The following is a 55,541-nucleotide window of genomic DNA, read 5'->3' on the forward strand; positions in this document are numbered from 1 at the left end:
TCGATACCGCCCTGTCAGCGAGACCCTCTTCAAACGACGCTACCGCCGCCAACCGCTGCGCCTCAGAAAGTGAACTCCTCGGATGCAAAGAACTGACCCCCAGGAGTCGAAACTGATTTCTCAGTCCAACTCCCGGGGGTCAGTTCAGAATCCCGGGGGCCTTCTCGAAAGGGGGCTGGACTCAGAAGTCCATGCCGCCGGACGGGTCGGCCGGCATGGCCGAAGCCTTCTCCGGCTTGTCGGCGACGACGACCTCGGTGGTGAGGAACAGGCCGGCGATCGACGCGGCGTTCTGCAGCGCCGAGCGGGTGACCTTGGCCGGGTCGATGATGCCCTGTGCGAACATGTCGCCGTACTCGCCGGTCGCGGCGTTGAGGCCGTGACCCGTGGGGAGCTCGGAGACCTTGTGCGCGACGACGCCCGGCTCGAGACCGGCGTTGAGGGCGATCTGCTTGAGCGGCGCCTCGATCGCGACGCGCACGATGTTCGCGCCGGTCGCTTCGTCGCCCGTGAGCTCGAGGCCGTTGAGGGCCTTCGTGCCGGACTGGATCAGGGCGACGCCACCACCGGCGACGATGCCCTCCTCGACGGCGGCCTTCGCGTTGCGGACGGCGTCCTCGATGCGGTGCTTGCGCTCCTTGAGCTCGACCTCGGTGGCCGCGCCCGCCTTGATGACGGCCACGCCGCCGGCGAGCTTGGCGAGGCGCTCCTGCAGCTTCTCGCGGTCGTAGTCGCTGTCGGTGTTCTCGATCTCGCGACGGATCTGGGTCACGCGACCGGCGATCTGCTCGGCGTCTCCGGCACCCTCGACGATCGTGGTCTCGTCCTTGGTGACGATGACCTTGCGCGCACGGCCCAGCAGGTCGAGGGTCGCGTTCTCGAGCTTGAGACCGACCTCCTCGGTGATCACGGTGCCGCCGGTGAGGATCGCGATGTCCTGCAGCTGCGCCTTGCGGCGGTCACCGAAGCCCGGAGCCTTGACGGCGACGGACTTGAAGATGCCGCGGATCTTGTTCAGCACCAGGGTCGCAAGGGCTTCGCCCTCGACGTCCTCAGCGATGATGACGAGCTCCTTGCCGTCCTGGATCACCTTGTCGACGACGGGCAGAAGATCCTTGATGTTCGAGATCTTCTGGTTCGCGATGAGGATGTACGGGTCCTCGAAGACAGCCTCCTGGCGGTCCGGGTCCGTGACGAAGTAGGGGTTCAGGTAGCCCTTGTCGAAGCGCATGCCCTCGGTGAGCTCGAGCTCGGTGCCGAAGGTCTGGGACTCCTCGACGGTGACCACACCCTCCTTGCCCACCTTGTCGATGGCCTCGGCGATGAGCTCGCCGATCTCCGGGTCGGCGGCGGAGATCGACGCAGTAGCGGCGATCTGCTCCTTGGACTCGATCTCCTTGGCGGAGGCGAGCAGCTCGGCGGTGATGGCGGCGACGGCCTTCTCGATGCCCTTCTTCAGGCTGATCGGGTCGGCACCGGCGGCCACGTTGCGCAGGCCCTCGCGGACCAGCGCCTGGGCGAGCACGGTCGCGGTGGTGGTGCCGTCACCCGCGACGTCGTCGGTCTTCTTCGCGACCTCCTTGACGAGCTCCGCGCCGATCTTCTCGTACGGGTCGTCGAGCTCGATCTCCTTGGCGATGGACACGCCGTCGTTCGTGATCGTGGGGGCGCCCCACTTCTTCTCGAGCACGACGTTGCGGCCACGCGGGCCGAGGGTCACCTTGACCGCGTCGGCCAGGATGTTCAGGCCGCGCTCGAGACCGCGACGGGCCTCCTCATCGAAAGCGATGATCTTTGCCATGAGTTCTGTCGTCCCTCCTGGACGTAGACATTGGGTTTAGCACTCAGATCAGTCGAGTGCTAAACCCAGTCTGGCACTCGACCCCTGTGAGTGCAAGCCGTAGAGAGAGCGTCCGGGCTCAGCCCGCCGAGCCGTCGCCCGACGTGTCGGCGGGGGTCGGCTCCGTGGTCGGTGCGTTCTTCGCGAGATCGAGCCCGAGCACCACGGTGAGCTGCTTCTGGCCGGTCACGACGTCGTCGCCGTACCGATCGCTCAGGGCGACCTTCGTCGCGCCGATGAGGGCAGCCAGCGCCTGGGCCGCAGGCTTGTCCGCCTCGGTCTTGTAGTAGACCGTGGTCGCGGGGAAGTCCTGGGTGTCGGCATCGCTCGCCGCCACGGAGCCGCCGGCGAACCCGGCGTTGACGATCGTGTCGCGCGTGCTCGCGGCGAGCCCGTTCACGCCGGTCGCGTTCAGCACCAGGACGGCGTACGACGTGTCCAGCGTCGGCGCCGCCACGGTAGCGGTCGGCGATGCCGTGGGCACCGGCGCACCGCCGTCGAAGCTGATCCGGCCCATGGCGAGCATCGCGGCGAAGATCCCGACGGCGATCAGCACCGCCGTCGCCACTGCGGCCCACAGCAGCACGAACCAGCCGCGCATCCCGGGGTTCTCGGCACGGTGGGCGCCGACGCGTCCCTGCGCGTGCGGGATCACGTCGAATCGGTCGCGGGCGGATTCTGGCATCCCCCGATGTTATCCGGGGTCCTGCTGCGGTTTCGGTGAACGACAGGCCGTCGATCTCGAGCGCGGCTGCGCCTCAGCCGGCGGACAGCGCGGTGCGACCCGATCTCCGCGCTGCCGCGTCGTCTCGGATCCGGCGCAGTCGACGCACCAGCATCGGATCCGCGATCAGCGCCTGCTCGGACTCGATGACCCGGTCCAGCAGCTGGTAGTAGCGCGCCGGCGTCAGCTCCAGCTCGGCGCGGATCGCCTCCTCCTTGGCGCTGGAGTGCCCGGGGCGCCGCGCCTCGAACGCGAGGATCACACGTTCGCGGTCGCTGAGGAGGTCGGTCACCCCATCAGGCTACGTCGCCGTCGGCGCCCGGCCCGGACGGCGCGCCCGGCCGCCGCCCCTCCACGGCCAGGAACGCGCGAGAATGGATCCGACCCCGGGAGGATCCATGTCGCACCGCGTGACCAAGACCGACGCCGAATGGCGGGCCGAGCTCGACCCGCAGCAGTACGCCGTGCTGCGCGAGGCCGCGACCGAGCGGGCGTGGACCGGCGAGCTGCTCGACGAGCACCGTGCCGGCCTCTACACCTGCGGCGCGTGCGGCGCCGAGCTGTTCCGCAGCGGCACGAAGTTCGACTCGGGCTGCGGCTGGCCGAGCTTCTACGAGTCGGTCCGGCCTGAAGCCGTGGAGTTGATCGAGGACAACAGTCTCGGCATGCTGCGCACGGAGGTGCGCTGCGCGAACTGCGGTTCGCATCTGGGCCACGTCTTCCCGGACGGATTCGGCACGCCGACCGGCGACCGATACTGCATGAACTCGATCGCGCTGTCGTTCCAGCCGGACGATTCCGCGACCGGGGCATGAGCGCACTCGAAGCCGTTCGCCGTCGGCAGTCCTGGTCCAAGGTGACCCCGGACGCGCCGACCCGCGAGCAGCTGCTGCCGCTGATCGCGGCCGCCGGCCGCGTCGCGGATCACTCCTCGCTGCGGCCCTGGCGCCTGATCGAGCTGCGTGGACAGGACCGAGAACGACTGGGTGCGGCCATCGCAGCGACGACGGGCGACGACTCCCCCTCGTCCAAGCCTCTGCGCGCCTCCCTGCTGATCGCCGTCGTCGCCAGTTACCGGGACAGCGAGAAGGTGCCCCGCTGGGAGCAGGAGGCCGTCGCCTCCGGTGTCGCGCACGTGCTCAGCCTATTGCTGGATGAGGCCGGCTGGGGAGTCATCTGGCGCACCGGCGGCTACACCCGCACCGCAGCCGTGGCCCGAGCGCACGGACTCGGTCCGGACGAGGAGCTTCTGGGCTGGCTGTACGTGGGCGGCAAGCCAGGCAAGGAACCGGGGCGGCGCCAGGTGCTCGACGCGGAATCGGTGCTGAGCCGGATGCCCGTCCAGAGCGCGCCCGACGACGCTGCGCCGTCCGACATTCCGCGCGAACCCGACGACTCCACCGAACCCGACAAGTGCACCAAGCGCACCAAGAAGAAGGCGAAGAAGAAGGCCAAGAAGGCGGCCAGGAAAGCCCGGAAGAAGGCCGAGAAGGCTGCGAAGAAGCAGCGGCGGCTCAGGAAGACCGAGGAACAGGGCTGATCCGGCGACGCCCCCAGGGCAGCGCCGCCAGCACGGACAGCACCGCCGCGAGCACCATGACGACCACCTGCCATGCGGCAGGGCCGGCCGCGGGCGGCCAGATCACGTCGATCAGCACCGACACCACGAGCTGACCGAGGACAGCACCGAGCCCCATCAGCAGCACTCCCGTGCGGGCCACGATGATCACACCCAGCAGGATGTAGGACGCACCGAGCAGCCCGCCCAGGTACAGCCACAGGTCTGCGGGGAACACGGCGGGGAACGGCTCCGGAGCTCCGGTCACGAGCAGGCTCGCACCTGCTGACGCCGAGAGCACGAGCACGCCCCCGAAGAAGCTCATGTAGGTCGCGCCGAGCGGCGAGGCGATGCGCTGACCGAGCCGGCCGTTCACGGCGGACTGGAACGCGATGCCCGCTCCGGTGAGGAACGGCAGCACCAGCATCCACAGCGGCGCCCGGGCGAGCACGTCGCCGCCGAGCGAGACGCCGACGGCGACGAGCGCGAACGCACCGCCGAGCAGTCGCCCCGGGGTGATGGCGACGACGCCGGCCGGGCCGAATCCGACCCGATCCAGCAGCAGTCCGTGCAGCGTCTGGCCGGCCACGACGCCCACCGTGAAAAGGGCGACGCCGAGGATGCCCGCGACCAGGCCCTGGGTCGACACGGTCAGCGCACCGCAGGCGCCGCCGAGCAGCATCCACCAGCGCACGCCGCCGGTGCGGATCCCCCGCCAGAGACGCCCGAGCCCCGCGCGTCCCGAACGAGTGAGCAGCACGGGGAAGCTCAGCAGCACCAGGCCGACAGCGAACGACACCCACCCGGCGAGTATCCCGTTGTCCAGACGCACTCCGAGCTGCCCGTTCACGCGCGCCTGGATCGCCGTCATCGCACCGATGGCGACCGCGCCGCCGAGCGCCAGCACGGTGCGCCCGCGGCGCGGCTTCGGAGGGGGCACAGTCACCGTTATGAGCCTACTCGGGCGCGGAATCGCTCTCGAGCACACCGACGTCCCCCGCCCGAGGTACGCTCCAGCCATGTGCGCGAGCTACGGCCTGGATCCGCGATTCAGCGATCAGCAGCTGATCGAGGAAGCCGACGACGAACTCATGGAGGGGATCCGCGCGTGGGCGCGGCGCAACGCGGAGGAGACTCTGCGCCCCACCGGACGGCTGCTGCGCAACCTCAATCCGATCCTGCTGCCCTCGGAGTCCGCGCAACCGCAGCTCGAGCAGGCCTGGTGGGGATTCCTCGTCGACGGCCGGCCGTCGCGGTTCCCCTCGATCAACACCCGCTCCGAACGGCTGCAGGAGCGTCCCGGGAGCCTGAAGGGGCGGGCGCTGGTCCCCGCCACGAGCTGGTACGAGATGCAGAAGCCGCAGAAGGCGTGGCACGAGTTCGGGCTGGACGGCGCCCTGTTCGGCATGGCCGCGATCACCCAGCGCGGCCGCGCCGAGGACGGCTCCTGGTACACGTGCTACTCGATCGTGATGCAGCCGGCGCCCGAGCGCCTCGCCGGGATCCACGACCGCATGCCGGTGCTGCTGCCGGCCGCATTCGCCCGGGACTGGCTGAACGGCGACGCCACGCGCGAGCTCATCGACGAGGCGCTGCTGGCCTCCGCCGCGATCACCGCGCGGGTGGCCGCGACGCCGCGCGCGGATGACAAGGGCACGGATCGACTGTTCTGAGCACCGCGGATGCGTCATGTCCGCACCATGATGCCCGCGGAGGAAGAATCGGAGCCTCCTGCCGGACTCGAACCGGCCACCTGCGGTTTACAAGGCCGCTGCTCTACCAGATGAGCTAAGGAGGCGAGGAATGGCCGGCGCCGTGAGGGCGCGACCGCTCCACAGCGTAGCAATTCGCCGCGCTGTCGGCGTGCACGCCGTCCGGAGCCGGACGGCCGCACGCGCTACTTCGCGGCGGACGGCGACGGCGTGGGCGAGAGCGTCGGACCGGGCGTGCCGTAGTACGAGTCGCTCGCGACCGAGAGCACGAACTGGCTGAACTCGGCGGCGTCGGTGAGCGATCCGGCGTAGACCTGGCCGTTCACGACGATCGTGGGCGCGCCGCTCAGGGCCCCCTTCTTGGAGCCGGGCAGCGGGCCGTCCACGGCGCGCTGCGTGACGTCCTTCACCCAGGAGTCGTAGGTGCTCTCCTCGACGCAGGTCTGGAGGCCCTTGGCATCCTTCACTCCGCTCGAGATCGCGAGTGCGATGAGCTCCTTGTCACTCTTGCCGTCGGTGTCCTGCTTCGGCTGGTCGACGAGCAGGGCGTGGTTGAACGCGTAGAAGACCTCGGGCTGCATCGAGGCGACGCAGGCGGCGGCGGACGCGGCGCGCAGCGAATACTTGGTGCCGTTGGAGTTCGCGGTCAGCAACGCGACCGGGTGATAGGTGACGGTCGCCGCGTCCTGATCGACCCAGGTCGCGAGCTGCTTCGCGTTCGCACGCTCGAAGTCGCTGGCGCCGGGCGAGAGGTAGTCGACGTAGACATGGATGTCGACAGCGTCGGCCGTGGCGGTCGGATCGGGAGTCGGCGAGGCGGATCCGGTCGGCGCCGCGCTGCCCGCCGTGCTCGGCGAGGGCGTGGGCGTGCTCCCGGATCCGGCGCGCACCGAGGCCAGATCCTCCTTGGTCACGACGACACCGTCGTCCTGCAGGTTCGACGGTGTGAGCGACGGCTTCGACACGGCGGAGCCCACAGCCCAGGCCACGGCGCCTCCCGCGGCGCCGACCACGATGACCGCGACCGCGGCGATGATCACACGTCGGATGATCCGGGCGCGGGACTGCTGGGCGTTCACCTGCTGGGCCTTCTCCCGCACGGCCGCACGCGAATGCGGCGGAGTGGGGACGTTCGGCGTTTCGTCGCTCGACATCGTTCCTCTTGGTTTCTCGGGACTGGCGTCCCTGTGGCCTGCTGCCGACGGGCGCGGCGCGGCACGGGTTCGATGCTAGCCAGGCAGGCTGAGAAATGACCAGACGGCCCCTGGCCGGACCCTGCGAGATCTGACCCGGAAAGCGCTTCACCGACGATGCTGGACCTCGCCGGAGCTCTCATGTCATACTGATCCCGGCCCGATGGCGGGCCACGGCGGGTTCATCCTCGTCGCTTTTTCACTACGGATCGTCCGGCACGTACCTGCCGGTGAAGGAGAAGACAATGGCAACTGTGACCTTTGATGAGGCCACCCGTCTGTACCCCGGCGGCACCCGCCCCGCGGTCGACAAGCTGAACATCGAGATCGCCGATGGCGAGTTCCTGGTTCTGGTCGGCCCCTCCGGCTGCGGCAAGTCCACCTCGCTCCGCATGCTCGCGGGCCTCGAAGAGGTCAACGCCGGCCGGATCCTGATCGGCGACCGCGACGTGACCGACGTCCCGCCGAAGGACCGCGACATCGCGATGGTGTTCCAGAACTACGCGCTGTACCCGCACATGACCGTGGCCGAGAACATGGGCTTCGCGCTCAAGATCGCCGGCGTCGGCAAGGAGGAGCGCGCCCAGCGCGTCCTCGAGGCCGCCAAGCTCCTCGACCTCGAGCCGTACCTGACCCGCAAGCCGAAGGCCCTCTCGGGTGGTCAGCGTCAGCGTGTCGCCATGGGCCGCGCGATCGTGCGTCAGCCGCAGGTGTTCCTCATGGACGAGCCGCTGTCGAACCTCGACGCGAAGCTGCGTGTGCAGACCCGCACCCAGATCGCGTCCCTGCAGCGCCGCCTCGGCGTCACCACGGTCTACGTCACGCACGACCAGACCGAGGCCCTGACCATGGGCGACCGCATCGCGGTGCTCAAGGACGGTCTGCTGCAGCAGGTAGGCACGCCGCGTGACCTGTACGAGAAGCCGAACAACCTGTTCGTCGCCGGCTTCATCGGCTCTCCGGCGATGAACCTGTTCGCGGCCGACCTGGCCGAGGGCGGCGTCCGCTTCGGCACCGAGGTCGTGCCGCTGGACCGCGACACGGTCGGACGCGCGAACGGCTCGCAGGTCACGGTCGGCGTACGCCCCGAGGACATCACGGTCGGCCCCGCCGACGGCAAGGGCCTGTCGGTCGTGGTGGACCTCGTCGAAGAGCTCGGCGCTGACGGTTACTTGTACGGCCACACCGAGATCAACGGCAAGCGCGCCGACCTGGTCGCCCGCGTCGATGGCCGCAACCACCCGAACGCCGGCGAAACGGTCACCCTCGCCGCGAACCCCGGTCACGTGCACGCCTTCGACGTCGAGTCCGGCGCCCGCTTGAACGACAAGCCGATCGTCGCCTCCTGATCACCGTCTGATCGACGCGGCGCGGGGGATCTCCCCCGCGCCGCGTCGTCGTCTTCCCCGTCGATCCCCCGAGGAGCACCGTTGAAGGACGCTCTGACCATCACGGCGAGTGCCGTGGATCCCGGTCTGCTGTCGCTGCCCTGGTCGCAGCCGCTGTCGAAGTGGCCGTCCGACGTGATCGTGTCGCTGCCCAAGGGCCTGTCCCGGCACCTGGTGCGCTTCGCGGATCTGTCCGGATCCGTCGTCGCCGTGAAGGAGACCACGGAGCAGATGGCGCGCCGCGAGTACGACATGCTGGGCAACCTCGCCCGCCTCGATGTGCCCTGCGTGTCCCGCGTCGCCGTCATCGCCGGCCGCACCGACGGCAAGGGCGAGCACCTGCCGGCGGCGCTGGTGACCTCGCACCTGCGCTTCTCGATGCCGTACCGGGCGCTGTTCACGCGCGTGCTGCGGCCGGACACCGCGACCCGCCTGGTCGACGCACTCGCGCTACTGCTGGTGCGGCTGCACAACGTCGGCTTCTACTGGGGCGACGTGTCGCTGTCGAACGCGCTGTTCCGCCGTGACGCCGGGGCGTTCGCCGCCTACCTCGTGGACGCCGAGACCGGCGAGCTGCACGAGGAGGGCCTGACCGACGGTCAGCGCGCGTACGACCTGGATCTGGCCCGCACCAACATCGCCGGGGAGATCCTGGACCTCGCCGCAGGCGGGAGGCTCGAGCGCGGCGTGGACGCGGTCGCGATCGCGGACGGCATCGTGTCGTCCTACCGCGCCCTGTGGGCCGCGCTCACCGCACACGAGTCCTTCGCTGCGGGCGAGGCCTGGCGGATCACGGAGCGCGTGGAGAAGCTGAACGCGCTCGGCTTCGACATCGGCGAGATGTCGATCCAGACCACCGCCGACGGCACCAGGGTCGAGATCGAGCCCAAGGTCGTCGATGCCGGCCATCATCAGCGCCGCCTCATCCGCCTCACCGGCCTGGACGTCGAGGAGAACCAGGCCCGGCGACTGCTGAACGACCTGGACGAGTTCCGGGCCCGCTCCACCAAGCAGTGGGCGGACGAGGAGATGTACGCGCACGAGTGGCTCACCCGGGTGTTCGAACCGGTGGTGCGCGCGATCCCCTACGACCTGCGCGCCAAGCTGGAACCGGCCGAGGTGTTCCACCAGGTGCTCGAGCACCGCTGGTACATGTCACAGGCGCAGGGCCGGTCGGTGCCGCTGGCCGAGGTGCTCACCTCGTACATCAACGACGTGCTGCGGCACCGGCGGGACGAGGCCACGATCATGGGGCCGCCCACCGAGACCATGTCACTGCCGGTGATCACCGGATCCGTCCCGGTCTCGGACGACACCGGCGACATCGACTGGCGCGATCTGGTCTGAGACGGCGCGACACTGGCCGCGAGGCTCCATCCGAGTAACGAGACTGCAGCGCTGGCGTGCAGTCTCGTTACTCCACTGAAGTCTCGCGGTCAGGTGCGGTCGCCCGGGGGACGATGCCGTCAGTAGCCGACGGTGAAACGCTCGCGGCGGTGCTTGCCGTTCTCGATCTCGTCGACGACCGCGATCGCGAAATCGGCGCCGGAGATGGTCGAGTTGCCATCGGCGTCGCGCACGACCACGTCGCCGCCGTCCCGGTAGGAGCCGGTGCGCTCGCCCTCGGCCCACGGCCCGAACACCTCGGCCGGGTGCACGAAGAACCAGTCCAGCGACGCGTCGGCGTTCTGCAGCACGGCGAGGGAATCGATGCCGACCTGCGCCTCGTGCTTGTACTCCTCGGGGAAGTCGAGGTCGATCAGACGCGGACCGCCGGGCGCCGAAAGGCTGCCGCCGGCGCCGCCGACGACGCTCACTCGCGTGCCCGTGCCGCTGAGCTTGTCGACCAGGTTGGTCAGTGCCGGGATGACCGCCTGCTCCATGTCGCCGCGCGGGGACAGCGCAGACACGACCACATCGGCGTTCTCGAACACGTCGCCGAGCGCATCGAGGTCGGTCACCGAACCCTGCACGTTGGTGACACCGTCGACGGGAGCGGACGGCTCGGAGCGCGAGATCGAGACGACCTCGTGCCCGCGCGACGCGGCTTCCTGGACGATGTGGCGGCCGGCGTAGCCGGTCCCTCCGATGACGACGATGCGAGCCATGCGCGTTCCTTCCGTTCCGATCCCGGCTGTTTCTGCACCGGGTACGGCAGGTGAAAGGACCCACGGCCGTCGTCTATTCCGCCTCAGCCGGATCCTGCACGGATGTGCGCCTCCGGTCAACGGCATGCGCGGTCGGTCATGCGGAGCACCGAGCGCCAGGGCGCCGTGCTCCGCATGAACCTCAGCCCTTGGCGGCGCGGACCGTCGAGACCTGGTACAGCGCGACAGAGGCCGCGATGCCGGCGTTGAGCGACTCGGTCGCCGCGGAGATCGGGATCGACACGATCTGGTCGCAGGTCTCGGTGACGAGGCGCGAAAGCCCCTTGCCTTCGGATCCGACCACGATGACGACGGGACGGTCCGCGAGCTCGACCGCGGGCAGCGACACGTCGCCGCCGCCATCGAGGCCGAGCACGAAGACGCCTTGCTTCTTGAACTCCTTGAGCATGCTGGTGAGGTTCGCAGCGAGGGCGACCGGGATGCGGGCCGCCGCCCCGGCGCTGGTCTTCCACGCCGCGGAGTTCACGCTCGCCGAGCGACGCTGCGGAAGGATCACGCCGTGTCCGCCGAAGGCGGCGGTGGAGCGGATGATCGCGCCGAGGTTGCGGGGATCGGTGATCCCGTCGAGCGCCACGAACAGCGGGGTCTGGCCGCGGTCGATGACCTCTTCCAGCAGATCCTGCGGGTGCGCGTACTCGTACGGCGGCACCTTGAGGGCGACGCCCTGGTGCACGCCGTCGAAGCCGGCCATGCGATCCAGCTCCTGACGGGTGACCTCGAGCACGGGGATCTCACGGTGCCGTGCGATCGCGAGCATCTCCTTGATGCGGTCATCCATCTCCACGCGCTGCGCGATGTACATCGTGGTGGCGGGGATCTTCGTGCGCAGCGCCTCGAGCACCGAGTTGCGCCCGGTGACGGTCTCGGTGTCGTTCGAGGCCGACGACGAGGACACGCGGCGGTTCGGATTGGATCCGCTCTGCGGCTTCTGGCCCGCGCCCGATCGCGCGCCGGGACGGCCCTTGCCGCCTGCGGCCGCATAGCGCTCCTGGGCCGCCCTGCGCTTTCCGGCGACGTGCCAGGCGCGGTCCTCGGCCTTCGGGGTGTTCCCGCGGCCCTCGAGCGCCTTGCGGCCGAGGCCGCCGGTGCCCTTGGTGGCGCCCTTCTTCTTGCTGTTGCCCGCTCCGGGCCTGCTCGGCTTAGCCATCGATACTCCAATGAGTTCCGTCTGGAGTGTCCTCCAGGGTGATGCCCGCCGCACCGATCGCATCGCGGATGCGGTCGGCGGCGGGCCAGTCCTTGTCGGCGCGGGCCTGCGCACGCTGGGCGATCATCGCCTGCACGAGCGCATCCAGCGCGGTGGTGGTCTTCGTGTCGGATCCGGCGGATGCCCACTCGGGTGCGAAGGGATCGATGCCGAGGATCCCGGCCATGGCCTGGACGTCCGCGAAGGCATTGATCGCGGCATCACGGTCGGAGCGGTCCAGCGCAGCGTTGCCCACGCGTACCGTCTCGTGGAGCGCGGCGAGCGCCTGCGGCACGCCGAGATCGTCGTCCATGGCGGCAGCGAAGGCCTGTGGCACAGCACGGTCGGCCCACCCGATTCGCGGACCGTACGCTCGGATAACGCGCTCCTGGAACGTCCGGATCCGGCCCAGCGCCGCCTCCGCCTCGCGCCACGACGACTCGGAGAGGTCCAGGCTGGAGCGGTAGTGCGCGGCGGCCAGCGCATAGCGCACCACGAGCGGATCGTGCTGCGCGAGCACGTCGGCGGCAAGCGTGAAGTTGCCGATCGACTTGGACATCTTCTGCCCGTCGACGGTCACGAGGCCGTTGTGCACCCAGTACCGGGCGAACGCGTCACCGGCCGCGGTCGACTGCGCCAGTTCGTTCTCGTGGTGTGGGAAGCGCAGGTCGAGACCGCCGCCGTGGATGTCGAACTCGGCACCGAGGTAGCGCCGCGCCATCGCGGAGCACTCGATGTGCCAGCCGGGACGCCCAGCGCCCCAGGGCGAGGCCCAGGTGGCGTCGGCGGGTTCGTCCGGCTTCGCGCCCTTCCACAGGGCGAAGTCCTGCGGGTTGCGCTTGCCACGCGGATCCGCATCCTCCGCGGCCTCCATCGCGTCCACGGATTGGTGGGTGAGCTCGCCGTAGGCGGACCAGCTGCGCACGTCGAAGTAGACGTCGCCGGACCCGTCGGCCGCCGGGTAGGCGTGACCGCGCTCGACGAGGCGCTCGATGAGCTCCTGCATCTGCGGGATCGACGCCGTCGCCCGCGGCTCGTAGGTCGGCGGCAGGATGCCGACGGCGGCGTACACGGCCGAGAACTCCTGCTCCATCCGGTACGCCAGGCCCCACCACGCCTCGGCGTCGGTCGCATTCGCGAGCACCTTGTCGTCGATGTCCGTGACGTTGCGGACGACGGTGACCCGCCCGTAGCGCAGCTGCAGCCAGCGCCGCAGCAGGTCGAAGCTCAGCGCCGCGCGCACATGCCCGATGTGCGGGCCGGACTGCACGGTGGGTCCGCACACGTACATCGTCACGTTCGAGTCATCGAGCGGAACGAACTCGCGCAGTTCCTGCGCGCGCGTGTCATGGAGGCGGATCGTCACCGCTCAAGCCTACCGGGGCGGCCCTGACAGTTTCGGGGAGCGATGTCGGCGCCGGAATCGGATCCGGCAGGGCGGACATCGCTCCTCGAAACAGGACGTGGTCAGGGCTGCAGCAGGATCTTGCCCTCGCGCCCCGCGCGCAGGTTGCCCTCCGACGCCTCCGCGATCCGCTCGAACGGCAGCACGGCCTCGACCGGGAGGGTGAGCACGCCCTCGCGGATGCGCTGCAGCAGCTCGCCGAAGAGGGCTCCACGCTGGTCCGCGGGCATCGCAGCCGCGACCTTCGAGCCCCAGAAGCCGCGCACGGTCAGCTGCTTGAAGATCACGTCGCCCGAGGAGATCCGCATGGTCGGCGATGCCATCGCGCCGAACACCACGAGCAGGCCGCCCTCGCCGAGCATCGCGGCGACCTGGCCACTCGCGTCGCCACCGACCGAGTCGATGCCGGCGCGGATCGGCGCACCGCCGGTGAGGGCGCGCACCTGGTCCTGCCAGTCCTCGGCATCGGTCGCGACGACGTTGCCGACCCCCTGCGCGGCGAGCTCCGCGATGCCGTCCGCACGACGGACCAGGCTGACCACGTGCACGCCGCGAGCGGCGGCGAGCTGGGCGACCATACGGCCGACGGCGCCGTTCGCCGCGTTCTGGATCATCCAGTCGCCCGCGGCCAGCCCGAGCGAGTCCAGCACGCTGATGGCGCTGAACGGCATGGATCCGAGCTGGGCGGCCTGTTCGTCGGGGATGTCGTCGGGCACCGGGATGAGCCCGCCAGCGGAGGCGAGCACGTACTCGGCCCAGGCGCCGAACGCGCCGCCGACGGTGACGCGACGCCCGACCAGCGCGTCATCGACGCCTTCGCCGACCGCATCGACCACACCGACCGCCTCGGTGCCGGATCCGGCCGGCAGCTCGGGCTTGTACCCGTAGAGGCCGCGCACCGTGAGCAGGTCGTGGTTGTGCACGGCGGCGAGCAGCACGCGCAGCCGCACCTGCCCCGGACCGGGCTCCGGCAGCGGGACGTCCTGGACGGACAGGACTTCGGCGGGATCCCCGAAGGAGGAGTGGACGAGTGCGCGCATGGCGGTGACCTCTCTACGACGTCTGCTGGATGCGGCGGGTGGCCGCGTCCTCCAGCGTAGGCACGTGCGCGAGGAATCGGATCCGAATCCGGAGGACCCTGCGTTATGGATTCAGCCCAGCGCGATCGGATGCACGAGAGCCACAGCCGTGACGGCGATCCCCTCGCCCCGGCCGGGGAAGCCGAGCCCGTCGGTCGTGGTCGCGGAGACGGCGACGGGAGCGCCGCCGAGGGCCTCGGACAGCACGCGCTCGGCCTCAGCGCGGCGCGCACTGAACCGCGGGCGATTGCCCTGGAACTGCACGGAGACGTTGCCGATCGCGAATCCGCCCTCCGCGAGGATCTCCGCCGTGCGGGCCAGGAAAACATCGCCGTGCGCACCGGCGTACTCCGGATGCGCGGTGCCGAAGTGCTGCCCGATGTCGCCGAGGCCCGCCGCCCCCAGCAGGGCGTCCACGATCGCGTGCGCCACGGCGTCGCCATCGGAGTGCCCCTCGAGCGCGGGCTCGCCGGGCCAGTCGAGCCCTGCCAGGCGAAGCGTGCCGCCCGGGGCGAAGGCGTGCACGTCGGTGCCGATGCCGATGCGCGGGATGGCGGGGCCGTCGGGCACTGCGGAGGACGTGAGGATCATGCGGGCGCGCTCCAGGTCGTGCGGAGTGGTGATCTTGAAGGCTTCCTCGGATCCGAGCACGTGCCGCACCGCTCCTCCGGCGGCGGCGAACAGCGCGGCGTCGTCGGTGTACTCGATGCCCTGAGCTTCGGCGTGCCCGTAGGCGGCGACGAGCTCGGTGCGGGGGAAGCCCTGCGGCGTCTGCGCGGCGGCGAGCTCTGATCGGTCGACCGGGGCGACGACCTCCTCCCCGTGCACGCGCTTGAGGGTGTCGACGACGGGCAGCGCGGGGATCACGCCCACGCCGGGGCGCACCGCTGCGGACACCGCCGCGAACTGCGCGGGTGGAGTCAGCGCGCGAGCTGCGTCGTGCACGAGCACCGTGTCGATGCCGTCGGCGAGCACCGCGAGTCCGGCCGCCACGGAGCGCTGCCGGGTCTCGCCTCCGACGATCACCGCCACCACCGGCGCCCCCTCGTCGCTCGCTGGTCGCGGATTGTCGCTTCGAACCTCGGATGGCGGCATTTCGCGACCAGTGAACGTCGTCTGCGCGGCCTCGAGGATGGTGCGCGCGTCGGACTCGAGTCCAGCCGGGACGACGAGGATCACCTGTGCCGGGGCCGCGGCGAAGACGCCGTCGAGCGCATGCTCGAGAATCGCGCGACCGCAGAGCGGCACGAACGCCTTGGGTGCTCCGGCGGCGAGGCGCGTACCGGATCCGGCCGCCACGACGATCACCGCGGTGTGCGCGAGGGACGAAGGCGGGGGCAGGTCGTTCACGCTCTCACGTTAGCGCCGGATCCTCCGCTCCCCCGCGCCCGGATCGTTCTGCAAAAACCTTGCGTGAACGAGTACTTGATCTGATACAGTACTTGACATGAACGATGACGCCTTCTCCGCGGACCTCCTGCGCGGGCACACCGACACGATCGTGCTCGGCATGCTGCGCGGCGGCGATCGCTACGGCTTCGAGATCTACAAGACCATCCGGGACGCCACCGGAGGGGACCACGAGATCAAGGAGGCCACCCTGTACGCGACCTACCGCCGTCTGGAGAAGGACGGCCTGGTCGAGTCGTACTGGGGCGACGAGACGCAGGGTGGCCGTCGCAAGTACTACCGGATCACCGACGCGGGCCGCGCGGTGTACCGGCGCAACGTCGCGGCCTGGGTCGCCACCCGCCGCGTGATCGACACGCTTCTGGACGCGAAGGACTGAGCACATGAACACCGACATCCACCGCCTCCTGGACGAGGCCTTCGCCGGGATCGAGATGACGCCGGCCGCACAGGACCTGAAGGAGGAGATCCGCGCGAACCTCGCCGCACAGGTCGACGAGCGGATCGCCGCAGGCGCCTCACCCGCCGAAGCCGCGCAGAGCGCGATCGCCGAGCTCGGCGACGTGCGAGCCCTGCTCGAGGATGAGCCGGCCGCGGGCAGCACGCACGCGCCGGGCTGGGAGGCGCTCACCGCGCGCAACCGGGTGCGACCGAAGCCCGGCTTCGTGGTGCGCACGGTGCTGCTGAGCCTCGTCGCGACCGCAGCCCTCGTCGGAATCCTCCTCGTGGTGCTGCTCGTGCCGCCGTCCGCGCCGCTGGCCGTCGCCGGACTCGGCGCGGTCGTCGCGGTCGCGCTCGGCATCGTCACGGCGGACGCACTGCTGCAGGAGACCACGACCAATCACCCGCTGCCCGCCGCCCGTGCCGTGGGGTTCGGCCTCGCGACCGGCGGCACCCTGCTCGCACTCGGACTCGGCGGCGCCTTCGCGCTGGCGCTGGATCAGCTCTGGCTCGTGATCCTCGCGGCGGTGCTCCTGGTCGGCGCTCTCGCGCTGTTCTCCTACCTCGGCGCGACGCAGACGAATCGGCACAAGGCCTGGACCCGCAGCGCCATGACGCAGATGCCGCCGAACCGCTTCGAGACGGATCCGGAGTCCGCCGCCCGCTTCGGGATCTACACGGCGGCGATCTGGTTCCTGACCCTCGCCGTGATCGTCGTGCTCGTCTTCACCGTCGGCTGGTGGTGGGCGCCGGTGGCGTTCGTCGGCGGCCTCGCCGCGATGATGCTGCTCCTGGCACGCATGCTCTACGCACCGCGCAGCGGCGACCGCCGCTGACCGGTCCGGCCGGTCCTGGCTCTTCGCCTCGCTGAGTCCGGATCCGCCCTCCCTCACAACGCAGAGAACCCTCAGAACGGAAGGGATGTTCGTCATGCCCGCACACCAGCGCCTCGACGGCGACGCCATCGTCGCCGAAGACCTCGTCAAGGAGTACCGCGGCCGCGGCCGCCGCCCCGCTGTCCGCGCCCTGGACGGCCTGAGCTTCGCCGTCCCTGCCGGACGCGTGTTCGGACTGCTCGGCCCGAACGGAGCCGGCAAGTCCACCACCACCAAGATCCTCACCACCCTGTCCCGCCCGACGGCGGGCCGAGCTCGCGTGGCCGGGCATGACGTGACCGACGCCGCCGGCGACGTGCGCGCGGCGATCGGGTACGTCTCGCAGGGCACCGGAACGGATCCGAACCTCACCGCGACCGAGAATCTCGAGATCGCCGGGCGCATGCGCGGCCTCGGCGGCTCCGATGCCAAGGCCCGCGCCGCCCGGCTGCTGACCGAGTTCGGGCTCGCCGACGCGACCCGCCGGCCGGTGCGGACGTTCTCGGGCGGGATGCGGCGGCGCCTCGACGTCGCCGCCGCCCTGGTGCACCGTCCGCAGGTGCTCTTCCTCGACGAGCCCACCACGGGCCTGGACCCCGAGGCGAGAGCCGCCATGTGGGCCGAGATCCGGCGCCTGGCCGGCGAGGAGGCTCTCACGGTGGCGCTCACCACGCACTACATGGAGGAGGCGGACCGACTCGCCGACGAGCTGCTGCTGGTCAACCGCGGGCGTGCCGTCGCCCAGGGCACACCCGATCAGCTCAAGGCCGCGCTGCACGGCGACGCGGTCCGGGTGACCCTCATCGAACCGGATCCGGTCGCCGTGCGCGCCGCGGTCTCCTCGCTCCCGGGCCTGCGCGACGTGCTCGTCGAAGCGGCCGGGGTCGACGGCCTGCTCGTCGCCCGCACCGATGACGCCGGTTCCGCGGTCGGAGCGGTCATCGCCGCGCTCGACGGCGCAGGGATCCGCTACGGCCAGGTCGCGGCGTCCCACCCCACCCTCGACGACGTGTACCTGCACTTCGTCGGCCACACCTTCGGCGACGCCCCGGCGTCCGCCCTCACGGAAGAAGTCGCAGCATGAGCGCGATCGCCCTCTCCCCCGCCCCCGCCACGACGACGCGCCCCGCCGGGTGGTTCACCCAGACCGGGCAGGTGCTGCGGCGCTGGTCGATCGTCTCGATCCGCCAGGCCTGGGGCCCCGTGATGAGCCTCATCCAGCCGGTCATCTGGATCCTGTTGTTCGGGCAGGTCTTCCGCACGCTGGGCGCCCTTCCGCAGTTCGGCGGCCACGGCTACATCGACTACCTGGTCCCGGGGATCCTGATGATGACCGTGCTGTACTCGGGCGCCTGGGCCGGCACGGGCTACATCGACGACATCGAATCGGGAGTGATGGACCAGTACCTCACCTCACCCCTGCGGCGCTCGTCGATCATCGCGGGGCAGCTTCTGCAGCAGCTCGTCATCAACGTCCTGCAGTCGCTCGTGGTTCTCGGGATCGGCTGGCTCGGCGGCGCACGCTACCCCGGCGGCGCGGGCGGCATGCTCGTCGCGCTCGGCATCGCGACACTGCTGGCGACGATCTTCTGCTGCGCGTCGACGGCGGTCGCGCTCACCGCCCGCAGCCAGATCGCGCTCATCAGCCTGTCCCAGTTGATCGTGCTGCCGGCGACGTTCCTGTCGACGACGATGATGCCCGCCGCCGCCATGCCGGAGTGGGTGCAGAACATGTCGCGGTGGAACCCGATGACCTGGGCCGTCGAACTCGGCCGCGGCGGCCTCACCGGTGCCTACCCCGCCGAAGGCTGGTGGCAGGCCGGGGGCCTCGCCCTGCTGGCGGCACTCGCGTTCGCCTGGGCGCTGCGCGCGATCCGCAGCTACCAGCGCTCGATCTGACCGGCTTCGATCCCGGCCGCAGACACGACGAAGGGGCGGATGCCATCGGCATCCGCCCCTTCGTCAGCAGAACTCAGGAGGCGAGGACCTCGTCGAGCAGCGCTCCGGCCTTCTCCTCGTCGATCTTCTCCGCGAGCGCGAGCTCGGAGGTGAGGATCTGACGGGCCTTGGCGAGCATGCGCTTCTCACCCGCGGAGAGTCCGCGGTCCTGGTCGCGGCGCCACAGGTCGCGGACGACCTCGCTGACCTTGATCACATCGCCCGAGGCGAGTTTCTCGAGGTTCGCCTTGTAACGGCGCGACCAGTTGGTCGGCTCCTCGGTGAACGGGGCGCGCAGCACCTCGAACACCCGGTCGAGCCCCTCTTGGCCGATCACGTCGCGTACGCCGACCAGGTCGACGTTCTCCGCAGGCACCTCGATGATGAGGTCTCCCTGCGTGACGTTCAGCTTCAGGTACTTCTTGGTCTCCCCCTTGATCACACGGTCCTTGACCTCGATGATCGTCGCGGCGCCGTGGTGCGGATAGACCACGGTCTCACCAACCTCAAAAAGCATAAAGTCGTGTCCTTTCGGCAACCTCCAGGATACCACAGCCGGAATGCGATAAGGTTCGCGCCCCCCGCGCCGACAGACCTGTCCCCCGCGCCCGTGAGGCGGGCCCTGCGGCGCGGACCCGTGCCCCTAGAATGGTGCTGGATCATCACGTGAATTTTCTGGAGGACCCGTGAAATCGCGCCTTGCTGCGTCCATCGCCCTCAGCGCCCTCGTGATCGTCGGCGCCACCGGGTGCGCCGGGATCACTCCGCAGGCGACCACCATCGACTACTCGGCCTCCGACGGCGCGAACGTTCCCAAGAAGGGCCCGATCGAGGTCCGCAACGCCTTCGTCGTCGTGGACGAGGCCGGCACGCTCGGCAACCTCGTCGCCGGCCTGGTCAACACCAGCTCCGATGCGCAGACGATCCACATCTCCATCGGCGACGGCCCGAGCCAGAGCGTCCGCATCGCCGGACAGAAGGCGGTCAGTCTCGGCGGCGATGACGCGAAGCCGATGACCTTCGAGGACCTCGACACCAAGGCCGGCGAGACCATCGAGGTCTACTTCCAGTCCGGTGACGCCGAGGGTGTCAAGTACGCGATCCCCGTGCTCGACGGAACGCTCCCCTACTATGCTCCGCTGGTCCCGACCGCGCAGCCGAGCCCGACCTCGACGCCGGTCGCCCCGGCCGTCGAGGTGACCCCGACGCCCAGCGAGACCCCGGTCGGCTGAGCCCCGCCGCACTCGCAGAGAGCCCCCGGAACCCTTGAGGTTCCGGGGGCTCTCGCGTGTGCGAAAGGCGTTCAGCCCTCGAACCGGTACCCGAGCCCGCGCACGGTGACGAGCATCACCGGCTCGGAGGGGTTCTGCTCGATGCGCGAGCGGATCCGCTTGATGTGCACGTCGAGGGTCTTGGTGTCGCCGAAGTAGTCGCTGCCCCAGACCCGGTCGATCAGCTGGCCGCGGGTGAGCACGCGTCCGGAGTTGCGCATGAGCACCTCGAGCAGCTCGAATTCCTTGAGCGGCATGTTGATGACCTCGCCGTCGACCGCGACGGTGTGCCGATCGATGTCGACGGTGACGCGGCCGCCCTCGAGGATGCGCTCGTCGATGTCCTCCTCGGCCTGCACGACCCGCCGCAGCACGGCGCGCATGCGGGCGAGCAGCTCGCGCGACGAGTACGGCTTGGTAATGTAGTCGTCGGCCCCGAGCTCGAGGCCCACGACGATGTCCACCTCGGAGTCCTTCGCGGTCAGCATGATGATCGGCACCGCGGAGGCGGTGCGGATCTGACGACACACCTCGGTGCCGGGCATGCCGGGCAGCATCAGATCGAGCAGCACGATGTCCGCACCGCTCTCACGGAACAGGGCGAGGGCGGTGGGTCCGTCCTCGGCGATCTCGACCTCGTAGCCCTCCCGACGCAGCAGGTATGCGAGCGGGTCGGCGAGATCGGGCTCGTCTTCGACGAGGAGGATGCGGGTCATACGAGTTCTCCGGTATCGGCGCGGGTCGTTTCCGCGGGGTTCGCAGGCGACGGGGCGAGGCGCGAAGCCTTGCGCTCCTGGCGCTTCTTCTTGTCCTTCTTCGGCTTCTTGTTCTTGCGCGGGGCCATGTCCTCGTCGGCATCGGGGCCCGCGATCTGCGGCAGGCGCATGGTGAACGTGGACCCGCGGCCCGGGCGCGACCACAGCCGCACCTCGCCACCGTGACGCTGAGTCGCGTGCTTCACGATCGACAACCCGAGCCCGGTGCCGCCGGTGCGACGCGAGCGGGCCTCGTCGGCGCGGTAGAACCGCTCGAAGATGCGCTCGCGGTCGGCCTCTTCGATGCCGATGCCCTGATCCGAGACCGAGATCTCGACAACGCCGTCGTCGATGCGCACGCCGACGCCCACGCGGGATCCTCGCGGCGAGTACACGATCGCGTTCGCGATGAGGTTGCCCACCGCCTCGATGAGGATCTGTGCGTCTCCCCGCACCCAGGCGCCGCGGTCACCGCCTCGACTCAGCTCGACGCCCGCCGAGGCCGCCTGCACGGCGTGCCCTTCCACGCTCGTCGCAACGACCTCGTCGATCGCGACGGCACCGAACGTGCCGAACCCGTCGGAGGACTGCAGCCGGGACAGGCTCATGATGCGGCCGGTGAGCTGACCGAGACGCGCAGCCTCGGCCTGGATCCTGGTCGCGAACGCCCGCACCTGCGCGGGGTCGTCGGCAGCCGACTCGATCGCCTCGGCCAGCAGGCTCACCGCACCCACCGGAGTCTTCAATTCATGGCTGGTGTTGGCCACGAAGTCGGTGCGCATCTGCTCCAGGCGCTCCTGCTCGGTGATGTCGCGGATGATGAGCAGGTTCAGACGCGGCCCGATGCGCTTGGCCCTTGCGGCGACGAGGCGCGGGTCCAGCTGGCGCCCGCCGCGCGCGAGGCGCATCGTCGCGGTCTCGGATCCGCCCTCGCGCACCGCTCGCACGAGCTGGCGCAGCTCGGGGTTCTCCAGCGTGGCGCCGACCTCGATGCCGAAGCGCGCAGCCGCCGTGCTCGCGGCCGTGACGAGGCCGGACGGATCGACGGCGCAGGCGGCGTCGTCCATGGCCGCCAGCACATCGGTGAGACCGTCCGGAAGGTCGGTGGACGCCTGCTGCTCCGCCGCAGTCCTCGCCCGCATCGCCGCCACGATCATCGCCGCGATGCCCGCGCCGATCGCGACCCCCAGCCCGAGGGCGAGCAGCGCGAGCAGAGTGCTGTCCATGCCCCCAGCGTAGAGGGCGTTCGCCCTCCTGAACGGCGGGTGAACGCCCTCCGCATGCCCTCACGCGCTAGTGTTCACGAGCACGGCACCAGCCGTTAACCTTCGCCGAAGAGAATCGCCACGTGCGTGTCACGACCGTGACAGGCACCGTCCCGTGCCCGTTCTGCGGGCCGCCGTGCGACTCAGACCATCCGGTGCCCCGGGTCACAGAACGAAAGGTGCGCAGCCATGCGCGAAGTCTTCCACCAGTCCCTCGAGCATCTGCAGTCGCAGCTCGTCGAGATCGCCGACCTCGTGGCCGTGTCGATCGAGAAGGCCACCCGCTCGTTCGCGACCAGCGACGTCGCCCTGGCCGAGGAGGTCATCGCCGACGATGCCCGCATCGACGAGCTCGCCGTCGCCCTCGACGAGCAGGCCATCGAGATCCTCGCACGCCAGCAGCCCGTCGCCCGCGACCTGCGCATCGTCGTGACCGCGCTGCGCGTGAGCGCATCCCTCGAGCGCATGGGCGACATGTCAGAGCACATCGCCCAGCTGGCGCGCCTGCGCTTCCCCGAGCGGGCCATCCCGAAGGGCCTGAAGGGCACCTTCACCCGTATGGGCGAGCTGGACGTCGAGATCGCCCGCACCCTCTCGGAGCTGCTGCGCACGCAGGATCTGCGCTTCGCCGACGCGATCCGCAACGCCGACGACGACGTGGACGAACTGCACGCCAGCGTCTTCGAGAAGGTGCTCAGCGACAACTGGAAGGGCGAGGCGGGCGCGACGGTCGATGCCACCCTGGCCAGCCGCTACCACGAGCGGTTCGCCGACCACGCGGTCGCCGTCGCGAAGAAGGTCGTCTACCTGGCCACCGGCGACTGGGTCGTCGACGAGGAGGACATCGCCCTCGCCGTCGAGGCGCAGGCCGAGGCCGGATCCGGCCACGCCTGACCCCCAACCTTCGGAGATCCGCCCCTGCCGTTCCGGTCGGGGCGGATCTTCTCGTTTCCGGCGGGCTGCGATCAGCAGGTCCCGGCGCACGCCCGAAACGACGGATCCCGCCCCGAGCCGGTCGGATGACCGGTTCGGAGCGGGATCGGTGTCGGTCCGGGGTTACTTCTTGCCCTGGTTCGCCACGGCTGCGGCGCCGGCCGCAGCGGCCTCGGGGTCCAGGTACCGGCCAGGGCCCGTGGGCACGTTGTTCTCGTCGAGCTCGTAGACGAGCGGAATCCCGGTGGGGATGTTGAGCTCGGCGATGTCGGCGTCGCCGATGCCCTCGAGGTGCTTCACGAGGCCGCGCAGCGAGTTGCCGTGCGCCGTGACGAGCACGGTCTTGCCGGCCTCGAGGTCGGGCACGATGGCCGACTCCCAATAGGGCAGCAGCCGGTCGATGACGAGCTTGAGCGACTCCGTGCGCGGAACGTCGCCGTCGATGCCCGCGTAGCGAGGGTCGTTCACCTGGCTGTACTCGCTCGCGTCATCAAGCGGGGGCGGCGGCACGTCGAAGGAGCGGCGCCACAGCTGGAACTGCTCGGGACCGAACTCCTCGAGCGTCTGCGCCTTGTCCTTGCCCTGCAGCGCGCCGTAGTGGCGCTCATTGAGCCGCCACGAGCGGGTCACCGGGATCCACAGCCGGTCCGCGGCGTCGAGCGCGATGTTCGCGGTCTGGATCGCGCGGCTGAGCAGCGAGGTGTGCAGCACGTCAGGCAGGATCCCCGACTCCGCCAGCAGCTCTCCGCCCCGGCGGGCCTCGTTCTTGCCCTGCTCGGTCAAGCGGACGTCCACCCAGCCGGTGAACAGATTGAGTTCGTTCCATTCGCTCTGGCCATGGCGGAGCAGGATGAGGGTGCGCGTCATGTTCTCAGCCTAACGGCGTGCGCCGTGCCGCTCCGAAGTCGGGTCTCCGCATGACGGAGATCGCTTATTCGACGCATAGCAGCCGCAAAGGTCGTGGTTCGACGGGCTCGAGAGAATCCTCCTGTCAGCCACGAGAGGATCCGGACATGAGCACCTTCCCCGACCCGACCCGCACTCCGCACGGTCCCGCGTATGAGGGCCGTCTGCTCGACCGCCCCGACGAGGAGGTCGTCGATCAGGGGGCGCCGTTCGACATCCGCACCCTGATGTCCCGCCGTGTGGTTCTGAGCCTCGTCGGGCTGGGTGCGGGCGGCGCGGTGCTCGCCGCGTGCGCACCGATGGCTTCGAACGCCGCGAGCACTGCCGCCGCGACGGCGATGCCCACCGTCACCAGCACGCCGAGCCCTTCCGCGACGTCGGCGACCACCGCGGTGCCCGCCGCGGAGATCCCCGACGAGACAGCGGGGCCGTATCCCGGCGATGGTTCCAACGGCCCGGACGCCCTGGCCGAGTCGGGCATCGTGCGCCAGGACATCCGCTCCTCGATCGGCAGCGGCACCACCGCAACCGGCGTGCCCTTGACGTTCTCCCTGAACGTCCTCGACGAGGCATCCGGCGACGCGCCGTTCGCGGGAGTCGCCGTCTATGCCTGGCACTGCGACGCCTCCGGCGGATACTCGATGTACTCGTCGGGCATCGAGGACGAGACCTACCTGCGCGGGGTGCAGGTCGCCGACGCGGACGGACGGGTGTCGTTCACGTCGGTCTTCCCCGGCTGCTACTCGGGGCGATGGCCGCACATCCATTTCGAGGTGTATCCGAGCGCCGCCGACGTCACGGACTCCGCGAACGCCATCGCCACCTCGCAGATCGCGCTGCCGCAGTCGGCGTGCGAGGCGGTGTACGCGACGGCAGGCTACGACGGGTCGACGGCGAACCTGGCGCAGACGTCGCTCTCCGCCGACAACGTGTTCGGCGACGACGGCGGTGCCCTGCAGATCGCGGCGATGACCGGCGACAGCGCGAAGGGCTACACAGCGACGCTCACCGTACGCGTCGACACCCGAACGGCTCCGACCGCCGGCTCGATGGGCGGCGGGCCGCGCTGACCGGCACGAGGGGCTACGGACCCGTCGGCAGCGTGTGGACCGTCGGGTTCAGGTCTTTCCGGTACCAGCGGTCGGCGTACGGCCCGGAGTCGAACGCCTCCACCGAGCGGAAGCCGAGACCCTCGTACATCGCGCACGCCTCCACGAGATCGGAACGGGTGTCCAGCCGCAGTGCGCGAGCGCCCCGATCACGAGCGACCTCCTCGAGCGCCAGGATCAGCCGGCGTCCGATCCCCTGCCCCCGCGCGGCCGGCATCGTGAAGACCTTGGTGAGCTCGAGGTCGCCCTCCACGAAGCGCGCCCCGGCGCAGGCGACGACGGCATCCCCGTCCCGGGCCAGAAGCAGGATCCCGGTATCGCCCTGGAGGTCGTCGTACGGCTCGTCGGCCAGGGCCGTGTCGCGTTCGCCGTCCGTGGCGGGCCTGCCGTGATAACGCGAGACCACGTCGTCAGATAGGTGCGCACGATCCCGTCCGCCTCCGCCGTCCCGGGGAACCCGACCTCGATCGTCACCACAGCGACAAGCCTAGGACGACGGGACCGGGCAGGATGGTCACATGGCGTCCTCTCCGCTCGGCAGGCCCACCCGGGGCACCACCGGCACCAACCGGCTGCGGCGCAACGACCGCTGGATCGCCGCCTCACTCGCGTTCCGCCGGGCAGCGGATCCGCTCGTCGTCGACCTGGGCTTCGGCGCCAGTGGCGTCACCGCGTTCGAGCTCGCCACGCGCCTCCTCCGAGTGCGCCCGGACGCCGAGGTGCTCGGGCTCGAACTGGACCCCGAGCGCGTGGCGACGGCGCAGGCCCAGCTCGCTGAGCTCCGCCACGGTGCGGGTCACTTCGCCGCCGACCTGCCGGTGTCGTTCGCACGGGGCGGGTTCGAGGTGCCGCTGCCGTCGGGGCGCAGGCCCGCGGTGATCCGCGCCATGAACGTGCTGCGGCAGTACGACGAGGCCGACGTGCCCGACGCCTGGGCGCGGATGGCGTCGCGCCTTGCACCGGGAGGGCTGCTCGTGGAGGGCACCTGCGACGAGATCGGCCGCATCGCGAGCTTCATCGACGTGGATCAGGACGGCATCCCGCAGCGCTTCACGCTGTCGCTCCGGCTCGCGGATCTGGAACGACCGTCGATCGTCGCCGAGCGCCTGCCCAAGGCGCTCATCCACCACAACGTACCGGGCGAGCGGATACACACCCTGCTCACGGACCTGGACCGCGAGTGGGAACGTGCGGCACCCTTGTCCACGTTCGGGGCGACTCAGCGCTTCCTCGCCGCGGTGTCCGCCCTCCGCGCCGCGGGATACCCGGTCCTCGGCACGCGAGCCCGCTGGCGCCTCGGTGAGCTCACCGTGCCGTGGAACGCGGTCGCTCCGAGCTGAGCCGCGCCCGCCGCGAACTCACATCCGCTCGTATCGCGCGCGTGCGATGCAGAAGACCCCGTACGCGACCAGACCCGCCCCCACGGCGCAGAGCAGCGCGGGGCCGCAAGGCAGAGCGGTGATCCCGCGCAGCGCGGCGTCGAACCCTGCCGCCTTGTGCGGATCCTCCGTGACCGACGCGATCACGAACAGCACCCCCGTCAACGCCACGGCGACGCCCTTCGCAAGGTAGCCGACCACGCCGAACAGCTCGATCCCCGCCCTTCTCGTTCCGGGTGGCATGCGCAGCTCCTTCGTGAACGAGCGGGTGATGGCGCTCACCACGAACCCGCCGCCGACCGCGACGACCGTGAGACCGATCACCACGAGCAGGATCTCGCCGCCGGGAGCCGAGAGGATCCGGGCGCTCAGCGTCTGCGAGCTCTGGGAGGGATCCGCGCGCCCGCCGGCCGCGTACACGACCGCGATCCCTGCGAGCACGAGGTAGACCGCCGCGATGCCGAGATTCTTGAGCCGCCGTCCCCACTTCGTCGCGTCCTCCGCGGCGCTCGCGAGCATCGCGTCCGCGATCCGCCACACGGCGAGTGCGGCGAGGGCCGTGGCCACGACGACGAGCACCAGGCCGCCGATCGCGCTGTGCCGCAACTGCTCCATCGCCCCGCCCTGGTCGGCCTTCCCGCCGCCGCCGACCCCGATGGAGATCGCGGCCGCGCCGATCAGGATGTGGAGGACGCCGAGCACCACGAATCCGATCCGGGCGACCCGCCGGAGCGCCGACGAACCCTGCGTCATCCGCGCCGCGTCCCTCGCCCGGTCGGACGCGTCCTCACCCGTGCCCATTCCCGCAGAGTAGGTCACGTGATCCCGCGGCGACAGAGGGTTGCGGTGCGCCCGTCGCTGTGCGTCGCGCCCCGGGCTCAGGGCGCCGCCCGTCTCCCCCGCTGCGCTCGGAGCGCTGGGTGACTCTCAGCGGCGCACTCACTCCTCGGGAAATTTCGCGCTGGTGAGCCGCAGCAGCGGACGTGCCTTGACCACGGTCTCGGCGTACTCGTCGTCGGGATCCGACAGCGAGACGATCGCGCCGCCGACGCCGTAGTCGATGCCCCCGTCGTGCACGACGAGGGTGCGGATGATGACGCTGAGATCCACGGCGCCGTCGAAGGAGAAGTACCCGAGCGCGCCACTGTACAGCCCGCGCGGGCCGCCCTCGAGCCCGTCCAGGATCGCCATGGTGCGCCGCTTCGGCGCGCCCGTCATGGAGCCGGGCGGGAAGGCGGCACGCACGCATGCGACGGGCGTGTCCGCGAGACGGGAGCGCACCGTCGAGACGAGCTGATGCACGGTGGCGTAGCTCTCCACGCGGAACAGGCCGTCCACGCGCACGGATCCGAGTTCCGCCGTGCGTCCGAGATCGTGGCGGACGAGGTCCACGATCATCAGGTTCTCGGCGCGATCCTTCTCCGACGCGGCCAGTTCCGCGCGGATCCGCTCGTCCTCGTCCGCGTCCGCACCGCGCGGTCGGGTGCCCTTGATCGGACGGGACTCGACCGAGCCGTCCGTCGTGATCCGCAGGAACCGCTCGGGTGAGGTGCTCAGCACGCTCACCCCGCCGATGCGCAGGAACGCGCCGAACGGGGCCGGGTTCTCCGCGCGCAGTGCGAGATAGGCGGGGAGCGCATCGATGCGGACGTCCGCATGCAACAGGTTGGTCAGACACGCCTCGTAGGTCTCCCCCGCCGAGATCTGCTCCTGCGCCTCGGCGATGAGCCGCAGGTACTCGGTGCGGGAGTGCCGCGCGGCGAGTAGGAGCGGCGCGGCAGACGGATCCGGATCCGGTCCGGTGACGTCGTCATCATTGTCGGACGATGCCGTCTCGATCTCCGCGATCCGCTCCGCCGTCCGGGTGAGCCAGGCCTCGTCGTCGAGGGCGAGCAGGTGGATCAGCCCCTCGCGGTGATCCACGACGACGGCACGATCGAGTCGGACCATGGCGGCGTCGGGCGTCGCAGCACGATGCCGGTGCGGGGATCCGCATTCGGCGCGCAGCTCGTAGCCGAGCGCACCGACCCAGCCCAGGGCGAACGGCAGATCGGCTCCCGCCGTGACGGTGCCCCCGAGCTCGGCGTCGAGCCAGTCGAAGAAGCCCGAGCGGATCGCGTTCTCGGTCTCGCCGTCGCGCACGGTCACGATGCCTGCGTGCACGTCGGCGAGCACCGTCGGCAGGTCGTCCCCGCCGCCCAGGATGGAGTACCGGGCGCGGTCGTCGCCGTCGCGGCCGCCGTCGAGCCAGACCGCCTGCGCCGCGTCGCCGAAGAGCCCGGTGAAGAGCGCCGCCGTGCCTATGCGCAAGGGCAGGGTGCGACGGAGCACGGGTCGGGGCGCAGGACGCACCTGCTCCGTGGCGATCGGGCGCTCGCGCTCCGTCCCGTGTAGTCGTTCCTGCTCCCTCTCGTGCGGGCGGGCCGCCACATCGGCGAGAGCGGTCGCACCGGTGTCGCCCCGCACCGCATCCGCCCCGGGCGCGGGCAGCCGTTCCGCGAGAGTCGCCCGTGCGAACGCGACGAAGTTCGCCACCATGCGGGTGCCGTCGTGCGTGCCGATCGACTCGGGGTGGAACTGGACGCCCCACAGCGGCAGCTCGCGATGCCGCACGCCCATGACCACGCCGTCGTCGTCCGCGCGAGCGGTGACCACGAGCTCGTCGGGCACCTCGTCGATCATGAGCGAGTGGTAGCGCACCACTTCGACCGGCGACGGGAGCCCGTGGAAGGGTCCCGTGCCGTCGTGCGCGACCGGCGAGGGCCGCCCGTGCCGCGGTTCCGGCGCGCGTCGCACCCTGGCGCCGAAGGCGTGTCCGATGCCCTGATGCCCGAGGCAGACGCCGAGCAGCGGGATGCGCCGCTCGGCCGCGATCCGGATCGCGTCGGCGCAGATCCCGAAGTCCTCCGGCACCCGAGGATCCCCCGGCCCGGGCGAGAGCACGATGGCGTCGTACTGATCGAGGACGGACGGTTCCCAGTCGGCCCAGTCGTTGTGCACGACGACCGGGGCCTGCCCCGCGACCGCCGCGATCTGGTGCACGAGGTTGTACGTGAAGGAGTCGTAGTTGTCGATCAGCAGGATGCGCAAGGGCCCAGGCGCGCCGCGCTCCCCGCTCGGAGCAGCGCCGTCCTCCGTGCTCTCCGACTCCGCGCCCACCGGAGGCACCGGATCAGGGCGCGTCGCGCGGATCCGGCGCGGACGGGCGGCGCGACAGTCGCGTCAGCCGGGGTACGTCGGCCGTCGCACCGGCATCGGCGGGGACGATGATCTCCTGCGCGGCAGCGATGTCACCGTCCGGCGTGCGGACCACGAGATCGCCCACCGGTGCGCGGCGCGAGAGGATCGCCAGGGCGATCGGCCCGAGTTCGTGGTGCCGCGCAGCAGAGGTGATGTGCCCGACCTCATCCTCGCCGGAGCCGTCGGCACCGCGTGCCAGGACGGGAGCACCCGCGGCGGGCAGAAGGCTCTCGCTGCCGTCCAGGTGCAGGGCCGCGATCCTCCGCGGCGGGTGACCGAGGTTGTGCACCTTCGCCACGGTCTCCTGACCCCGGTAGCAGCCCTTGTTCAGATGCACGGCGCTGCGGATCCAGTCGGTCTCGTGCGGGAGGGAGCGCTCGTCGACCTCGGCGGCCCAGCGGGGACGCCAGGCGGCGATGCGCAGGGCCTCCGCGGCGAGCGCACCGGCCCAGACGACCTCCGCGTCCGCGGCGAGCGCGCCGGCACCGGACTCATCGATCACCGCAGTGCGCCAGAGATAGCCGGAGCCGGGGTGCTCGCCGACGTGGTACTGGTGTCCGCCGGGCTGCACAGTCGGCCACGGATCGGTCCAGACCACGGCGGCACCGTGCGGGGCGATCGCAACGCGCTCGGCGCGCTGCTGGGCCCCGGAGCCGGCGAAGAACCCGACGACGAGCAGATCCGGACGCACGGCGACCTTCACGTCGGCGCGGAACACCATGCGCTGCAGCCAGGTGGCGAGAGCGTCGGCGTCGGCGGCATCGGCGATGAGCCACGTCGCGGAGCCGTCATCAAAGACCGCGGCCACATGCTCGACCCGTCCCTGCGGATCCAGCACGAGCAGCTCGGTGCTCTCCCCCGCCCGAAGACGCGCGACCGACTGCGAAGTGATCGAGTCGAGCCAGGTGAGCCGTTCGGATCCGGTCAGCTCGATGACAGTCCGATCGCCGAGCGGTGCGAGCGCGTCACCGCGCTCCAGCGCGCGCTGCTCGCGGATCGGATCTCCGAAGTGCTGCGCGATATCGCCGTCCGCGATCACGCCGGGCAGAGAGGGGAAGCCTGCCACGATCAGACCTTCGCAAGACGGGCGGATGCGTGCGAGCGCAGCCCGGCGCCGAGCGCGGCGATGTCCCACGCCCACAGCAGGTGACCGTCGACCAGGCCGTACATGCGCGAGGCGGCGCCGTACTCCTTCGCGCCTTCGGCGCGCACGATCGCGTCGGTGGCGATGTCGATGCGGGGACCGTCGATGCGGCCGAGGTACAGCTCGAGCATGCCGTCCGAGTGCACGATGGACGCCTCGATCGCGAAGCCGCCCTCCGGCAGGCGCAGCGCCTCGACGTCATCCACCGTGCGCTGCGCGGTGCGCACCTCGCGGGGCGGCAGCAGCGCAGGACCCGGGTCGTGCGCGTCGGCCGGCCGCGTCAGGCGCCAGTATCCCGACTCGGCCACGAGCGCCACCGGTTCGCCGTCCTCCGGCGTGAAGGTCGCGGTAGCCGCGTAGTTCAGGAATGGTCCGCCGTCGTGGCTGAAGCTCATGCGATGTGCGAACTCGCCGCGGTAGCGGTGTGCGTCGTCGTCGCCGTCAGGTCCGGGGACTTCGTAGTCGATGACGCCGGTGCCTTCCCATACTCCGAGCAGCCACGAGAGCGGCACGATGTCGGCGGGCAGGTCGGAGGGGAGATCGAGCACGAGCAGCCTTCTCTCAGGAGATGTCGCGGGGCGGGCGCTGATCAGCGCTGGCCGCGGAACAGGTTGACCAGGACGGCCCCTGCGCAGAAGGCGATCGCGAGACCCGCGAGGACCAGGAGGCCGACGAAGAAGAGTTCGAGCGCGACGATGTCCATGCCTCTACTCTATGCCGTCCGCGGCCCCCGCAGCGCCGGGCGGCGCCGACACGGCACGCTGTCAGCTGCCGAACAGAGCGGCGATGCCGAAGCCCGCCGACACGATCCCCATCACGAGCAGCGCACCGAGACTCCCGGCCGAGACGCGAAGGATGAATCCCCGCGTCTCACCGCGGAACAGCTGCACGGCGAACGACAGCAGCACGCAGACGCCGAACCCGATCACGTACCAGGTCATCAGCAGAGCGTCGGGCGCGAGCAGCCCGATCAGGATCGCGCCCGCGGCGGCCGCGGCCCAGGTGACGACGAGCCCGACGAAGGGGCTGCGCGGAGCGAGGACGGGATCGGCCATGGGCCCATTGTCACCTATCCCGGCGATGCTCGCAGTCCTGAGTAAGGTGTCACCAGGAAAGGATCTGCGTGGCGCAACTGCTGGTGCTGACATCGTCTCCCGCTGCGGGGCCGGTTCTGCCCGCCCTCGAGCTGCTCGGCCATCGTGTCCGGGTGATCCCGGCGCAGCCCGCCGAGCTGGTGACCGCGCCCGATGCCGACGCCGTGATCGTGGACGCGCGCACCGACCTGGTCGCCGCGAAATCCCTGTGCACGCTGATCCGCACCACGGGTCTGCGCGGGCCGTTGCTGCTGGTGGTGACGGAGGGCGGGATGACCGCCGTGAACGGCGAATGGCGCATCGACGACGTGCTGCTCACCGGTGCGGGCCCGGCCGAGATCGACGCCCGCATCCGTCTCGCCCTGTCCCGGGAGGCACCGGCGACGGAGCCCGTCAAGGTGCAGACCTCGGGCCTGACGATCGACGAGCAGTCCTATTCCGCCAAGCTCCGCGGCACCCCGCTGGATCTCACATACAAGGAGTTCCAGCTGCTACACTTCCTCGCCACGCACCCCTCGCGGGTGTTCACGCGCGAGCAGCTGCTCAGCGAGGTATGGGGCTACGACTACTTCGGCGGCACCCGCACGGTCGACGTGCACGTGCGGCGGCTGCGCGCCAAGCTCGGCGACCAGGAGCACATCATCGGCACCGTGCGCAACGTCGGCTATCGCTTCAACGTCGATGAGGACGAGACCCGCCCCGTCTCCCCCGGCACCCGCTGAGCAGGTCCCCGCCCAGGCCGGATCCGCCCGCGGGAGCGGATGACGAATTCGGATCCCGATCCTGTTCACCTGCAGGCAACGTCCTCCTGCAATGATGGGGCGCATGATCGATCCCGCACTGGCAGACTCCGGACTCGGCGACGCCGAGGATGACGACTTCGACGAACTCGTCGCGCCGGACGACTCACTCCTCCCGGAGGACCGGTACCTCGACCGCGAGCTGAGCTGGCTCGCATTCAACCAGCGCGTGCTCGAACTCGCCGAGGACGAGACCCTGCCTGTGCTCGAGCGAGCCAACTTCCTCGCGATCTTCGCGAGCAACCTGGACGAGTTCTTCATGGTGCGCGTCGCCGGCCTCAAGCGCCGCATCGTCACCGGCCTCGCCGTGCCCACCAACGTCGGCCGCGCCCCCGCCGACGTGCTGGCCGACATCTCGGCCGAAGCGCACAAGCTGCAGCTGCGCCATGCCGTCGCGTGGACCGGGCTGGTCCGCCCCGCACTAGCCGCCGAAGGCATCACCATCGTGGACTGGGACGACCTCGACGGCGAGGCCAAGGCCGAGCTGACGGACTACTTCCAGGCCAACGTCTTCCCCGTGCTGATGCCGCTCGCGGTGGACCCCGCACACCCGTTCCCGTACATCTCGGGCCTCTCACTCAATCTCGCGATCCGGATCCGCAACGCTCGCACCGGCCGGCAGGAGTTCGCGCGTCTGAAGGTGCCGCCCATGCTGCCGCGCTTCGTCGAGGTTCCCTCCGAGAACGGCCCGATGCGCTTCATCCGGCTCGAGGAGCTCATCGCCAACCACCTCGACGATCTCTTCCCCGGGATGGAGGTGCTCGACCACCACGCGTTCCGGCTCACCCGCAATGAGGACGTGGAGATCGAGGAGGACGAGTCGGAGAACCTCATCCAGGCCCTCGAGGCCGAGCTGCTGCGCCGGCGCTTCGGTCCGCCGATCCGCCTCGAGATCACCGACGACATGGACGATGTGACGCTCGACCTGCTGCTGAGCGAGCTCGACATCACCGACCAGGGGGTCTATCGCCTCCCCGGGCCGCTCGACCTGCGCGGTCTGTTCGGGCTCGGCCGGATCGACCGCCCCGACCTGCGATACACGCCGCACGTTCCCACGACCGCGCTGGCGTTCAAGCCGGGCGCGAACGAGCGCATCGACATCTTCAAGGCGATCCGCAAGGCCGATGTGCTCGTGCACCACCCCTACGAGTCCTTCACGACGAGCGTCGTGGCGTTCCTCGAGCAGGCCGCCCGCGATCCGCACGTGCTCGCCATCAAGCAGACGCTGTACCGCACCTCGGGCGACAGCCCGATCGTGCAGGCCCTGATCGATGCCGCCGAGTCCGGCAAGCAGGTGCTCGCCCTCGTCGAGGTCAAGGCCCGCTTCGACGAGGCGAACAACATCGTCTGGGCGCGCAAGCTCGAGAAGGCCGGAGTGCACGTCGTGTACGGCCTGGTGGGCCTGAAGACGCACTGCAAGCTCGTCAACGTCATCCGCGAGGAGGACGGCGTGCTGCGCAGCTACAGCCACATCGGCACGGGCAACTACAACCCGAAGACCAGCCGGATCTACGAGGACTTCGGCCTGTTCACCGCCGATCCGCAGGTCGGCAAGGACCTCACCCGGCTGTTCAACGAGCTCAGCGGCTACGCGATCGAGAAGAAGTTCAAGCGCCTGCTCGTCGCGCCCCTGCACCTGCGCAAGGGCCTGCTGCGGCAGATCGAGAAGGAGCGCCAGAACGCCCTCGACGGCAGGCCGGCGCACATCCGCATCAAGGTGAACTCGATGGTGGACGAGCAGATCATCGACGCCCTCTACCGTGCGAGCGCCGACGGCGTGCCCGTGGACGTGTGGGTGCGCGGGATCTGCAGCCTGCGCACGGATCTGCCCGGCATCACCGACAACATCACCGTGCGCTCCATCCTCGGGCGCTACCTCGAGCACTCGCGCATCTTCGCGTTCCACAACGACGGCGATCCGCAGGTCTTCATCGGCAGCGCCGACATGATGCACCGCAACCTCGACCGCCGGGTGGAGGCGCTGGTGCGGGTCACCGACCCCGCGCACATCGAGGAACTGGTCGGGTTCTTCGACCTCGCGCTCTCGCCCGAGACGTCGTCGTGGCACCTGGGCGCCGAAGGCGAATGGACCCGGCGCGCCTTCTCCGAGGTTGGCGCACCGCTCATCGACCTGCAGGATAGGACCATGTCGCAGATCCAGAAGCGTCGTAGAGCACGGGCGGTGCGATGACCCCCAGCCCCACCGGCCCCTCGACCGCGACCGCGGACACCACCGGCATCACGATCGTCGCCGAGCGCCCCGATCGTGCCGTGTACGCGGCCGGCGGCCTGGTGTGGCGCGTCGTGGAGGACAAGCTGCGGATCCTGCTGATCCACCGCACCAAGTACCGCGATGTGACGCTGCCCAAGGGCAAGGTGGATCCGGGCGAGATGCTCGCGGAGACAGCTGTGCGCGAGATCTTCGAGGAGACCGGGATCCGGGTCGCCCTGGGGGCTCCGGTGGGCGTGTCCCGGTACACGATGGCCAACCGCAAGCAGAAGGTCGTGCACTACTGGGCCGCGGAGGCGACGGAAGAGGCCGTCCGGGCATCGGTGTTCGTGCCGAACCGCGAGATCGCCGCCCTCGAGTGGGTGAGCGTCAAGAAAGCGCGCGCCCGGCTCAGCTACCCCGTCGACGTCGAGATCCTCGACGCGTTCGCCAAGCTCGTCGACGACGGCGCTCTCCGCACCTTCCCGCTCATCGTGCTCCGGCACGCGAAAGCGGCGAGCCGCAGCGTGTGGCTGGGATCCGACGCCTCCCGGCCGCTGACTCCGCGAGGCCATGCGCAATCGAAGGCGATTGTGGGCCCGCTGCGCGCGTTCGGCGTGCAGAAGATCGTGTCCAGCGACGCGCGGCGCTGCGTCGAGACCGTCAAGCCTCTGGCGAAGTCGCTCGAGCTCAAGGTCACCAAGACGCCGCTGCTCAGCCAGGACGCCTGGGACGAGGGCGAATCGGACCCGCGCACGGTGGTGGGCAAGCGCGTCCGCGCCGGCAAGCCCACCGTGCTCTGCAGCCACGGCCCCGTGCTGCCCGACATCCTCCGGGAGATCGCGCTGGCCACGGGCACCATGCACGGCTCCTATCTCGGCAGCGCCTCGGCACTCGAAGTCGGCGCGTTCAGCGTCGTGCATCTGAGCGCCACCAACCCCGGATCCGGCATCATCTCGATCGAGACGCACCTGCCGAAGATCTGAACGGGCGCCGACCGCCGTTCACCCCCCGTTTACCTTCGATCTTTGATCGCGTAACAGACGCCGCCTATCGTCTGGCGTGGCCCTGCACCGGGCACACTCGACACAGCGAAGGACTTACACCGTGAAGCTCAACCGCATCACCACGATCGGCGCGGCCGGCGCGCTCGCCGCGATCGCACTGGCGGGTTGTTCCGCAACGCCCAGCAGCACGAGCAGCGACTCCCCCTCTGCAGCGCCGACCTCGAGCGCGATCACCTCGAAGATCGACGCCTCGCTGACCGGTACCCTCACCGCGGGTGGCTCCAGCGCTCAGGCGAACGCGCAGGCCGCATGGACCGCCGCCTACAACGCCCAGGTCAAGGGCGTCACCATCAACTACGACAAGTCGCAGGGCTCGGGCGGTGGCGTCACCAACTTCCTCAGCGGCGCCTACGACTTCGCCGGATCCGACTCCCCGCTGAACGCGGACCAGACCACGCAGTCGCAGGCGCTGTGCACCGAGGGCGGCATCAACATCCCCGTCTACCTCGACGGCGTCGCCATCGCGTTCAACATCCCGGGTGTGACCGACCTCAAGCTCAGCGGCGAGACGATCGCGAAGATCTTCGCCCTGCAGATCACCGACTGGTCCGACGCGGCCATCACCAAGGACAACGGCAAGGCGCTCCCCGCCGGTAAGATCACCACGGTGGCGCGCTCGGACGGCTCCGGCACGACGGCGAACTTCACCAACTACCTCGCCGCCACGCAGAAGAGCGTCTGGACCTTCCCCGCGGGCAAGGACTGGCCGGTCGAGGGCGACGTCTCCAAGCAGAAGGGCGGATCGGGCGTCGTGCAGGCCGTCGAGGCCGGCACCGGCACGATCGGCTACGCGGACCACTCCGCGATCGGCAAGCTCCCCAGCGTCTCGATCCTGCAGGACGGCAAGGCTGTTCCGTTCAGCGCCGAGGCCGTCTCGAAGACCTTCGAGGTCGCCGCGGTCGACGCCTCCAACGGCGTCAAGGGCGACCTGTCGAAGAAGTTCGACTACTCGAAGCTGACCGCGGAGACCTACCCGATCCCGCTGGTCTCCTACGCCATCGCGTGCACGACCTTCAAGACGCCGGCGCAGGCCGCGCTCGTGAAGAGCTACATCGGCTTCGTCAGCAGCACGCTCGGCCAGCAGGTCGCCGCGAAGAACGCGGGTGCGGCACCGCTCCCGGACTCCGTCCTCAAGGCGGCTCAGGAGTCGCTCGCGACCATCAAGTAACCTTCAGGCCGGTCCGGGTCGGCTCTTCGGAGCCGACCCGGGCTGGGCTGGGCAGCCGACTCGCTCGGAGGCCCTGCCGAGTTCCCGTGCTGGCCCGATCCCCTCTCCTGCCACTGGCCGGAGCACAAAGAAAGACGCGACACATGCGAGATCAAGAGTGGCATCGTGACTGACGTCGCGCAGCGTGAGGACGCGACCTCCGTCGCCGCCGTCGGACTGGTCGGCAAGCGTCGGGCGGGCGACCGATTCTTCCTGGGGCTGTCGACGACCGCCGCCGCCTCGATCATGGTGATCCTCGCCGGGGTCGCGATCTTCCTGATCCTCAAGGGCCTCCCCGCCATCACGGCGAACTGGGAGACCAATGGCGACCTCGCCGGCTATCAGAACAAGCACTGGGGCAGCTTCTGGAACTACGTCGCCCCGATGCTCTGGGGCAGCATCTGGTCGGGACTGATCGCACTCATCCTCGGCGCTCCCGTCGCGATCGGCATCGCCCTGTTCATCTCGCACTACGCGCCGCGACGGCTCGCCAGCGCCCTCGCCTACGTGGTCGACCTGCTCGCTGCCGTTCCGTCCATCGTGTTCGGTCTGTGGGGTGTCATCGTGATGCGCCCGTTCCTGCTGCCGCTCGCGGACTTCCTCAACCACTACTTCGGCTGGATCCCGCTCTTCGAGGGTCCTGTGTCGAGCACCGGCTCGACCATCCTCACCGGTGGCGTGGTTCTCGCCGTGATGATCCTGCCGATCATCACGGCGCTGACGCGCGAGATCTTCCTGCAGACGCCGCGGCTGAACGAGGAGGCCGCCCTCGCGCTCGGCGCGACGCGCTGGGAGATGATCAAGCTGGCCGTCTTCCCCTATGCGCGCAGCGGCATGGTCTCCGCGATCCTGCTCGGACTCGGACGGGCGCTCGGTGAGACGATGGCGATCGCGCTGATCATCTCGCCGTCGCTGCTGTTCTCGGTCAAGCTGCTCACCGACGGATACAACTCGCAGACGATCGCGGGAAACATCGCCCTGAACTTCCCGATCGCGACCGACGTGCAGCGCTCCGCCCTCATCGGCACGGGCCTGATGCTCTTCGTGGTGTCGCTCGCCGTCAACATGGTCGCGCGTGGCATCCTCGGCCGTTCCGAGCGCAAGGCGCGCACCTCGCCGAAGATTGGAAAGCGCGTATGACCGCCGTCAGTTCCGCCCCCGCGACGGCGCAGCCGCTGAGTCTCACCAGCGGTCAGCTGCCACGCTGGATCGAACCCGTGCTCGCGATCGGCACGGCCGTCGTCGTGGCGGCCGTGCTCCTGGTGACCCAGCTGTTCAACCCTGCCGTGTGGCTCGTCCTCACCGCCGTGTTGTACCTCATCGCGATCAGCGTCGGATCCAGCATCGTCGAGGGTCGTCGCAAGGCCGTCGACCGCGTCGTGCGTGGGCTCGTGGTGTGCGCCTTCGTCCTCGCCGTGGCGCCGCTGATCTCTACGCTCTGGACCGTGGTGGCGCAGGGACTCAAGGTGGTGAACTGGGACTTCGTCACCAAAGTCGGCGGCACCATCTTCGACCCGAACACCCTCGCCGTGACGAACACCCCCGGCGCCCTGCAGGCCGTGGTCGGCACCCTCATCATCACCGGGATCGCCGCGCTGATCTCGGTGCCGATCGGGATCCTTGCCGCGGTGTACCTCACCGAGTATGCGCAGCCCAACAATCCGATGCGTCGCACGGTCACGTTCCTGGTCGACGTGATGACGGGCATCCCCTCGATCGTCGCCGGTCTGTTCGCGTTCTCGCTGATGGCCCTCATCGTCGGGCCGAAGGCGTTCAGCGGCTTCTCCGCCTCGATCGCGCTGTGCGTGCTGATGATCCCGATCGTGATCCGCTCCACCGAGGAGATGATCCGGCTCGTCCCGAACGAGTTGCGAGAGGCCTCCCTGGCCCTGGGCGTGCCGCGCGCGACGACCATCATCAAGGTGGTGCTGCGCACGGCCGCGAGCGGCATCGTGACCGGCGTCGTGCTGGCCGTGGCCCGCGTGATCGGCGAGACCGCGCCGATCTTCATCGCCGCGAGCTTCACCGACAACTTCAACGCGAACCCGTTCAACGGGCCGATGCAGACCCTCCCGGTCATGGCCTACACGGCCTACAGCTTCCCGGGCAAGGACATCGAGGCCTCGCAGGCGCAGGCGTGGGGCGCCGCCCTGCTGCTGGTCATCGTCGTCGTCATCTTCAATCTCATCGCTCGGATCGTCGCGAAGGCATTCGCGCCGAAGAGCCGCTAACTCAGGAAGGCACGCACCGTGTCCAAGAGCATCGAAGTCAACGATCTGAACGTCTTCTATAGCGACTTCCTCGCCGTCGAGGATGTGTCCATGAACATCGAGCCCCGCACCGTGACCGCCTTCATCGGCCCGTCGGGCTGCGGGAAGTCGACGTTCTTGCGGACCCTCAACCGGATGCACGAGGTGATCCCCGGCGCGACCGTGCAGGGCAGCGTCTACATCGACGGCGAGAACCTGTACGCTCCGGGCGTCGACCCGGTGCTGGTGCGCCGCCAGGTGGGCATGGTGTTCCAACGGCCCAACCCGTTCCCCACGATGTCGATCAAGGAGAACGTGCTCGCCGGCGTCCGCCTGAACAACAAGCGGATCTCGGCATCGGATGCGAACGACCTCGTGGAGAAGTCCCTGCGCGGTGCCAACCTGTGGAACGAGGTGAAGGATCGGCTCGACAAGCCGGGCGCAGGGCTGTCCGGCGGCCAGCAGCAGCGCCTGTGCATCGCGCGCACCATCGCCGTCTCCCCGCAGGTGGTGCTGATGGACGAGCCCTGCTCGGCGCTCGACCCCATCTCCACCTTCGCGATCGAAGAGCTCATCACCGAGCTCAAGAACGAGTTCACGATCGTGATCGTCACCCACAACATGCAGCAGGCCTCGCGCGTGAGCGACAAGACGGCCTTCTTCAACATCGCGGGCACCGGCAAGCCGGGCAAGCTCATCGAGTTCTCCGACACGGCGACCATCTTCACCTCGCCGAAGGAGCAGGCCACCGAGGACTACGTCTCCGGCCGCTTCGGATGATCCCGGGCTGATCCGTCCGGCATCCTCGATATCGGCGCGTTGGCTCGGCTCCCGCCCGCCGGGTTATCCTGGCCGACGACCGAGGGGGATCCACCGTGACGATGCGCCGCTTCGCGAGCCTCGCAGCGCTGACTGCCGCCTCGGCCCTCGCGCTCGCCGGCTGCGCGGGGCCGGGCGCCGGCGCTCCGGGCGTCACCGCGCCGGCGAGCTCACCGTCGGCGCCCGTCACGGGCGCCCTTCTGGGCGCGGGGTCTTCGGCACAGCAGGGTGCCATCGGGGCCTGGTCCGCACGCCTCACCGCTGCCCACCCCGATGCTCACGCGACCTTCGACGCCCGAGACTCCGGATCCGGTCGTCAGGCGTTCCGTGAGGGCCGGGCGTCCTTCGCGGGCTCGGACGTGCCGTTCACGACCGAGGAGGTCACGGCCGGTGGCTTCGCGGCATGCGCCAAGGGCTCCGAGACGGTCGAGATCCCCGCGTACGTCTCCCCGATCGCGATCGTCTTCACCCTCCGCGGGGTCGACTCCCTGAAGCTCGATCCGACGACCATCGCGGGCATCTTCACGGGCGCCATCACGAGATGGGACGACCCCGCGATCGTCGCGACCAACCCGAAGGCGAAGCTGCCCGCGACACCGATCACGCCCGTGCACCGCTCCGATGCGTCAGGCACCACCGCCAACTTCACCGACTACCTGGATCAGACGGCACCTGACGTCTGGACCGCCGGCAGTGTCGAGAGCTGGCCGGCGGGTCTCGGCGGCGAACCCGCCGAGAAGTTATCCGGCATCGCCCTCGCGGTGCGAGGAGGTGAAGGCAGGATCGGTTACGTCGACGCGTCAGCGGCCGAAGGACTGTCCTCCGTCATGATCAGAGTCGGCGATGACTGGGGGAAGCCTTCTGCCCAGGGCGCGAGCGCCGCACTGGATGCGGCAAGGATCGAACAGGGCCGCGCCCCCGGCGATCTGGCGACCAGGATCGATCGCGGAACCACCGCAGAAGGTGCTTATCCGGTGCTGCTGATCGGTTATCTCATCGGCTGCACCCGATATGAGAAGCCCGCAACCGCCGCGCTCGTGAAGGCCTTCTTCTCGATCGCCGTCTCTAATGAAGGGCAGAAGGCGGCTGCCGCTGCCACGGGCAGTGCGCCGATCTCCGACGAGCTGCGCACCAAGGCCCAGTTCGCGATCGACCTGATCGGCTAGCGCTGCCCGGCGAACCGCGGGTCGCCATGGACCCCGCGCTGCTCGCTCGGGGTCAGCGATACTCGGGGTTGGCGTCGTAGCCCCAGCGCTCCCCGTTGTTCCACGCCTGCCGCAGATTCCCGTATGCGGGGATGCCGCCGGCATCCTTGATGCGGCGGGCCGTGTGCAGGAGATTCCAGGTCATGAACGTCGTATTCCGGTTGGTGAAGTCGCTCTCCGGTCCACCGGATCCGGGATCCAGATAGCTCGGTCCCGGCCCGATGGCACCGATCCAGCCCGCATCCGCGGCAGGCGGGATGGTGAATCCGATGTGCTGCAGGCTGTACAGGATCGACATCGCGGCGTGCTTGACGCCGTCCTCGTTGCCGGTGATGATCGCGCCGCCCGTCTTGCCGTAGTAGACGTACTGGCCCTTGTCGTTGAAAAGGCCGCTCATCGCGTAGAGGCGTTCGATGAGCTTGCGGGTGATCGAGGCGTTGTCACCGAGCCACAGCGGCCCGCCCACCACCAGGATGTCGGCGGCATCGATCAGCGGCCAGATCTCATCCGGCCACGCGTCGCTCGCCCACCCGTGCTCGCGCATGTCAGGGTAGACCCCGGTCGCGACGTCGTGGTCGATGAAGCGGATGTCGTCGACGGTCACGCCCTGCGACCGCATCAGTGCGATGCTGCGATCCATCAGCCCCTGGGTGTGGCTGAGTTCCGGGCTGCGCTTCAACGTGCAGTTCACGAACACCGCACGAAGGTCGTCGTAGGCCGCGGGGGCGGCCGGCTGCTCTGCCATGTGGGCAGACTACGACCATCGCTCGCCGCGGAACAGTGCTGCGGGGAACGTCAGTCCCGCGCGGAAAGCAGATACGCGTTCAAGCCGTCGGTGAACGCGCGGTCGATCGCGAGCGGGCTGTCGTCGATCGCGGTGATCGGGGCGGCGAGGCGCACGCTGGAGACGAGCCAGGCCTGCTCCGCGGTGGCGAGGTCGGCCGTCGGCACCGTGGCGTACTCCGTGGCGAAGCCCTGCTGCTCGAGATGCGCGAACAGGCTGATCTGCGTGGTGCCCTGCAGGATGCCGCCGTGCGGCGCAGGCGTCACGAAGCGGTCGCCGAAGCGCAGGATGAGCGACGCCGTGGGCGCCTCCAGCACGACGCCGTCGGTGGTGATGAAGATCGCGTCGTCGGCGCCGCGATGGTGCGCCTCGCGCAGGGCTGCCATGTTCACCGCGTACGAGAGCGTCTTCGCGCCCAACAGCAGCCACGGAGAGCGTTCGGCGGCGGCGCTGTCATAACCGCGGTCGAGGGTGACCACGCGGATCCCCTCCGTGCGTGCCGCTACGAAGTCGCCTGCGGGGGCGGCGGTGACCCATGCCGTGGGCGCGGGCCCGTGGTCGACGCCCCGGCTCAGGATGAGCTTGATCACCCACTCCCCTGGGCCGCACTCGGCGGCTGCGATCGCGACCGCCTGACGCCACTGCTCGCGGTGAGGTTCGGGCAGGTCGCACAGCGCGGCCGAATGCGCCAGCCTCTGCACATGCGCCTCGACCTCCTGCGCGTGCCCGTCGACGACGCCGATCGACTCGAAGATGCCGTCGCCGCGCTGCGTGCTCAGCTCGCCCACGCTGAGCGCGGGCGCGCCCGGGTCGATCCGCCGGAAGCTGTCGCTGAAATCGGCCCGCTCCTCCTCGGTGGACTCGGCGGGGGTGATCAGCAGAGCGAAACGGGCAGCGGCCATGGGACGAGCTTAGGCCGTGCGTCGTGTCCTGAGCCGTGACGCCCCGGGCCCCGGATGACGCGATTCGACGGACGCAGGATACGACGCGCCCGGGGTCTCGGCCGCCGGGAATACCTCCGGGTGCGACGCGTTACACTTGATCGGCCGGGCCGCATAACCCCGGGCTCCATTTTTCGCCGCTGCGAGCGGCCTTCCGCCGAGAGGCGTTCTTGCGGCCCGGCTTCTTCGTCTCCGGATCCGGTCCCTTTCGGGAGGGCTTCGAGGATCCGGTCAGTTCAGCGATCCGTCGCGCCAGGCGGCCGCGGAGGCGGTCAGATCCTGCGCGAAAGCGCTGAGACGTGCGGCGCGAGCGGTGAGGTCGCTCGCCCTGTCGGGCTCGGTCGGGTCGTAGTCGTCGGCGATGTGCGTCGAACCGGAAGCCTGCACGCGGCAGAAAGCCGCGGCGCGCTCGAGTGCGATCGCGAAGTCGCCGGAGAAGGCGCCGTGCAGGATGGTGTCGATGAGCGCGACGAGTTCTTCGGGACCGGCCGGCACCGGCGCGCCCGCGACCAGGGCGTCGACGGAGGGCAGCTCGATGCGTCCGCGTTCGTGCAGGAGCGCCGCAAGCGCCGGATCGGCGTAGATCGACGCCTGCACCAGATACAGCCGCCACAGGGTTCCCGGCAGAGACACCGCAGGGCTCTTCGCCCAGAGCTCGGCGATCTCGTCGATGCCGTGCTCGGTCGCGTACGCCACGAGTCGCTCGGCGCTCACGCCACTGTCATCCGCGCGCACGCGCGCCAGCAGAGCCGACGCCGTGGCATGCGCCATACGCGTCTGCTCGGCCGGGTCGTGGGGTCCGAGCAGGTTGTCGAGCGTCTCCGGCGAGACGCGGACGGGGCGGTGGAAGGGTGCGGGCACCGACCCAGGCTACGCGCGGTCTCCGACTCGGGCACCCAGTTGCGACCGATAGACTCGGGAGTACGGGCCTCTAGCTCAGTTGGCAGAGCATCGGACTTCAACACAATAGGAGCGCCTCGGAGGAAACTCCGGGGATGACACCACTCAAAGTCGGGGAACCCTTCCTGGGAGACCAGTTGGCAATCCCGAGCCAAGCCGGACGCGAGTCCGGAAGGTGTAGAGACTGGACGGGTGGCACCTACAGCGCAAGCCAGGGTGAAGGGACAGTCCAGACCACGAACGCCCAGCGGGCGGCGGCGAAAGCCGAAGTGGCAGGTTAATCCGCGGGTCGTGGGTTCGAGCCCCACGGGGCCCACCGCAGCGAAAGGCCCGGTCATCACGACCGGGCCTTTCGCACGTCTGAGTTGTCCGTGACCGAGCGTATCGTGCAACTCATCACGCGAGGAGATATCGATGGACTCGGAGTCTGCACGTCCCGCCGCCGAGCTCAGCAAGCGCTGCGGCACATGCGGAACGATCAAGGCGCTCACGGACTTCAACCGAAAAGCCTCCCGTGCCGATGGACGTCAAGAGGTCTGCCGCGACTGCAATCGTGAGTCCTCTCGCCGGTACTTTCGAGAAAATCGCGACCAGCACATCGCTACGATCCGGGCGCGCACTCTGGCTCAACGCGCCGAGAACCGTGCGTTCATCGCGGACTATCTCATAGCGCATCCCTGTGTCGACTGCGGCGCGAGGGATCTGAGGATTCTGGATTTCGATCATCGCCCCGGCAGCGACAAACGGGACGCAGTCATGCAATTGGTGAGAAACGGGTTCAGCGCTGCAGCGCTCGTCGCCGAGATCGCGAAATGTGACGTTCGCTGCCGCAACTGTCACGCGATCGCCACGTATGAACGAATGGAATCGGATTGGCGCAGTGAGGCGATCGCGCGAGCAGCCGCCGGCTCCTGACCTTCAGGTCCGCTCTGCCGGAGCGACCGGTCACTCCGCGAGCGGCGCGCCCGCCTGACGCGCGAACAGGGCGATGGCGCGCTCGGCATCCGCGACGGAGATGCTGCCGCCGGCGACGATGTGCAGGCCGTAGGCGTCCTCGAGGGCGACGAAGTTCATCGCGATGTCCTCGACGGGCCCGGCCAGGTCGAAGTCGCCGGCTGCCGCGCCCGCTTCCAGGATCCGGCGGTACAGGGCGAGCTGCTCGCCGTAGAGCCGCTGCACCAGCTCGTCGTGCAGCGGTGACTTGCCCGCGAGCACGTCGAACTCGTAGAGCAGCCGCATGAGCGCATCATCCGGGCCGCTCGGCAGTCCTGCGCGGACGGCGATCGCGAGCTGCTCGGCCGGACGCTCGGCCTGTGCCACGAGCGCCTCGCGCTCCTCGCCGACCCGGCGCATGCCCGCGGCGTGCGCCTCGACGAGGATCGCGTCCAGGTCCTCGTAGTAGTACAGCAACGCGCCCCGGGTGACCCCGGCTTGGTTCGCGACATCCGTCAGCGAGAGATTGCGCAGCCCGTGCTCGGCGGCGGCGTCGAGCGCCGCATCGACCACCTCGCGGCGGCGCTGCTCCTGGGTGCTGGGGCGTGCCATGCAGCAAGTATCGCAGTCCCGCGGGCGGATCCGGATCCGATTCGAAGAGTTTCTTGACATTTGAGTGAATTAATTTACTCTTGAGTCAAAGAACTCTTTCTTCGCGCCTCAGCGCGCGCCCACCCCGAGACGCTGGAGCAACGACATGGCAGTCGACACCCTCTACACCGGCGGACGCGTCCGCACCTTCGATCCCGCGCAGCCCTGGGCCGAGGCCGTCGGCGTCACGGGCGACCGCATCACCTATGTGGGATCCGCCGCCGAAGCCCCCTCGGCGCGGCAGACCGTCCAGCTCGAGGGCCGCCTGGTCACCCCCGGCGTCGCCGACACTCACAACCACCTGCTGCTCGGCTACGACGACCTCGCCGTCAGCCTCGACCAGGTGCAGAGCCTCGATGTGGTGCGCTCGCGTATCGCGGCGTTCGCCGAGGCGCACCCCGAGCTGGAGTGGATCTGCGCGGAGAACGCGCTCTACTCGGTGGTCGAGAACCGTCGCCCGAACGCCGACGACCTCGCAGGGGTCACCGACCGCCCCGTGTTCATCACGACCTACGATCAGCACTCGGTCTGGCTGAACCGTCCCGCGCTCGCCAAGCTCGGCATCCTGAACGGTGGCGACATCGCCTGGGGGAACCCCGAGATGGACCGGACCACCGGCGAGCCGACCGGCTGGGTCTTCGACTTCTACACCATCGCGATGACCGTGGACGGGCTCGCAGAGCTGCAGCGCGACATCCCGATGTACTCCCCCGATCGCCGCTATCGCAAGATCGTGAACAGCCTGGAGATGGCCCGGCGCTTCGGTATCACGACCGTGGTCGAGCCGCAGGTCCCGCTTGCGGAGCTGCCGCTGTTCGATCGCGCCGAGCGCGAGGGCAAGCTGACGTCGCGCACCATCGCCGCGATCTACCACCCCGTCGGCGCCGACGGCGACTTCCGCACCCGCATCACCGAGGCGATCCGGGAGACGCCGCAGCACGAGCGATTCCGGCTGGGCGCCGTCAAGCTCTACGCCGACGACGTGATCGAGCCGCACACCGCCGCGATGCTCGAGGATTACGCGAACCGCCCCGGTCACCGCGGGCACACCAGCCTCGAGCCGACCGAGTTCACGAAGCTGTTCATCGAGCTCGACCGCCTCGGCTATCAGGTGCACACCCACGCCACCGGCGATTGGGGGATCCGGCTGACGCTGGATTCGATCGAGGCCGCCCAGCGGGCGAACGGCGCGCGCGACGCCCGCCACGGCATCGTGCATGTGGAGTGCCTGTCCCCGGAGGACCTCCCGCGCTTCCGCGAGCTCGGGGTGGTCGCGGCGATGCAGCCGCGGCACGCCTCTCCGGACCTCGTCGCCGGCACATGGATGGAGAACGTCGGAGAGGCACGCTGGGACCGCGCCTGGCGCTTCCGCTCCATGATCGAGTCAGGCGCCAGGGTCACGTTCTCCAGCGACTGGCAGGTGGGCGAGATGGATCCGCTCGTCGGCATCTACAGCGCGATGACCCGCGCCCGCCTCGACGGCGGCGACCCCTGGACCCAGGGCGAGCGCCTCGACCTGGACCGCACCCTGGAGGCCTACACCAAGGGCGGGGCGGGAGCGTTCCACCATGAGGACGCGCTCGGAATGCTGCGCGCCGGATACCTCGCCGACCTCGTGGTGTGGTCGGGCGACCTCTACGCCATGGAGCCCGCGGAGATCCTCGCCCAGCACGCCGACCTCACCGTCGTGGGCGGCACCGCAGTGCACGACCATCGCGGCGAGCTCGGCGGAGCCGCAGCCCCGGCGACGGTCCAGGACCCGGGCGGGGCCGGACAGAGCTGCACCGAACCCGCCGCCGACCACCACTGCCACTCCCACAACGACTGAGGACGACCCGACACGATGTCAACGCTGCCATCCCACTCCGCCATCGCCGCCGGCGACGATCAGCTCGCCCACGCCGTCACGCATGAGCCGGGCGCGCTCCGGCGCACCCTGAAGCTGCGCCACCTGGTCTTCATCGGCCTCGCCTACATGGCGCCGCTCGCGGTGTTCGACATGTTCGGGATCGTCGCCGACCAGACCAGCGGCCACGTGCCGCTCGCCTATCTGGTGGTGCTGGTCGCGGTGCTCTTCACGGCGTTCAGCTACTCGCGCATGGTGCGCTTCTTCCCGATCGCCGGATCCGCCTACACCTACGCGAAGGAGACGATCCACCCGTCCGTGGGCTTCCTCGTGGGCTGGGCGGCGACCCTGGACTATCTGCTGCTGCCGATGATCAACGCGATCCTGTCCGGCATCTACATGGGCGCGATCTATCCCGGCGTGCCGTTCTGGGTGTGGGTGCTGCTCACCGTGGTCATCTGCACTGCGCTCAATCTGGTCGGCGTGCGGCTCGCGGCGAGCATGAACGTGATCCTGGTCGGCATCCAGCTCGTCGTCGCCGTGCTGTTCGTCGTGCTGGCGGTCGTGAACATCTCGAACGGCGCCAATGACGCTTCGTTCACGATCCGCCCGTTCTTCTCGGACGACGTCCAGGCGGCGGCCCTCGCCGGCGGCGCCGCGATCCTCGCACTGTCGTTCCTCGGCTTCGACGCGGTCTCCACCTTGGCCGAGGAGGCGGAGCGTCCGACCAGGGACATCCCCCGCGCGATCTTCCTCATCGTGGCCGCGGCAGGGGCGTTCTTCCTCACCGTCACCTACGTCATGCAGACACTTTTCCCCGACGTGACGAAGCTGGAGAACATCGTCGGCGCCTCCCCCGAGATCGCGAAGTACATCGGCGGCGCCGCGTTCCAGGCGATCTTCGTCGGCGGCTACATGATGGCGGTGCTGGGCTGCGGCATCACGCAGCAGATGAGCGCAGCGCGCCTGCTCTACGCCATGGGCCGCGACGGCGCCCTGCCGAAGCGACTGTTCGGCCGGGTGAACCCGCGAACCGGGGTGCCCGTCGCGAATGTGCTCATCGTCGCCGCGATCGCCCTGGCCGCGCTGTTCGTGAACCTCGCGCAGGCGTCGTCGATGATCAACTTCGGCGCGTTCATCGCCTTCACCTTCGTGAACCTGTCGGTGATCTTCGTGTTCTTCCGATTCATCACGAAGCGCACGATCGGATCCTGGATCAGCTTCGTCGTCGTCCCCGCGATCGGGGTCGTGATCAACGTGGCGCTCTGGCTCAGCCTGGACGGGATCTCGATGATCATCGGCGGCGCATGGACGGCGATCGGGGTCGTCTACCTGCTCGTGAAGACGCGCGGCTTCCGTGCTGCCCCGCCCGACCTGACGGGTCCGATCAACGTCGGCATGTACGACTGATCATCGAGCTGGCACCGGGCCCGGAGCGCTAAGCCCGTCGAGCCCGGTGCCGGCGCACGGCGTCGCGGTTGGCACAGCGCACCGAGCAGTAGCGTTGCCGCCCGTTGCGGGTCACATCGGCCACGACATTTGTGCACGGCGCCGCCGCGCAGCGCCCCAGTCGCGTCATCCCTCGTGTGACCAGGTGCAGTGAGGTGCCGACGGCGATCACGGCGCGCAGCACACGGGGCAGCGAATCCTCCTCGCCGCGATAGTGCAGATGCCAGCCTTCGCCGTCGTGGTCCGTGAGCCGCGGGTACGCCGCCGCCGTGGCCATCTGCGCGTTCAGCAGCGATGCGCGCGCCTGCGCGGTCGCCGCGTCGACGACGCGCAGCCACTCGTCGATCACGACTCGGGTCGCGGAATGGTCCTGCGGATCGTCCGGAAAGAGCATCGTCATGCCGAAGTCACGGGTGCGCTGCTCGATGCCGGCGCGATCGGACGGCCAGTCGTTCGCGAGCGATGCCGCCATCAGAACCGCGTACTCGCCGTAAGGGTTGAGATGCATAAGAGCATTACATCATCGTGGAATCATGACCGCCGCATCCACCCCCGACACCGCATCGATCCCCCTCACGACTCCGGATCCGCTCCGACCCGCTCCCGCGCACGAGCATGCCTGGAGGACGCGGTCCCGGCACAGGACGTCCGACGGCACGCTGCTGTACGTCCGCTGCGTGACCTGCGGCGCGCAACGCGTGGATCTGCATGCCGCAGACTCTGCGGCTCCGACCGCGCTCAGCCGCGCCCTCGGGGCCGGCGAGACCGATGGGCCGGCCGAGGGCGTCAGCCGGCCGTGAGCTCGGCGAGCTTCCGCACCGTGCGGAGGTTGCGCGCGGTACCGGCGACACCCAGCGCGCGATCGAGCACCGGGCGCGTGAGCTTGCTGGAGTGCACTCCCCCGGCGCCGAAATCGATCCACAGGTCGTTTCCGCGCAGGGCGATCCGTTCGCCGGGCTGCAGTCGCTCATTCAGCGTCTCGACCGCATCGGCCCGCGGCACTCCCTCGAGGAACATCGCGTGCAGCATCTTGTCGGCCGCAGCATCGGGGAACGGGTTCTCCTCGATCGCACGGACCAACTCGTGGTGCGTGCGCAGGATCACCGGGGTGTCCACGCCGAACGCGTCGTGGATCAGCGTCCGCACCTCTGCGCAGGCCGCCGCGTGATCCGCGGGCGCATCGCAGATGACGTTGCCGCTCGCGATGTACGTGGTCACCGTGCCGAACCCCCCGCGGTCGTTCATGAGCGCACGCAACTCCGCCATCGGCACCTTGTTCGCGCCGCTCACGTTCACGGCGCGCAGCAGCAGCGCGCAGCGTTCGACGGTCATTCGGCGGAGCCGTCGGTCGGCTGGTCGGAGACATCCGCGGAACCGGCGGGCGCCGTGCCCTCGGCCGGAGCATCCCGTCGGTCGGCGCTCGGCACGAGCTCGGCCCCGGCATGCGCGAGCTCGGCGAGCGCTGCGGCGCTCGATTCGGCGCCGACGCCCGCGACGAGGTCGGTCAGGATCCGCACGTGCACGCCGTGTGCGATCGCGTCGGACGCGGAGGCGCGCACGCAGTGGTCGGTCGCGATGCCGACGACGTCGGCGGTGAGCACGCTGTGCGCGGACAGGATCGCGGCGACCGTCTCGTCCGTCTCCGTCACACCCTCGAACATGGAGTAAGCGGGCTTGCCCTGCCCCTTACGCACGTGGTGGGTGACGGAGGCGGTGTCCAGCAGCGAGTCGTAGTCGGCGCCCGTGGTGCCGGCGACGCAGTGCACGGGCCAGCTGTCGACGTAGTCGGGCGCCTCGGAGAAGTGTCCGCCGTTGTCCCCCGTCGCGTCATGCCAGTCCCGCGAGGCGATGATGACGTCGTAGTCGGCCGCGTGCTCGTGCAGCAGCGCGGTGACGCCGCGGGCGACCGCGTCACCGCCGACCACGGCGAGGGCCCCCTCCTCGGTGAAGTCGTTCTGGACGTCGACGATCAGCAGTGCACGGGACATGCTCCGAGCGTACGCCGGAACGACGAAACCCCCTCCGAGGAGGGGGTTTCCCGTCGAGTCGAACGCCCGATGTGCGGCGCACCCTGCTTCCTCGCCATGGAGCTGACTCGCCTGTCTTGTGCACGACGGAAGCGTTCCTTACGCTCGAGACAGCTCCAAGATCCACGCCGCGGCCCGCATCCGTGCCGTGGTCCGCCGTGTCTTTCGGTTCTGTCCGCGCCTGGGAAGGGCGACGATGATCCCTCGTCTCAACCATCCGTCCGATCTCGAGGATCTTCGGCGCCGGCTTCGCGCGACCCGCTGGCCCGAGCCGTGGCCGGAGGTCGGATGGGAGGCGGGGACTCGACTCGACGACCTGCAGCGTCTCGTCGCCCACTGGGCCGATGGTTTCGATGCGGACGCACAGCAGGACCGGATCGAGGCGCTCCCCTGGCGTTCGGCCGACCTCGATGGCACGCCTGTCGGCTACCTGCGCTTCGACCCTGTCACGCCGGGCTCCGCTCTGCCGATCGTCCTGACCAATGGCTGGCCGAGCAGCGCGCTCGAGCTCGTGGATCTGGCCGAGCGCCTCTCGAACCCCTCCCGTTTCGCGGGCGACCCGTCCGATGCCCGCACCGTCATCGTGCCAGCCCTACCCGGCTTCCCGTTCTCGCCTCAGCGACCGACCCTCACCGGACAGACGCACGAGCTGTGGCACCGGCTGATGACCGCCGAGCTCGGATTCCCGCGGTACATCGCACACGGCGGTGATCTCGGCGCCGGGATCACCTCCCGTCTGCGCAGGCGCACCCCGAACACCTCGCGGGCATCCATCTTCTTGCCGTGGCGGCACCGCGTGAGGTCGACTCCGAGACCCTCACCGATGACGAGCGCGACCATCTCGAGCGCGTGCAGAGATGGATCTCGACGGAGGGCGCCTACCAGCACCAGCACCAGACCCGCCCGCTCACGCTCGCCCCGGCGCTCTCCGACTCGCCGGCCGGGCTGCTCTCCTGGATCCTGGAGAAGCACCGCGCATGGAGCGACTGCGGAGGAGTCCTCTCGACCCGATTCTCAGATGACTATCTCCTCACCCTCGCGTCGCTGTACTGGTCCACGAACTCGATCGCGACCTCGCTCCGGCCGTACTACGAGTTCGCCGCAGGACTCACGACTCGGGTCGACCGCGTTTCGGTGCCCACCGCGGTCGCGCTCTTCCCGTTCGACCTCGCCCGCCCTCCGCGCAGCTGGGCGGAGCGCACCTATGACGTCGTGCGGTACACCGTCATGCCCCGTGGCGGGCATTTCGCGCCGCATGAAGAGCCGGCGCTCCTCGCCGCGGACATCACAGAGTTCGCTCGGTCCCTGCCCCGGGTCGGCTGACCGCACACCGCAGCAGGAGAGGACGATGTCAGCACCGGTGCGACCAGGCCGAACGACGAAACCCCCTCCGAGGAGGGGGTTTCCGGTCGAGCCGCCCAAGGGAATCGAACCCTTGACCTTTTCATTACGAGTGAAATGCTCTGCCGACTGAGCTAGGGCGGCGCACACCCTGGTGGATGCGCATGCGGGCGAACCGCACGATCAACGATCTTACCCTGTCCGCGGGCGTGCTGCGAACCACGCGCACCCCGGGCGCGGCCCGGTCACGGCGACCACCGTCTCCGTGCGGATCCGGCCGTTCCGTCCGGATCTCACTTCTCGCAGCGGATCCCCGCCTTGTCCGGCACGGTGCCGTCCACGAAGTAGGCGTCCACGGCATCGTCCACGCACGAGTTGCCCTTGTTGTAGCCGGTGTGCCCCTCGCCGACGCGGGTGATGAGGATGCCGCCCTCGAGCTGCTTCGCGAGCGACTCGGCCCAGGTGTACGGGGTGGCGGGGTCATTGGTCGTGCCGATGACGAGGATGGGACCGGACCCCGCGGCGGCGATCTCGCCGCGCTTGCCCGTGGGAGGGTACGGCCACTGCTCGCACGGGTCGGGACCATCCCAGTACGGGGCGATGGTCGGAGCCTCGGCCTTGATCTTGGCATCGGATGCCGCCTTGGCCGCCGCGTCGTCCTCCAGGGGGTAGTCCATGCAGTTGTACGCCCGGAACGCCTCGGTCGAGTTGTCGGAGTACTTGCCGTTCTCGCGGTTGTTGTAGAAGTCCGCGAGCTGGAAGGCCACGGAGGGGTCGCCCTTCAGCACTGCCGTGAGCGACTGCGTGAGATACGACCAGCTGTCCTGCGAGTACAGCGCCGCGACGATCGAGGTCATCAGGGAGTCCGCTCCCAGCATGCGGCCGTCGGTGTTCTTCTGCGGTGAGCGGTCGACGCTCGCGAGGAGAGCGCCGAGATCTTTCATGGCGTCGTCGACCGTGCCCTGGAAAGGGCATTTCTTGCCCTTGAGGCAATCAGCCATGTACGCGCGCAGGGCGGACTCGAATCCGATCGCCTGCGTCGTGCTGACATCGAGGTTGGAGACCGCCGGATCCAGGGCGCCGTCCAGCACCAGGTGGCCCACGCGCTCCGGGTACAGCTCGGCGTAGGTGGCGCCGAGGAACGTGCCGTAGGAGTAGCCGAGGTAGTTCAGCTTCTTGTCCCCCAACACGGCCCGGAGCAGATCCATGTCACGCGCGGAGTTCACCGTGGTGATGTAGGGCAGGATCCCATCGCTGTTCTGCTCACAGGCGTCGGCGAAGTCCTTGTTGGCGTTCTTCTGCGCCGTGGTCCACTCGTCGCTGCCGCGCGCGCCGGGGCGGATCGAGTACAGGTAGTCGTCCATCTGCGACGCGTCGAAGCACTTCACCGCGGTGGAGGATCCGACGCCGCGAGGATCGAAGCCGATGACGTCGTAATTCTTGATGAGGGTCGGGCTGACCGCGTAGTCCAGGCTCGACTTGATCAGGTCGAGACCGCTCGCCCCGGGTCCGCCCGGGTTGGTCAGAAGAGATCCCTTCGAGGCGCCGGTCGCTCGATGACGCACCACGGCGAGGTCGAGAGTCCCTTTGCCGGGGTCCTCCCAGTCGAGCGGGGTCTTCACCGTGGTGCAGTCCATCCCAGCGCCGCACCCTGACCAGCTCAGCTTCTGCCCATAGAACGGCTTGAGGTCTTCGGCGATGCCCGAGGTGTCGGGGGTCGCGGTCGGTCCGGCTGACGTGGGGTGGGCCGGGATCATCGCATACAGGCAACCGGACAGCGCGATCGCAGCGACGACGAGACCCGCCACCACCACCGAGGCGCGACGCAGGCGCGAGCGGGAACGGGTGTTCATGGTCTCCTCCCGCTCGTGACGGTCACGAGCAAGCTCTCAAGGGCGAGCACGGGAGCGACGTTGCGCTCCAGCGCTTCCCTGGTCTCGGCCAGATGATCCAGCACGATCAGGGTGCGCTCCGGCGCCCACGCGGCAGCGAGGGCGGCGAGTTCGGGCGCGAGTTCTTCGTTGATGAGCGCGTCACCGCGGCCGAACTGCAGCATCACCACATCCCGGAACAGCGACTGCAGGTCGGTGAGGACCCGATCGAGGCCGTCGCGCACGCTGCGCTTGGCGCGCTGCTTCTGCTCGTCCTCCAGGGCGTTGATCTGCGAGCGCACGGCGGGCGGCACGGCCTGACCCTCGGCGATGCCCACCGTGTGCAGCAGCGCGCGGCGCTCGGCGTCGTCCCGCTCGGCGGTGAGGGCCTTCGCGTCGTCCGTCGCGGCCTGCACGATCTGCCCGGCGACCTCGATGGCGTCGTTGACCCCGCGCGCGCTCAGCACGGCGCGCAGAGTCTGCTCGCGGCGAGCGCGAGCGGCCTCGTCGGTCGCGAGCCGCTGCGCCATGCCGATGTGCCGCTGAGCGTGCCGGGCGGATTGCTCCGCCACGACCGGATCCGCCCCGGTGCGACGCACGATGAGCTCGGCGACCGCGGCCACATCGGGCTCGCGCAGCCGCAGCGAACGCACGCGGGAGCGGATCGTGGGCAGCAGATCCGCCTCGCTCGGCGCGCACAGGATCCAGACCGTCTGCTCGGGCGGCTCCTCGAGCGCCTTCAGCAGCACGTTCGAGGTGCGTTCGGTCATGCGATCGGCATCCTCGACGACGATCACGCGATACCGCCCGTTGGACGGGCCGAAGTACGACCGTTCGACGAGCGCACGGGCCTCGGCGATCGAGATGATCACCTTCTCCGTGCGCAGCACCGTCACGTCGGGGTGAGTGCCGGCGAGCACCTGACGCATGGTCTGCTCATCGTCCGGCCCCGAGGCGATCAGCGACGCGGCGAAGGCCGTGGCGAGCGTGGACCGGCCGGATCCGGGCGGCCCGGTGATGAGCCATGCGTGCGACATCGCCGCCGGGTCGGTGACCGCGGCCTGCAGCGTCTCCACTGCGGCATCCTGCCCCCACACGTCCGTCCATGGAAAAGGAGCGAAGACGGTGGCCGGCATGCGGTCAAGCCTAACCGCGGGGAGCGACATCGCGCGCCCTGTGCACAGGGCGCGCGGCTCAGTTCAGCAGCGTCGCCACACGCGCGCGCACCG

56 protein-coding genes, 2 tRNA genes and 1 pseudogene (1 of these 59 running past the window's edge) are annotated in these 55,541 nt (G+C 69.6%); 27 read left to right on the plus strand and 32 right to left on the minus strand.

Annotated features, from left to right (window positions below):
- Nucleotides 1-181 precede the first annotated feature (181 nt).
- The 3 genes from groL to AB4078_RS13970 form a co-directional block, all read right to left on the minus strand.
- Complete coding sequence (gene groL / locus AB4078_RS13960) at nucleotides 182-1,801, minus strand: chaperonin GroEL (RefSeq protein WP_441977639.1); 1,620 nt, start codon at nucleotides 1,799-1,801, stop codon at nucleotides 182-184.
- 118 nt (nucleotides 1,802-1,919) lie between these two features.
- Entirely contained in the window at nucleotides 1,920-2,525 is a 606-nt protein-coding gene (locus AB4078_RS13965) for a LytR C-terminal domain-containing protein (protein ID WP_440733741.1), read from the minus strand.
- A 73-nt stretch (nucleotides 2,526-2,598) separates the two neighbouring features.
- Nucleotides 2,599-2,856: a DUF3263 domain-containing protein gene (locus tag AB4078_RS13970; protein ID WP_440733742.1), complete on the minus strand. Its 258-nt coding sequence runs from the start codon at nucleotides 2,854-2,856 to the stop codon at nucleotides 2,599-2,601.
- A gap of 106 nt (nucleotides 2,857-2,962) precedes the next feature.
- Between AB4078_RS13970 and msrB the strand changes: the two genes are divergently transcribed.
- Nucleotides 2,963-3,379 carry a peptide-methionine (R)-S-oxide reductase MsrB gene (msrB, locus tag AB4078_RS13975; RefSeq protein ID WP_440733743.1) on the plus strand — a complete coding sequence of 139 codons (417 nt, stop codon included), beginning with the start codon at nucleotides 2,963-2,965 and terminating at the stop codon, nucleotides 3,377-3,379.
- Complete coding sequence (locus AB4078_RS13980; RefSeq protein WP_441977640.1) at nucleotides 3,376-4,104, plus strand: nitroreductase family protein; 729 nt, start codon at nucleotides 3,376-3,378, stop codon at nucleotides 4,102-4,104. Before msrB ends, AB4078_RS13980 begins: the two co-directional genes overlap by 4 nt.
- Here the strand turns inward: AB4078_RS13980 and AB4078_RS13985 are convergent.
- Nucleotides 4,079-5,068, minus strand: a complete 990-nt coding sequence (locus tag AB4078_RS13985; RefSeq protein WP_441977641.1) for a DMT family transporter — start codon at nucleotides 5,066-5,068, stop codon at nucleotides 4,079-4,081. The genes AB4078_RS13980 and AB4078_RS13985 overlap by 26 nt on opposite strands.
- A 73-nt stretch (nucleotides 5,069-5,141) precedes the next feature.
- Between AB4078_RS13985 and AB4078_RS13990 the strand changes: the two genes are divergently transcribed.
- On the plus strand, nucleotides 5,142-5,795 hold the full coding sequence (locus AB4078_RS13990; RefSeq protein WP_441977642.1) for an SOS response-associated peptidase family protein: 654 nt from the start codon (nucleotides 5,142-5,144) through the stop codon (nucleotides 5,793-5,795).
- A gap of 52 nt (nucleotides 5,796-5,847) precedes the next feature.
- Here AB4078_RS13990 and AB4078_RS13995 read toward each other — a convergent pair.
- Nucleotides 5,848-5,920: transfer RNA gene (locus AB4078_RS13995), tRNA-Thr, on the minus strand.
- A 99-nt stretch (nucleotides 5,921-6,019) separates the two neighbouring features.
- On the minus strand, nucleotides 6,020-6,988 hold the full coding sequence (locus AB4078_RS14000; protein ID WP_441977643.1) for a DsbA family protein: 969 nt from the start codon (nucleotides 6,986-6,988) through the stop codon (nucleotides 6,020-6,022).
- Nucleotides 6,989-7,272: 284 nt separating this feature from the next.
- On the opposite strand from AB4078_RS14000, the gene AB4078_RS14005 reads away from it, so the two are divergent.
- Both AB4078_RS14005 and AB4078_RS14010 read left to right on the plus strand, forming a co-directional pair.
- Nucleotides 7,273-8,376: an ABC transporter ATP-binding protein gene (locus AB4078_RS14005; protein ID WP_440733747.1), complete on the plus strand. Its 1,104-nt coding sequence runs from the start codon at nucleotides 7,273-7,275 to the stop codon at nucleotides 8,374-8,376.
- 81 nt (nucleotides 8,377-8,457) lie between these two features.
- Complete coding sequence (locus AB4078_RS14010) at nucleotides 8,458-9,762, plus strand: DUF4032 domain-containing protein (protein ID WP_441977644.1); 1,305 nt, start codon at nucleotides 8,458-8,460, stop codon at nucleotides 9,760-9,762.
- Between the two features lie 119 nt (nucleotides 9,763-9,881).
- Here the strand turns inward: AB4078_RS14010 and AB4078_RS14015 are convergent, their stop codons facing one another.
- The 5 genes from AB4078_RS14015 to ispD form a co-directional block, all read right to left on the minus strand.
- Entirely contained in the window at nucleotides 9,882-10,523 is a 642-nt protein-coding gene (locus AB4078_RS14015) for an NAD(P)-dependent oxidoreductase (protein ID WP_440733749.1), read from the minus strand.
- A 181-nt stretch (nucleotides 10,524-10,704) separates the two neighbouring features.
- Complete coding sequence (gene rlmB, locus AB4078_RS14020) at nucleotides 10,705-11,730, minus strand: 23S rRNA (guanosine(2251)-2'-O)-methyltransferase RlmB (RefSeq protein WP_441977645.1); 1,026 nt, start codon at nucleotides 11,728-11,730, stop codon at nucleotides 10,705-10,707.
- Nucleotides 11,723-13,135 (minus strand): cysteine--tRNA ligase, encoded by a 1,413-nt coding sequence (gene cysS / locus AB4078_RS14025; protein WP_441977646.1) that lies wholly within the window; start codon nucleotides 13,133-13,135, stop codon nucleotides 11,723-11,725. The genes rlmB and cysS overlap by 8 nt, the downstream gene beginning before the upstream one ends.
- Nucleotides 13,136-13,236: 101 nt before the next feature.
- Nucleotides 13,237-14,214, minus strand: a complete 978-nt coding sequence (locus AB4078_RS14030) for a zinc-binding dehydrogenase (RefSeq protein WP_441977647.1) — start codon at nucleotides 14,212-14,214, stop codon at nucleotides 13,237-13,239.
- Nucleotides 14,215-14,325: 111 nt separating this feature from the next.
- Nucleotides 14,326-15,603 carry a 2-C-methyl-D-erythritol 4-phosphate cytidylyltransferase gene (gene ispD / locus AB4078_RS14035; RefSeq protein ID WP_441977648.1) on the minus strand — a complete coding sequence of 426 codons (1,278 nt, stop codon included), beginning with the start codon at nucleotides 15,601-15,603 and terminating at the stop codon, nucleotides 14,326-14,328.
- 97 nt (nucleotides 15,604-15,700) lie between these two features.
- On the opposite strand from ispD, the gene AB4078_RS14040 reads away from it, so the two are divergent.
- From AB4078_RS14040 to AB4078_RS14055, 4 genes are all read left to right on the plus strand, one after another.
- Nucleotides 15,701-16,042 carry a PadR family transcriptional regulator gene (locus AB4078_RS14040; RefSeq protein WP_045273464.1) on the plus strand — a complete coding sequence of 114 codons (342 nt, stop codon included), beginning with the start codon at nucleotides 15,701-15,703 and terminating at the stop codon, nucleotides 16,040-16,042.
- A gap of 4 nt (nucleotides 16,043-16,046) precedes the next feature.
- Complete coding sequence (locus AB4078_RS14045) at nucleotides 16,047-16,940, plus strand: permease prefix domain 1-containing protein (protein WP_441977649.1); 894 nt, start codon at nucleotides 16,047-16,049, stop codon at nucleotides 16,938-16,940.
- 94 nt (nucleotides 16,941-17,034) lie between these two features.
- The gene (locus AB4078_RS14050; protein WP_441977650.1) at nucleotides 17,035-18,063 is read left to right on the plus strand and encodes an ABC transporter ATP-binding protein; all 1,029 of its coding nucleotides are present in this window, start codon (nucleotides 17,035-17,037) and stop codon (nucleotides 18,061-18,063) included.
- A complete protein-coding gene (locus tag AB4078_RS14055; RefSeq protein WP_441977651.1) occupies nucleotides 18,060-18,878 on the plus strand; it encodes an ABC transporter permease in 819 nt (272 codons plus the stop codon). Before AB4078_RS14050 ends, AB4078_RS14055 begins: the two co-directional genes overlap by 4 nt.
- Before the next feature lie 73 nt (nucleotides 18,879-18,951).
- On the opposite strand, the gene AB4078_RS14060 is transcribed toward AB4078_RS14055, so the two are convergent.
- Entirely contained in the window at nucleotides 18,952-19,434 is a 483-nt protein-coding gene (locus AB4078_RS14060) for a CarD family transcriptional regulator (protein ID WP_233311486.1), read from the minus strand.
- 169 nt (nucleotides 19,435-19,603) lie between these two features.
- Between AB4078_RS14060 and AB4078_RS14065 the strand changes: the two genes are divergently transcribed.
- Entirely contained in the window at nucleotides 19,604-20,149 is a 546-nt protein-coding gene (locus AB4078_RS14065) for a DNA modification methylase (protein ID WP_440733757.1), read from the plus strand.
- A gap of 71 nt (nucleotides 20,150-20,220) precedes the next feature.
- Here AB4078_RS14065 and AB4078_RS14070 read toward each other — a convergent pair whose 3' ends face one another.
- Together AB4078_RS14070 and AB4078_RS14075 are read right to left on the minus strand one after the other, a co-directional pair.
- Nucleotides 20,221-20,904: a response regulator gene (locus AB4078_RS14070; protein ID WP_440733758.1), complete on the minus strand. Its 684-nt coding sequence runs from the start codon at nucleotides 20,902-20,904 to the stop codon at nucleotides 20,221-20,223.
- Nucleotides 20,901-22,169, minus strand: a complete 1,269-nt coding sequence (locus tag AB4078_RS14075) for a sensor histidine kinase (protein WP_441977652.1) — start codon at nucleotides 22,167-22,169, stop codon at nucleotides 20,901-20,903. Before AB4078_RS14075 ends, AB4078_RS14070 begins: the two co-directional genes overlap by 4 nt.
- Nucleotides 22,170-22,397: 228 nt before the next feature.
- Here AB4078_RS14075 and phoU point away from each other — a divergent pair, with 228 nt between their 5' ends.
- Nucleotides 22,398-23,102: a phosphate signaling complex protein PhoU gene (gene phoU, locus AB4078_RS14080; protein WP_441977653.1), complete on the plus strand. Its 705-nt coding sequence runs from the start codon at nucleotides 22,398-22,400 to the stop codon at nucleotides 23,100-23,102.
- Between the two features lie 162 nt (nucleotides 23,103-23,264).
- On the opposite strand, the gene AB4078_RS14085 is transcribed toward phoU, so the two are convergent.
- A complete protein-coding gene (locus AB4078_RS14085) occupies nucleotides 23,265-24,008 on the minus strand; it encodes a phosphoglyceromutase (protein WP_440733761.1) in 744 nt (247 codons plus the stop codon).
- A gap of 146 nt (nucleotides 24,009-24,154) precedes the next feature.
- Between AB4078_RS14085 and AB4078_RS14090 the strand changes: the two genes are divergently transcribed.
- Nucleotides 24,155-25,117, plus strand: a complete 963-nt coding sequence (locus AB4078_RS14090; protein WP_441977654.1) for an intradiol ring-cleavage dioxygenase — start codon at nucleotides 24,155-24,157, stop codon at nucleotides 25,115-25,117.
- Between the two features lie 13 nt (nucleotides 25,118-25,130).
- On the opposite strand, the gene AB4078_RS14095 is transcribed toward AB4078_RS14090, so the two are convergent.
- A complete protein-coding gene (locus tag AB4078_RS14095) occupies nucleotides 25,131-25,562 on the minus strand; it encodes a GNAT family N-acetyltransferase (protein WP_441977655.1) in 432 nt (143 codons plus the stop codon).
- Nucleotides 25,563-25,674: 112 nt separating this feature from the next.
- Here AB4078_RS14095 and AB4078_RS14100 point away from each other — a divergent pair, with 112 nt between their 5' ends.
- Nucleotides 25,675-26,496: a class I SAM-dependent methyltransferase gene (locus tag AB4078_RS14100; RefSeq protein WP_440733764.1), complete on the plus strand. Its 822-nt coding sequence runs from the start codon at nucleotides 25,675-25,677 to the stop codon at nucleotides 26,494-26,496.
- Between the two features lie 18 nt (nucleotides 26,497-26,514).
- Here the strand turns inward: AB4078_RS14100 and AB4078_RS14105 are convergent, their stop codons facing one another.
- The 5 genes from AB4078_RS14105 to AB4078_RS14125 all read right to left on the minus strand — a co-directional run bounded on the left by AB4078_RS14105 (nucleotide 26,515) and on the right by AB4078_RS14125 (nucleotide 31,974).
- Complete coding sequence (locus AB4078_RS14105) at nucleotides 26,515-27,336, minus strand: DUF1206 domain-containing protein (RefSeq protein ID WP_441977656.1); 822 nt, start codon at nucleotides 27,334-27,336, stop codon at nucleotides 26,515-26,517.
- Nucleotides 27,337-27,474: 138 nt separating this feature from the next.
- The gene (gene pabB, locus AB4078_RS14110; protein WP_441977657.1) at nucleotides 27,475-29,625 is read right to left on the minus strand and encodes an aminodeoxychorismate synthase component I; all 2,151 of its coding nucleotides are present in this window, start codon (nucleotides 29,623-29,625) and stop codon (nucleotides 27,475-27,477) included.
- Nucleotides 29,626-29,707: 82 nt separating this feature from the next.
- Nucleotides 29,708-30,841, minus strand: a complete 1,134-nt coding sequence (ygfZ, locus tag AB4078_RS14115; RefSeq protein ID WP_440733767.1) for a CAF17-like 4Fe-4S cluster assembly/insertion protein YgfZ — start codon at nucleotides 30,839-30,841, stop codon at nucleotides 29,708-29,710.
- A 2-nt stretch (nucleotides 30,842-30,843) separates the two neighbouring features.
- A complete protein-coding gene (locus tag AB4078_RS14120) occupies nucleotides 30,844-31,467 on the minus strand; it encodes an FABP family protein (protein ID WP_441977658.1) in 624 nt (207 codons plus the stop codon).
- 216 nt (nucleotides 31,468-31,683) lie between these two features.
- Nucleotides 31,684-31,974 (minus strand): hypothetical protein, encoded by a 291-nt coding sequence (locus tag AB4078_RS14125; RefSeq protein ID WP_441977659.1) that lies wholly within the window; start codon nucleotides 31,972-31,974, stop codon nucleotides 31,684-31,686.
- 68 nt (nucleotides 31,975-32,042) lie between these two features.
- On the opposite strand from AB4078_RS14125, the gene AB4078_RS14130 reads away from it, so the two are divergent.
- The 8 genes from AB4078_RS14130 (at nucleotide 32,043) to AB4078_RS14165 (ending at nucleotide 41,530) form a co-directional block, all read left to right on the plus strand.
- Nucleotides 32,043-32,735, plus strand: a complete 693-nt coding sequence (locus AB4078_RS14130) for a winged helix-turn-helix transcriptional regulator (RefSeq protein ID WP_440733770.1) — start codon at nucleotides 32,043-32,045, stop codon at nucleotides 32,733-32,735.
- A 103-nt stretch (nucleotides 32,736-32,838) separates the two neighbouring features.
- The gene (locus AB4078_RS14135; RefSeq protein WP_441977660.1) at nucleotides 32,839-35,004 is read left to right on the plus strand and encodes an RNA degradosome polyphosphate kinase; all 2,166 of its coding nucleotides are present in this window, start codon (nucleotides 32,839-32,841) and stop codon (nucleotides 35,002-35,004) included.
- Entirely contained in the window at nucleotides 35,001-36,008 is a 1,008-nt protein-coding gene (locus tag AB4078_RS14140; RefSeq protein WP_440733772.1) for an NUDIX hydrolase, read from the plus strand. Before AB4078_RS14135 ends, AB4078_RS14140 begins: the two co-directional genes overlap by 4 nt.
- 121 nt (nucleotides 36,009-36,129) lie before the next feature.
- Nucleotides 36,130-37,257 (plus strand): phosphate ABC transporter substrate-binding protein PstS, encoded by a 1,128-nt coding sequence (locus AB4078_RS14145; protein WP_440733773.1) that lies wholly within the window; start codon nucleotides 36,130-36,132, stop codon nucleotides 37,255-37,257.
- Between the two features lie 165 nt (nucleotides 37,258-37,422).
- Nucleotides 37,423-38,436: a phosphate ABC transporter permease subunit PstC gene (pstC, locus tag AB4078_RS14150; RefSeq protein WP_440733774.1), complete on the plus strand. Its 1,014-nt coding sequence runs from the start codon at nucleotides 37,423-37,425 to the stop codon at nucleotides 38,434-38,436.
- Nucleotides 38,433-39,527 (plus strand): phosphate ABC transporter permease PstA, encoded by a 1,095-nt coding sequence (gene pstA, locus AB4078_RS14155; protein WP_440733775.1) that lies wholly within the window; start codon nucleotides 38,433-38,435, stop codon nucleotides 39,525-39,527. The genes pstC and pstA overlap by 4 nt, the downstream gene beginning before the upstream one ends.
- Nucleotides 39,528-39,545: 18 nt before the next feature.
- Nucleotides 39,546-40,325, plus strand: coding sequence for a phosphate ABC transporter ATP-binding protein PstB (pstB, locus tag AB4078_RS14160; RefSeq protein ID WP_440733776.1), 780 nt, complete (start codon nucleotides 39,546-39,548; stop codon nucleotides 40,323-40,325).
- Between the two features lie 101 nt (nucleotides 40,326-40,426).
- Nucleotides 40,427-41,530, plus strand: a complete 1,104-nt coding sequence (locus AB4078_RS14165) for a phosphate ABC transporter substrate-binding protein PstS (RefSeq protein WP_441977766.1) — start codon at nucleotides 40,427-40,429, stop codon at nucleotides 41,528-41,530.
- 52 nt (nucleotides 41,531-41,582) lie between these two features.
- Here AB4078_RS14165 and AB4078_RS14170 read toward each other — a convergent pair whose 3' ends face one another.
- From AB4078_RS14170 to AB4078_RS14180, 3 genes are all read right to left on the minus strand, one after another.
- Entirely contained in the window at nucleotides 41,583-42,314 is a 732-nt protein-coding gene (locus AB4078_RS14170) for a flavodoxin family protein (RefSeq protein WP_441977661.1), read from the minus strand.
- Nucleotides 42,315-42,364: 50 nt separating this feature from the next.
- Complete coding sequence (locus AB4078_RS14175) at nucleotides 42,365-43,255, minus strand: aminodeoxychorismate lyase (RefSeq protein WP_441977662.1); 891 nt, start codon at nucleotides 43,253-43,255, stop codon at nucleotides 42,365-42,367.
- Nucleotides 43,256-43,525: 270 nt separating this feature from the next.
- Nucleotides 43,526-44,155, minus strand: coding sequence for a DNA-directed RNA polymerase subunit beta (locus tag AB4078_RS14180; protein ID WP_440733779.1), 630 nt, complete (start codon nucleotides 44,153-44,155; stop codon nucleotides 43,526-43,528).
- A gap of 453 nt (nucleotides 44,156-44,608) precedes the next feature.
- Between AB4078_RS14180 and AB4078_RS14185 the strand changes: the two genes are divergently transcribed.
- Nucleotides 44,609-45,109, plus strand: coding sequence for a hypothetical protein (locus tag AB4078_RS14185; RefSeq protein WP_441977663.1), 501 nt, complete (start codon nucleotides 44,609-44,611; stop codon nucleotides 45,107-45,109).
- A 30-nt stretch (nucleotides 45,110-45,139) separates the two neighbouring features.
- Here AB4078_RS14185 and AB4078_RS14190 read toward each other — a convergent pair whose 3' ends face one another.
- Nucleotides 45,140-45,739 (minus strand): TetR/AcrR family transcriptional regulator, encoded by a 600-nt coding sequence (locus AB4078_RS14190; protein ID WP_441977664.1) that lies wholly within the window; start codon nucleotides 45,737-45,739, stop codon nucleotides 45,140-45,142.
- Between the two features lie 145 nt (nucleotides 45,740-45,884).
- Here AB4078_RS14190 and AB4078_RS14195 point away from each other — a divergent pair, with 145 nt between their 5' ends.
- Together AB4078_RS14195 and AB4078_RS14200 are read left to right on the plus strand one after the other, a co-directional pair.
- The gene (locus AB4078_RS14195; RefSeq protein ID WP_441977665.1) at nucleotides 45,885-47,606 is read left to right on the plus strand and encodes an amidohydrolase; all 1,722 of its coding nucleotides are present in this window, start codon (nucleotides 45,885-45,887) and stop codon (nucleotides 47,604-47,606) included.
- 15 nt (nucleotides 47,607-47,621) lie between these two features.
- The gene (locus tag AB4078_RS14200) at nucleotides 47,622-49,034 is read left to right on the plus strand and encodes an APC family permease (protein WP_441977666.1); all 1,413 of its coding nucleotides are present in this window, start codon (nucleotides 47,622-47,624) and stop codon (nucleotides 49,032-49,034) included.
- A gap of 28 nt (nucleotides 49,035-49,062) precedes the next feature.
- Here AB4078_RS14200 and AB4078_RS14205 read toward each other — a convergent pair whose 3' ends face one another.
- Complete coding sequence (locus AB4078_RS14205; RefSeq protein ID WP_441977667.1) at nucleotides 49,063-49,581, minus strand: CGNR zinc finger domain-containing protein; 519 nt, start codon at nucleotides 49,579-49,581, stop codon at nucleotides 49,063-49,065.
- Between the two features lie 25 nt (nucleotides 49,582-49,606).
- On the opposite strand from AB4078_RS14205, the gene AB4078_RS14210 reads away from it, so the two are divergent.
- Complete coding sequence (locus AB4078_RS14210; RefSeq protein WP_441977668.1) at nucleotides 49,607-49,873, plus strand: hypothetical protein; 267 nt, start codon at nucleotides 49,607-49,609, stop codon at nucleotides 49,871-49,873.
- Here AB4078_RS14210 and AB4078_RS14215 read toward each other — a convergent pair.
- The gene (locus AB4078_RS14215) at nucleotides 49,860-50,405 is read right to left on the minus strand and encodes a DUF1697 domain-containing protein (protein WP_441977669.1); all 546 of its coding nucleotides are present in this window, start codon (nucleotides 50,403-50,405) and stop codon (nucleotides 49,860-49,862) included. The two genes, AB4078_RS14210 and AB4078_RS14215, sit on opposite strands and share 14 nt — an antisense overlap.
- On the minus strand, nucleotides 50,402-51,061 hold the full coding sequence (locus AB4078_RS14220; protein ID WP_441977670.1) for an isochorismatase family protein: 660 nt from the start codon (nucleotides 51,059-51,061) through the stop codon (nucleotides 50,402-50,404). Before AB4078_RS14220 ends, AB4078_RS14215 begins: the two co-directional genes overlap by 4 nt.
- Before the next feature lie 235 nt (nucleotides 51,062-51,296).
- Between AB4078_RS14220 and AB4078_RS14225 the strand changes: the two are divergent.
- Nucleotides 51,297-51,548 (plus strand): annotated as a pseudogene (locus tag AB4078_RS14225) (epoxide hydrolase N-terminal domain-containing protein); the annotation flags it as partial.
- A gap of 335 nt (nucleotides 51,549-51,883) precedes the next feature.
- Nucleotides 51,884-52,423 carry an alpha/beta fold hydrolase gene (locus tag AB4078_RS14230; protein ID WP_441977671.1) on the plus strand — a complete coding sequence of 180 codons (540 nt, stop codon included), beginning with the start codon at nucleotides 51,884-51,886 and terminating at the stop codon, nucleotides 52,421-52,423.
- An 89-nt stretch (nucleotides 52,424-52,512) separates the two neighbouring features.
- Here the strand turns inward: AB4078_RS14230 and AB4078_RS14235 are convergent.
- The 4 genes from AB4078_RS14235 to tmk form a co-directional block, all read right to left on the minus strand.
- Nucleotides 52,513-52,585, minus strand: a tRNA-Thr gene (locus AB4078_RS14235).
- Between the two features lie 149 nt (nucleotides 52,586-52,734).
- The gene (locus AB4078_RS14240) at nucleotides 52,735-54,294 is read right to left on the minus strand and encodes an alpha/beta hydrolase (RefSeq protein WP_441977672.1); all 1,560 of its coding nucleotides are present in this window, start codon (nucleotides 54,292-54,294) and stop codon (nucleotides 52,735-52,737) included.
- On the minus strand, nucleotides 54,291-55,448 hold the full coding sequence (locus tag AB4078_RS14245; protein WP_441977673.1) for a DNA polymerase III subunit delta': 1,158 nt from the start codon (nucleotides 55,446-55,448) through the stop codon (nucleotides 54,291-54,293). Before AB4078_RS14245 ends, AB4078_RS14240 begins: the two co-directional genes overlap by 4 nt.
- Nucleotides 55,449-55,506: 58 nt before the next feature.
- Nucleotides 55,507-55,541: the end of a dTMP kinase gene (tmk, locus tag AB4078_RS14250; RefSeq protein WP_441977674.1), read on the minus strand. The gene runs 595 nt beyond the window's last position; 35 of the gene's 630 nt are visible here — the last part of the coding sequence; its start codon lies beyond the right edge, outside the window; its stop codon occupies nucleotides 55,507-55,509.

It is taken from the genome of Microbacterium sp. 2MCAF23, from assembly GCF_052115565.1.
Classification (GTDB): domain Bacteria; phylum Actinomycetota; class Actinomycetes; order Actinomycetales; family Microbacteriaceae; genus Microbacterium.

Coding starts and splice junctions, on each gene's coding strand:
- groL (WP_441977639.1), bottom strand. CDS start 1,801: ATGGCAAAGATCATCGCTTTCGATGAGGAGGCCCGTCGCGGTCTCGAG.
- AB4078_RS13965 (WP_440733741.1), bottom strand. CDS start 2,525: ATGCCAGAATCCGCCCGCGACCGATTCGACGTGATCCCGCACGCGCAG.
- msrB (WP_440733743.1), top strand. CDS start 2,963: ATGTCGCACCGCGTGACCAAGACCGACGCCGAATGGCGGGCCGAGCTC.
- AB4078_RS13980 (WP_441977640.1), top strand. CDS start 3,376: ATGAGCGCACTCGAAGCCGTTCGCCGTCGGCAGTCCTGGTCCAAGGTG.
- AB4078_RS13990 (WP_441977642.1), top strand. CDS start 5,142: ATGTGCGCGAGCTACGGCCTGGATCCGCGATTCAGCGATCAGCAGCTG.
- AB4078_RS14000 (WP_441977643.1), bottom strand. CDS start 6,988: ATGTCGAGCGACGAAACGCCGAACGTCCCCACTCCGCCGCATTCGCGT.
- AB4078_RS14005 (WP_440733747.1), top strand. CDS start 7,273: ATGGCAACTGTGACCTTTGATGAGGCCACCCGTCTGTACCCCGGCGGC.
- AB4078_RS14015 (WP_440733749.1), bottom strand. CDS start 10,523: ATGGCTCGCATCGTCGTCATCGGAGGGACCGGCTACGCCGGCCGCCAC.
- rlmB (WP_441977645.1), bottom strand. CDS start 11,730: ATGGCTAAGCCGAGCAGGCCCGGAGCGGGCAACAGCAAGAAGAAGGGC.
- AB4078_RS14030 (WP_441977647.1), bottom strand. CDS start 14,214: ATGCGCGCACTCGTCCACTCCTCCTTCGGGGATCCCGCCGAAGTCCTG.
- AB4078_RS14040 (WP_045273464.1), top strand. CDS start 15,701: ATGAACGATGACGCCTTCTCCGCGGACCTCCTGCGCGGGCACACCGAC.
- AB4078_RS14045 (WP_441977649.1), top strand. CDS start 16,047: ATGAACACCGACATCCACCGCCTCCTGGACGAGGCCTTCGCCGGGATC.
- AB4078_RS14050 (WP_441977650.1), top strand. CDS start 17,035: ATGCCCGCACACCAGCGCCTCGACGGCGACGCCATCGTCGCCGAAGAC.
- AB4078_RS14055 (WP_441977651.1), top strand. CDS start 18,060: ATGAGCGCGATCGCCCTCTCCCCCGCCCCCGCCACGACGACGCGCCCC.
- AB4078_RS14060 (WP_233311486.1), bottom strand. CDS start 19,434: ATGCTTTTTGAGGTTGGTGAGACCGTGGTCTATCCGCACCACGGCGCC.
- AB4078_RS14070 (WP_440733758.1), bottom strand. CDS start 20,904: ATGACCCGCATCCTCCTCGTCGAAGACGAGCCCGATCTCGCCGACCCG.
- AB4078_RS14075 (WP_441977652.1), bottom strand. CDS start 22,169: ATGGACAGCACTCTGCTCGCGCTGCTCGCCCTCGGGCTGGGGGTCGCG.
- phoU (WP_441977653.1), top strand. CDS start 22,398: ATGCGCGAAGTCTTCCACCAGTCCCTCGAGCATCTGCAGTCGCAGCTC.
- AB4078_RS14085 (WP_440733761.1), bottom strand. CDS start 24,008: ATGACGCGCACCCTCATCCTGCTCCGCCATGGCCAGAGCGAATGGAAC.
- AB4078_RS14090 (WP_441977654.1), top strand. CDS start 24,155: ATGAGCACCTTCCCCGACCCGACCCGCACTCCGCACGGTCCCGCGTAT.
- AB4078_RS14100 (WP_440733764.1), top strand. CDS start 25,675: ATGGCGTCCTCTCCGCTCGGCAGGCCCACCCGGGGCACCACCGGCACC.
- AB4078_RS14105 (WP_441977656.1), bottom strand. CDS start 27,336: ATGGGCACGGGTGAGGACGCGTCCGACCGGGCGAGGGACGCGGCGCGG.
- AB4078_RS14125 (WP_441977659.1), bottom strand. CDS start 31,974: ATGGCCGATCCCGTCCTCGCTCCGCGCAGCCCCTTCGTCGGGCTCGTC.
- AB4078_RS14135 (WP_441977660.1), top strand. CDS start 32,839: ATGATCGATCCCGCACTGGCAGACTCCGGACTCGGCGACGCCGAGGAT.
- AB4078_RS14140 (WP_440733772.1), top strand. CDS start 35,001: ATGACCCCCAGCCCCACCGGCCCCTCGACCGCGACCGCGGACACCACC.
- pstA (WP_440733775.1), top strand. CDS start 38,433: ATGACCGCCGTCAGTTCCGCCCCCGCGACGGCGCAGCCGCTGAGTCTC.
- AB4078_RS14165 (WP_441977766.1), top strand. CDS start 40,427: ATGCGCCGCTTCGCGAGCCTCGCAGCGCTGACTGCCGCCTCGGCCCTC.
- AB4078_RS14170 (WP_441977661.1), bottom strand. CDS start 42,314: ATGGCAGAGCAGCCGGCCGCCCCCGCGGCCTACGACGACCTTCGTGCG.
- AB4078_RS14175 (WP_441977662.1), bottom strand. CDS start 43,255: ATGGCCGCTGCCCGTTTCGCTCTGCTGATCACCCCCGCCGAGTCCACC.
- AB4078_RS14185 (WP_441977663.1), top strand. CDS start 44,609: ATGGACTCGGAGTCTGCACGTCCCGCCGCCGAGCTCAGCAAGCGCTGC.
- AB4078_RS14190 (WP_441977664.1), bottom strand. CDS start 45,739: ATGGCACGCCCCAGCACCCAGGAGCAGCGCCGCCGCGAGGTGGTCGAT.
- AB4078_RS14195 (WP_441977665.1), top strand. CDS start 45,885: ATGGCAGTCGACACCCTCTACACCGGCGGACGCGTCCGCACCTTCGAT.
- AB4078_RS14200 (WP_441977666.1), top strand. CDS start 47,622: ATGTCAACGCTGCCATCCCACTCCGCCATCGCCGCCGGCGACGATCAG.
- AB4078_RS14205 (WP_441977667.1), bottom strand. CDS start 49,581: ATGCATCTCAACCCTTACGGCGAGTACGCGGTTCTGATGGCGGCATCG.
- AB4078_RS14210 (WP_441977668.1), top strand. CDS start 49,607: ATGACCGCCGCATCCACCCCCGACACCGCATCGATCCCCCTCACGACT.
- AB4078_RS14215 (WP_441977669.1), bottom strand. CDS start 50,405: ATGACCGTCGAACGCTGCGCGCTGCTGCTGCGCGCCGTGAACGTGAGC.
- AB4078_RS14220 (WP_441977670.1), bottom strand. CDS start 51,061: ATGTCCCGTGCACTGCTGATCGTCGACGTCCAGAACGACTTCACCGAG.
- AB4078_RS14240 (WP_441977672.1), bottom strand. CDS start 54,294: ATGAACACCCGTTCCCGCTCGCGCCTGCGTCGCGCCTCGGTGGTGGTG.
- AB4078_RS14245 (WP_441977673.1), bottom strand. CDS start 55,448: ATGCCGGCCACCGTCTTCGCTCCTTTTCCATGGACGGACGTGTGGGGG.